This window comes from Halomonas sp. KAO, assembly GCF_015595025.1.
Lineage (GTDB): Bacteria > Pseudomonadota > Gammaproteobacteria > Pseudomonadales > Halomonadaceae > Halomonas.
Genome location: NZ_JADNRL010000019.1, coordinates 926,476 through 984,146, shown reverse-complemented (window position 1 = coordinate 984,146; position 57,671 = coordinate 926,476). Strand labels below are relative to the sequence as shown.

46 protein-coding genes and 3 pseudogenes (2 of these 49 only partly in view) are annotated in these 57,671 nt (G+C 60.5%); 19 read left to right on the top strand and 30 right to left on the bottom strand.

Annotation, left to right across the window (positions count from 1 at the left end):
- Nucleotides 1-408: the end of an NAD(P)/FAD-dependent oxidoreductase gene (locus tag IOC61_RS17650; RefSeq protein WP_229333023.1), read on the top strand. It extends 468 nt beyond the left edge of the window; the window shows 408 of its 876 coding nt (coding positions 469-876); its start codon lies beyond the left edge, outside the window; its stop codon occupies nucleotides 406-408.
- Nucleotides 409-530: 122 nt separating this feature from the next.
- On the opposite strand, the gene IOC61_RS10785 is transcribed toward IOC61_RS17650, so the two are convergent.
- From IOC61_RS10785 to IOC61_RS10775, 3 genes are all read right to left on the bottom strand, one after another.
- Nucleotides 531-2,216, bottom strand: a complete 1,686-nt coding sequence (locus IOC61_RS10785; RefSeq protein ID WP_195688807.1) for an alpha-keto acid decarboxylase family protein — start codon at nucleotides 2,214-2,216, stop codon at nucleotides 531-533.
- A gap of 210 nt (nucleotides 2,217-2,426) precedes the next feature.
- Nucleotides 2,427-2,639, bottom strand: a complete 213-nt coding sequence (locus IOC61_RS10780) for a hypothetical protein (RefSeq protein ID WP_195688806.1) — start codon at nucleotides 2,637-2,639, stop codon at nucleotides 2,427-2,429.
- Nucleotides 2,640-2,641: 2 nt separating this feature from the next.
- Complete coding sequence (locus IOC61_RS10775; RefSeq protein ID WP_195688805.1) at nucleotides 2,642-4,321, bottom strand: FAD-dependent monooxygenase; 1,680 nt, start codon at nucleotides 4,319-4,321, stop codon at nucleotides 2,642-2,644.
- A 132-nt stretch (nucleotides 4,322-4,453) separates the two neighbouring features.
- Between IOC61_RS10775 and IOC61_RS10770 the strand changes: the two genes are divergently transcribed.
- The 4 genes and pseudogenes from IOC61_RS10770 to IOC61_RS17945 all read left to right on the top strand — a co-directional run.
- Nucleotides 4,454-5,236, top strand: a complete 783-nt coding sequence (locus IOC61_RS10770) for a helix-turn-helix transcriptional regulator (protein ID WP_195688804.1) — start codon at nucleotides 4,454-4,456, stop codon at nucleotides 5,234-5,236.
- Between the two features lie 247 nt (nucleotides 5,237-5,483).
- Nucleotides 5,484-5,648: a hypothetical protein gene (locus IOC61_RS10765; protein WP_195688803.1), complete on the top strand. Its 165-nt coding sequence runs from the start codon at nucleotides 5,484-5,486 to the stop codon at nucleotides 5,646-5,648.
- Between the two features lie 100 nt (nucleotides 5,649-5,748).
- Nucleotides 5,749-7,428 (top strand): IS1634 family transposase, encoded by a 1,680-nt coding sequence (locus IOC61_RS10760; RefSeq protein ID WP_195688802.1) that lies wholly within the window; start codon nucleotides 5,749-5,751, stop codon nucleotides 7,426-7,428.
- 64 nt (nucleotides 7,429-7,492) lie between these two features.
- Nucleotides 7,493-8,009, top strand: a pseudogene (locus IOC61_RS17945) (IS1634 family transposase); the annotation flags it as partial.
- 337 nt (nucleotides 8,010-8,346) lie between these two features.
- On the opposite strand, the gene IOC61_RS10750 reads toward IOC61_RS17945, so the two are convergent.
- The 4 genes from IOC61_RS10750 to IOC61_RS10735 are packed head-to-tail and all read right to left on the bottom strand — an operon-like array spanning nucleotide 8,347 to nucleotide 12,073.
- Nucleotides 8,347-8,781: a tripartite tricarboxylate transporter TctB family protein gene (locus tag IOC61_RS10750; protein WP_195688800.1), complete on the bottom strand. Its 435-nt coding sequence runs from the start codon at nucleotides 8,779-8,781 to the stop codon at nucleotides 8,347-8,349.
- Entirely contained in the window at nucleotides 8,774-10,279 is a 1,506-nt protein-coding gene (locus tag IOC61_RS10745) for a tripartite tricarboxylate transporter permease (protein ID WP_195688799.1), read from the bottom strand. Before IOC61_RS10745 ends, IOC61_RS10750 begins: the two co-directional genes overlap by 8 nt.
- Nucleotides 10,280-10,311: 32 nt before the next feature.
- Complete coding sequence (locus tag IOC61_RS10740; protein WP_195688798.1) at nucleotides 10,312-11,265, bottom strand: tripartite tricarboxylate transporter substrate binding protein; 954 nt, start codon at nucleotides 11,263-11,265, stop codon at nucleotides 10,312-10,314.
- 58 nt (nucleotides 11,266-11,323) lie between these two features.
- On the bottom strand, nucleotides 11,324-12,073 hold the full coding sequence (locus IOC61_RS10735) for a GntR family transcriptional regulator (RefSeq protein WP_229333022.1): 750 nt from the start codon (nucleotides 12,071-12,073) through the stop codon (nucleotides 11,324-11,326).
- Between the two features lie 149 nt (nucleotides 12,074-12,222).
- Between IOC61_RS10735 and IOC61_RS10730 the strand changes: the two are divergent.
- From IOC61_RS10730 to IOC61_RS10720, 3 genes and pseudogenes are all read left to right on the top strand, one after another.
- Nucleotides 12,223-13,170 (top strand): annotated as a pseudogene (locus tag IOC61_RS10730) (IS5 family transposase).
- A 198-nt stretch (nucleotides 13,171-13,368) separates the two neighbouring features.
- Complete coding sequence (locus tag IOC61_RS10725) at nucleotides 13,369-14,616, top strand: mandelate racemase/muconate lactonizing enzyme family protein (protein WP_229333021.1); 1,248 nt, start codon at nucleotides 13,369-13,371, stop codon at nucleotides 14,614-14,616.
- Between the two features lie 20 nt (nucleotides 14,617-14,636).
- Complete coding sequence (locus tag IOC61_RS10720; RefSeq protein WP_195688796.1) at nucleotides 14,637-15,575, top strand: hydroxyacid dehydrogenase; 939 nt, start codon at nucleotides 14,637-14,639, stop codon at nucleotides 15,573-15,575.
- Between the two features lie 359 nt (nucleotides 15,576-15,934).
- On the opposite strand, the gene IOC61_RS10715 is transcribed toward IOC61_RS10720, so the two are convergent.
- Nucleotides 15,935-16,768, bottom strand: coding sequence for a LysR family transcriptional regulator (locus tag IOC61_RS10715; protein ID WP_195688795.1), 834 nt, complete (start codon nucleotides 16,766-16,768; stop codon nucleotides 15,935-15,937).
- 110 nt (nucleotides 16,769-16,878) lie between these two features.
- Here IOC61_RS10715 and IOC61_RS10710 point away from each other — a divergent pair, with 110 nt between their 5' ends.
- Nucleotides 16,879-18,642: a SulP family inorganic anion transporter gene (locus IOC61_RS10710; protein ID WP_195688794.1), complete on the top strand. Its 1,764-nt coding sequence runs from the start codon at nucleotides 16,879-16,881 to the stop codon at nucleotides 18,640-18,642.
- A 236-nt stretch (nucleotides 18,643-18,878) separates the two neighbouring features.
- Here the strand turns inward: IOC61_RS10710 and IOC61_RS10705 are convergent, their stop codons facing one another.
- Nucleotides 18,879-19,931 carry a TRAP transporter substrate-binding protein gene (locus IOC61_RS10705; protein WP_195688793.1) on the bottom strand — a complete coding sequence of 351 codons (1,053 nt, stop codon included), beginning with the start codon at nucleotides 19,929-19,931 and terminating at the stop codon, nucleotides 18,879-18,881.
- A 71-nt stretch (nucleotides 19,932-20,002) separates the two neighbouring features.
- Nucleotides 20,003-22,423 (bottom strand): cytochrome P450/oxidoreductase, encoded by a 2,421-nt coding sequence (locus IOC61_RS10700; RefSeq protein WP_229333020.1) that lies wholly within the window; start codon nucleotides 22,421-22,423, stop codon nucleotides 20,003-20,005.
- A 70-nt stretch (nucleotides 22,424-22,493) separates the two neighbouring features.
- Between IOC61_RS10700 and IOC61_RS10695 the strand changes: the two genes are divergently transcribed.
- The gene (locus IOC61_RS10695; RefSeq protein ID WP_195688792.1) at nucleotides 22,494-23,171 is read left to right on the top strand and encodes an IclR family transcriptional regulator; all 678 of its coding nucleotides are present in this window, start codon (nucleotides 22,494-22,496) and stop codon (nucleotides 23,169-23,171) included.
- Between the two features lie 57 nt (nucleotides 23,172-23,228).
- On the opposite strand, the gene IOC61_RS10690 is transcribed toward IOC61_RS10695, so the two are convergent.
- Entirely contained in the window at nucleotides 23,229-23,672 is a 444-nt protein-coding gene (locus tag IOC61_RS10690; protein ID WP_195688791.1) for a hypothetical protein, read from the bottom strand.
- 188 nt (nucleotides 23,673-23,860) lie between these two features.
- On the opposite strand from IOC61_RS10690, the gene IOC61_RS10685 reads away from it, so the two are divergent.
- Both IOC61_RS10685 and IOC61_RS10680 read left to right on the top strand, forming a co-directional pair.
- Entirely contained in the window at nucleotides 23,861-24,889 is a 1,029-nt protein-coding gene (locus IOC61_RS10685; protein ID WP_195688790.1) for an aspartate carbamoyltransferase, read from the top strand.
- 75 nt (nucleotides 24,890-24,964) lie between these two features.
- Complete coding sequence (locus IOC61_RS10680; protein WP_195688789.1) at nucleotides 24,965-25,597, top strand: hypothetical protein; 633 nt, start codon at nucleotides 24,965-24,967, stop codon at nucleotides 25,595-25,597.
- Between the two features lie 4 nt (nucleotides 25,598-25,601).
- On the opposite strand, the gene ruvX is transcribed toward IOC61_RS10680, so the two are convergent.
- The 5 genes from ruvX to IOC61_RS10655 are packed head-to-tail and all read right to left on the bottom strand — an operon-like array spanning nucleotide 25,602 to nucleotide 29,290.
- Nucleotides 25,602-26,060, bottom strand: a complete 459-nt coding sequence (gene ruvX / locus IOC61_RS10675; protein WP_195688788.1) for a Holliday junction resolvase RuvX — start codon at nucleotides 26,058-26,060, stop codon at nucleotides 25,602-25,604.
- 28 nt (nucleotides 26,061-26,088) lie between these two features.
- The gene (locus IOC61_RS10670; protein ID WP_195688787.1) at nucleotides 26,089-26,661 is read right to left on the bottom strand and encodes a YqgE/AlgH family protein; all 573 of its coding nucleotides are present in this window, start codon (nucleotides 26,659-26,661) and stop codon (nucleotides 26,089-26,091) included.
- A 17-nt stretch (nucleotides 26,662-26,678) separates the two neighbouring features.
- Complete coding sequence (locus IOC61_RS10665) at nucleotides 26,679-27,599, bottom strand: TonB family protein (RefSeq protein ID WP_195688786.1); 921 nt, start codon at nucleotides 27,597-27,599, stop codon at nucleotides 26,679-26,681.
- 14 nt (nucleotides 27,600-27,613) lie between these two features.
- Nucleotides 27,614-28,582, bottom strand: coding sequence for a glutathione synthase (gshB, locus tag IOC61_RS10660; protein ID WP_195688785.1), 969 nt, complete (start codon nucleotides 28,580-28,582; stop codon nucleotides 27,614-27,616).
- 45 nt (nucleotides 28,583-28,627) lie between these two features.
- Entirely contained in the window at nucleotides 28,628-29,290 is a 663-nt protein-coding gene (locus IOC61_RS10655; RefSeq protein ID WP_229333019.1) for a S1 RNA-binding domain-containing protein, read from the bottom strand.
- 161 nt (nucleotides 29,291-29,451) lie between these two features.
- Here IOC61_RS10655 and IOC61_RS10650 point away from each other — a divergent pair, with 161 nt between their 5' ends.
- From IOC61_RS10650 to IOC61_RS10630, 5 genes are all read left to right on the top strand, one after another.
- On the top strand, nucleotides 29,452-30,618 hold the full coding sequence (locus IOC61_RS10650) for an iron-containing alcohol dehydrogenase (protein WP_195688783.1): 1,167 nt from the start codon (nucleotides 29,452-29,454) through the stop codon (nucleotides 30,616-30,618).
- A gap of 117 nt (nucleotides 30,619-30,735) precedes the next feature.
- Complete coding sequence (locus IOC61_RS10645; RefSeq protein WP_195688782.1) at nucleotides 30,736-31,701, top strand: ABC transporter substrate-binding protein; 966 nt, start codon at nucleotides 30,736-30,738, stop codon at nucleotides 31,699-31,701.
- Nucleotides 31,702-32,090: 389 nt separating this feature from the next.
- A complete protein-coding gene (locus IOC61_RS10640; RefSeq protein ID WP_195688781.1) occupies nucleotides 32,091-32,861 on the top strand; it encodes a hypothetical protein in 771 nt (256 codons plus the stop codon).
- A 42-nt stretch (nucleotides 32,862-32,903) separates the two neighbouring features.
- Nucleotides 32,904-33,308 (top strand): transposase, encoded by a 405-nt coding sequence (locus IOC61_RS10635; RefSeq protein WP_027961730.1) that lies wholly within the window; start codon nucleotides 32,904-32,906, stop codon nucleotides 33,306-33,308.
- A complete protein-coding gene (locus IOC61_RS10630) occupies nucleotides 33,305-34,417 on the top strand; it encodes an IS3 family transposase (RefSeq protein WP_195688780.1) in 1,113 nt (370 codons plus the stop codon). The genes IOC61_RS10635 and IOC61_RS10630 overlap by 4 nt, the downstream gene beginning before the upstream one ends.
- Here IOC61_RS10630 and IOC61_RS10625 read toward each other — a convergent pair.
- The 4 genes and pseudogenes from IOC61_RS10625 to IOC61_RS10610 all read right to left on the bottom strand — a co-directional run bounded on the left by IOC61_RS10625 (nucleotide 34,392) and on the right by IOC61_RS10610 (nucleotide 38,561).
- On the bottom strand, nucleotides 34,392-36,404 hold the full coding sequence (locus IOC61_RS10625) for a hypothetical protein (protein WP_195688779.1): 2,013 nt from the start codon (nucleotides 36,402-36,404) through the stop codon (nucleotides 34,392-34,394). The two genes, IOC61_RS10630 and IOC61_RS10625, sit on opposite strands and share 26 nt — an antisense overlap.
- Nucleotides 36,405-36,584: 180 nt before the next feature.
- Nucleotides 36,585-37,613 carry a recombinase RecA gene (recA, locus tag IOC61_RS10620; protein WP_195688778.1) on the bottom strand — a complete coding sequence of 343 codons (1,029 nt, stop codon included), beginning with the start codon at nucleotides 37,611-37,613 and terminating at the stop codon, nucleotides 36,585-36,587.
- A 132-nt stretch (nucleotides 37,614-37,745) separates the two neighbouring features.
- A pseudogene (locus tag IOC61_RS10615) lies at nucleotides 37,746-37,943 on the bottom strand (DNA recombination/repair protein RecA); the annotation flags it as partial.
- Between the two features lie 105 nt (nucleotides 37,944-38,048).
- Nucleotides 38,049-38,561 carry a CinA family protein gene (locus IOC61_RS10610; RefSeq protein WP_195688777.1) on the bottom strand — a complete coding sequence of 171 codons (513 nt, stop codon included), beginning with the start codon at nucleotides 38,559-38,561 and terminating at the stop codon, nucleotides 38,049-38,051.
- 175 nt (nucleotides 38,562-38,736) lie between these two features.
- On the opposite strand from IOC61_RS10610, the gene mutS reads away from it, so the two are divergent.
- Nucleotides 38,737-41,316 carry a DNA mismatch repair protein MutS gene (gene mutS, locus IOC61_RS10605; protein WP_195688776.1) on the top strand — a complete coding sequence of 860 codons (2,580 nt, stop codon included), beginning with the start codon at nucleotides 38,737-38,739 and terminating at the stop codon, nucleotides 41,314-41,316.
- A 216-nt stretch (nucleotides 41,317-41,532) separates the two neighbouring features.
- Complete coding sequence (gene fdxA, locus IOC61_RS10600) at nucleotides 41,533-41,856, top strand: ferredoxin FdxA (RefSeq protein WP_195688775.1); 324 nt, start codon at nucleotides 41,533-41,535, stop codon at nucleotides 41,854-41,856.
- A 525-nt stretch (nucleotides 41,857-42,381) separates the two neighbouring features.
- Here fdxA and eno read toward each other — a convergent pair.
- The 10 genes from eno to IOC61_RS10550 form a co-directional block, all read right to left on the bottom strand.
- On the bottom strand, nucleotides 42,382-43,674 hold the full coding sequence (gene eno / locus IOC61_RS10595) for a phosphopyruvate hydratase (protein ID WP_195688774.1): 1,293 nt from the start codon (nucleotides 43,672-43,674) through the stop codon (nucleotides 42,382-42,384).
- Nucleotides 43,675-43,708: 34 nt separating this feature from the next.
- Entirely contained in the window at nucleotides 43,709-44,560 is an 852-nt protein-coding gene (gene kdsA / locus IOC61_RS10590) for a 3-deoxy-8-phosphooctulonate synthase (RefSeq protein ID WP_195688773.1), read from the bottom strand.
- A gap of 5 nt (nucleotides 44,561-44,565) precedes the next feature.
- The gene (locus IOC61_RS10585; RefSeq protein ID WP_195688772.1) at nucleotides 44,566-46,221 is read right to left on the bottom strand and encodes a CTP synthase; all 1,656 of its coding nucleotides are present in this window, start codon (nucleotides 46,219-46,221) and stop codon (nucleotides 44,566-44,568) included.
- Nucleotides 46,222-46,494: 273 nt separating this feature from the next.
- Entirely contained in the window at nucleotides 46,495-47,913 is a 1,419-nt protein-coding gene (locus IOC61_RS10580) for an FAD-dependent oxidoreductase (protein WP_195688771.1), read from the bottom strand.
- A 143-nt stretch (nucleotides 47,914-48,056) separates the two neighbouring features.
- Nucleotides 48,057-52,508, bottom strand: coding sequence for a glutamate synthase large subunit (gltB, locus tag IOC61_RS10575; protein WP_195688770.1), 4,452 nt, complete (start codon nucleotides 52,506-52,508; stop codon nucleotides 48,057-48,059).
- A 458-nt stretch (nucleotides 52,509-52,966) separates the two neighbouring features.
- Nucleotides 52,967-54,073 (bottom strand): 3-dehydroquinate synthase, encoded by a 1,107-nt coding sequence (gene aroB / locus IOC61_RS10570; RefSeq protein WP_195688769.1) that lies wholly within the window; start codon nucleotides 54,071-54,073, stop codon nucleotides 52,967-52,969.
- Nucleotides 54,074-54,076: 3 nt separating this feature from the next.
- Nucleotides 54,077-54,619, bottom strand: coding sequence for a shikimate kinase AroK (gene aroK, locus IOC61_RS10565; RefSeq protein WP_195688768.1), 543 nt, complete (start codon nucleotides 54,617-54,619; stop codon nucleotides 54,077-54,079).
- The gene (pilQ, locus tag IOC61_RS10560; protein ID WP_195688767.1) at nucleotides 54,619-56,685 is read right to left on the bottom strand and encodes a type IV pilus secretin PilQ; all 2,067 of its coding nucleotides are present in this window, start codon (nucleotides 56,683-56,685) and stop codon (nucleotides 54,619-54,621) included. Before pilQ ends, aroK begins: the two co-directional genes overlap by 1 nt.
- A 96-nt stretch (nucleotides 56,686-56,781) precedes the next feature.
- Nucleotides 56,782-57,318: a pilus assembly protein PilP gene (locus tag IOC61_RS10555; protein WP_195688766.1), complete on the bottom strand. Its 537-nt coding sequence runs from the start codon at nucleotides 57,316-57,318 to the stop codon at nucleotides 56,782-56,784.
- Nucleotides 57,315-57,671, bottom strand: partial view of a type 4a pilus biogenesis protein PilO gene (locus IOC61_RS10550; protein WP_195688765.1) — the 3' portion only. Its footprint extends 267 nt past the window's final position; 357 of the gene's 624 nt are visible here — the last part of the coding sequence; its start codon lies beyond the right edge, outside the window — the gene reads right to left on this strand; its stop codon occupies nucleotides 57,315-57,317. The genes IOC61_RS10555 and IOC61_RS10550 overlap by 4 nt, the downstream gene beginning before the upstream one ends.

Genomic DNA, 57,671 nt, shown 5'->3' with positions numbered 1-57,671 from the left:
CGCCTAGACGGGCTCTTCTATCGCTTTGCGCGCATCGGCCGCGACTTCTATGCCCAGGAACATCAGTGGGCCGAACAGCCCTTCTGGCAGGCCAGGTGCCACTGGCCGGATGCCGAGCCCTTGCATCGGGAAGTCACTCCCGATCAGGTACACATCGCACGACGACCGGTGGTGGCAGAGGGAGAGATTCATGAGGCCGAAGTCGTCGTCACCCCCGATCAGCCCCTGGGCCTATGGCACCTCAATGGCGTGTACCTGGCCCCACTGCTGCGGCGGCTAAGAGCGACGCCCGATCTTCCTGCCGAACGAGTCATCGCAGACGCCCTGGGCGACCGTATACCCGATGACGCTCCACGCAAGCTGGCGCTGTGGATGCGGTCGCAAGGGTGGCTAACCTATTATAGGTAAGGCGTCCGGGTACACATGAACCGAGCCATGCCCACGAACTGGTGCACTTTTCGCACCCGCTCAGCGTTGGACATCAACTCGTATTTGCAAGCCTGGAGGCGGTCAGTCGTGGTCTGCGGGCATCATGGATTGCGCGGTCCCGTCGGGCCGTAGTCGAAATTAGCGACAGCCGGGCCGAAAGTCTTCAACCCCTCCGGAGCGTCTTTCGGGTCGAGGTGCAGAACCAGAAAAGCGCCGTGCTCGGAAGATTCGATATGCGCGAGCGCATCGTCGAGTTCTTCATGGGTGGATGCGTGGTATGAACGCATCGTTGTCTGCGCGTCGAAGATCTTCGGCAGGTGTCCGTAGTCCCAGGCGGCGACATCGTTATAGGTGCGATCCATCCCGAGTATCCAGCGTTCGATCGTGTAACCGGCGTTGTCGATCAACACGATAATCGGCCGCTGATCGTGGCGCAGAATTGTCGACAGTTCCTGTGCGGTGAACTGGAACGAACCGTCGCCGATGAACAGCAGATGTCGACGGTTAGGCTCCGCGAGCATGCTGCCGAACAGCGCGGGGAGCGTGTAGCCGATAGCACCCCAGATATTCGACGCCACGAACGCCGTGTTTGCGGGCAGGCGCTGGCCGGAAAGCCCGATATTCGACGTTCCGGCCTCGGCGATCACAATGTCGTCAGGACGCAGAAACTGGGCCATGCGCGGCCATAGCCATGAGTGGGTCAACGGATCGCTTGCGTTGCCCGGCTCCTGCTGGGGCGATACGGCGGTTGATGTATCGGCAAGAGTGTTTGTCTCTGAGTGCTCAGGAAAGGTGTCGACGAGGTGCGCGAGTAGTTCGGAACCGACGACGCCTTCGTAGTAGTCGGGGCCGACCGTCACGCGGTGATTGCGAATATCCACGACCGACTCGAACGGCAGCTGCGCGGTAAAATTACCAGAATTACTCTCGATGAACCGCGGCGATGTCGTGATGAGAAAATCCGAAGACTCAATCCGCTCACGCACATCGGCGGAAGAGGCCTCACCCGCGTAGGTGCCAAGAAACAAGGGGCTGTTCTCATCGAGCAGCGCCTTGGCCGTCGGCAACTGCGCATACGGGATGTTGGCGCGATCAGCGAGTATACGCAGACCCTCGATCAGGTCGTGACGATCTGCGTCCATGTCGGTAAGGATCGCGGGACGCTTTGCAGACGCGAGTTTATCCTGCACATGAGCAAGCGCCGCCGCGAGCCGCTCGGGATCGCTGGCCGGCATGCGCACGTCAAAGGGCGTGTCTGGCGCCTCGATCTTTAGGTGCGATACGTCGGACGGGACCTGGATATGCACCGGGCGCTGCTTGCGCAGGCACAAATGCAGTGCCCGGTCGATTTCCTCGACCGCATTTATCGAATCGATATGGACAGCGGTCGCGGTGAACGGCGCCATGCTCAAAAGCATGTTGTCGAAGTTGCCGTCCGCCAACGAATGATGGAGCCGAAATCGGTTCTGAGTCGCAAACAAGGGCGGCGCGCCACTGATCGAGAAAACCGGCAGGTGCTCGGAGTTCGCTCCGGCAATACCGCATAGCGCGCTGAGCTCTCCGACGCCATAGGTTGTCATCAACGCGCCGATTCCGCGGCGCCGAGCATAACCGTCCGCGGCATAGGCAGCATTCAGTTCATTGCATACCCCGACGAACCGGATGCCGTCCATATCTTCGAGTTGTTCCAGCAGATTGAGGTTGAAATCGCCAGGCACCCCAATCACTTCGGTCACTCCAGCCTGACGCAACCGTGTAAAAAGAAATTCTCCGACTGTGGTTTGCATATCCCGCTCCTATGACGTTAGGTGGTCTAGCTGTAGGGTCCCGCAAATCGTCAACGAGAACCAGGTGATCTGCGGTCGATTCTCTCACGGTTAAGAACATGCATAAGCGACTATTCCACGGCCGCCTGGGCCACTTCAAGAACCTGAACGAACAGGCCAGTCAGCTCGTCGAGAAAGCACCGGCGAAAGGTGGCAAAGTCCGACAGGCTGCTAGAGCCCACCCGGGGGGTCGATGGTGGCACCTTCTTTAGCCTCCTCGATGGCCGCCATCACCCGATCGACTTCCGGCACCCGATGGGCCAGCGCCAGTGCCAGCTGGGCCAGGAAGTGACTCTCCTCGCCTTCCGGCAGTTCGTCCAGGGTGGTTGCCAGGTGCTCGTAGACCCGCTCGAGGTCGGCGAAGGGCAGTGTGGTATCGGTCATGATCATTCTCCTCCCAGGGCAGTGGTCACGGCGGCGTCAAGCTCGGCGGGGTCGAGGGATATCCAGCGGGCCACCACATGACGGTCGGGACGAACCAGATAGGCGCTGCCTGGCCTGGCGCCATAGCCGGCAAACAGGCTGCCATCCACATCGACCAGAGTCTGCTCATCGCCCGGTGAGCGTGTGAGTCGCAGCAGGGTAATATCGATGCCGCGTGACCTGAGGCACTCCAGCTGTTGCTGCAGCGCCGGCTCCACCCGCCCCTCTTCACTGAAGTGAAGCAGATTGAAGCCGCTGCCCAGGTGATCGAGCATAAAGTCGTTATCACCCAGGCGGCGATTGATCAGCGGCGCGCCAGGAATGGGGCCGGCATCGAAGGCGGGGTCATCGGACCGGGTCAGCGGGCTCTGCGCATAGGTATAGGGGGTGACCTGGCGAGGGTTGGCGAAGCCACTGGCGTAGTCATTGTGGTAGGCCAGCGCCAGGGCGGCATCGCGCATCAACGCATGGCCCCGGGTCGGCGGGGTCATGAAGCGCGTACTCTTGCCGGCATTGGCGAACACGTCCAGGGTCGCGCCGCGCCGCTCCGGGCTGTAGCTGTCCAGGAGCCGATCCGGCGCCTGTCCCTTGAGCACACAGGCCAGCTTCCAGCCGGCATTGGCGGCATCCGCCAGGCCGTTGTTGAGCCCGCGCACGCCGAAGATCGGCACTAGGTGGGCGCTGTCGCCGATGAACAGTACGCGTCCATGGCGATAATCATCCAGTGCCAGGGTGTAGGCCTTGTAGAGGCTCCACCACTCCAGCTCCCAGTCTCCTTCCTCGTGCATCACATCACGCACGATCAGCTCGACCTTCTCGCGGATCTTCTCCTCGAGAACCGCCTCTTCTGGATCTTCGCCCGGCGCCAGCTGATAGTCGATACGCCAGATGTCATCGGGCTGCTTGTGGACCAGGATGGTGGTATCAGGCATCGCTTGGGAATGGAAGAAGGCGCGCCGCTCGGTGGGGAAGGCAGACTCCAGGCGCACGTCGGCGATCACATAGCGGCCCTCGTAGGCTTGGCCATGCAAGGAGAGCCCAAGGGCCTCACGAATTCGGCTGCGCCCACCGTCGGCGGCCAGCAGGTAGTCGCACTGCAGCCGATAGTCCCCCTCCGGCGTGGAGACTTCCAGGGTGGCACCGTCGTCACTCTGGCTCACGCCGGTCAGCCGGCTCTGCCAGCGCATCTCGATCAACTCGCTTTCAGCGGCCTTGTCGATCAGGAACTGCTCGATGTACTGCTGCTGCAGGTTGTACATCGGGTAGTAGCGCTCCTGGTCGGAGTGCGGCATGCGGAAGCGATAGATCTCACGATCGCGGAAGTAGGTGCGCCCCTGGGTCCAGCCCAGCCCCTTCTGCTCGAAGGGTGCATCGACGCCAAGCTGCTGCAGGGTCTCGAAGCTGTGTCGGGAAATGCAGATGGCGCGGGAGCCGTCGTTGACGGTGTCCTTGTCATCCAGCACCACGGAGGCGATACCGTGGCGGGCCAGTTCCAGGGCGGCCGTCACCCCCACGGGGCCGGCACCAACGATGGCGACCTGGTGGCGCACGGCCTCGCCCTCCAGCTCGGGGGGGCGCACGAAGGGGAAATGCGGGTAATCGAAGTAGAGCGAATCGGTCTCTGAGCGTCCGGCGGGTCGCATGGACACCTCCTGCAGGGTTGGGGGTTGTTATGATCTGACGTGGACGCAGCGTATCCCCGTGCTACCCTCCCCTCATGTCCCCATAAAAAGGGGACATGTGACGCTTCCCCTTCGACCAAGGTAGCAGCCAACATGTCCTCTGGCCTACCCGACAACCGAGCACCCGACTGGCCGGCACTCATGGCGATCCTGGCCGACTGCGTGGCTGAACTGGGCGACTCAGCATTCGGCGATCACCTGACCGCCCTGCTCCGCGGGAGCCTGGGCGTCGAGCAGTGCATCCTCTTCGCCTATACCCGTGGCGACGTCATGTCGACCCTGCTGGTGGATAACAGCCGCTACCCTAAGGTGGCCGGGCGGCTCGCCCGCTTGTATGCCGGCGGGCTGTTTCGCCAGGACCCCAACTATCCACGACTGCGCCAGCTGCTGCAGACAGGCGACGGCCGAGCGAATGCCGAGTTGGTCTCCATGCCAGAGGACATGTCACCGGCCTACCGCAGTCACCTGTTCGCCTTCCCTGACCTGGCCGACAAGGCCTCCATCGTGATTCCGGCACCTGAGATCGTCTACTATCTCAACCTCTACCGGGATCTGGCTCGCGGGCCTTTCAGCCGCCTGGACCTCGAAGAGATACAGACCCTCACGCCGCTGATCGCCAGCCTGGTTCGGCGCCACTACCGCCAGGCACGCCCAGCCGCCCTGCCGGCCCGATACGAGGACGCGGAAGTCCTCCAGGCACTCTCGAGTCGCGAACGCGAGCTCTGCCTTCTCCTCCTTCACGGCCATACCCTCAAGACCGCCGCCGCCGAGCTCGACATCGCCCCCTCCACCGCCGACACCTTCCGCAAGCGTGCCTATGCCAAGCTCGGCGTACGCTCCAAGGCGGAGCTGCTGGCACTGTGTCGGCGTCACTAAAAACACCCGGTGATAAACTGATCAGCACCTGGTCCGCACAACTCGCCACGATGGGGCTGTTCAATTACTGGTAAGCGGTCCACAAATCTTTCAATTACCCACAAGCCATCGAGAACATGAGCCTTCGCTTGATTAACCCGCCTCATTTACGAGGGCGCCGACTGGGTGCCATGAAGCGGTTGGCCGGTGGATTCTCTCACCAGGAACGCCACCTAGCCTGAAGGTTTTCAGGATCTATCGTGGTGACATGTTCGTCAAAATCACCAAATTCGGTCTGCGCCGCTACGTGAAGCTCGTTGAGTCATATCGCGACGAGGCCGGCAAGCCGCGCCAACGCGTGATCGCGACGCTGGGACCCCGAGTTCGACACTTCCAGCCCGATTTAGGCCCGAAATGGGCACCCGTGGTCTGAGAATTCAGCCACTTAGCCAATTTTGGCCGAATCCTTTGTAGTGACACGTTTTTCTATTGGAGCCTTGCCGGCCTTGGAATGGCCGGTCTATGGTGATGACATGTTCGTCAAAGTCACCAAATCCGGTCCGCGTCGCTACGTGAAGCTCGTCGAGTCTTTCCGCGACGAGGCCGGCAAGTCGCGCCAACGCGTGATCGCGACACTGGGTCGCCTCGAGGCCGTCACGGCCGGGGAATCCAGCGCGCTGATCAACGGCCTGCTGCGCGTCTCCGGCCAGCCAACGCTCGACGAAGGCACCGGCGAGACCGACTTCGCGCCGGCGCGCTCCGTCGGCGACACTTGGCTGCTGACCTCGCTCTGGAAAGAACTTGGCCTGGACGATGCCTTCCGCCGTGTGCTGCGCAGCAAGCGGCAGTTCGATGCCGAGCGGCTGCTGCGGGTCATGGTGTTCAACCGCCTCTGCGACCCCGAATCCAAGCTCGGTGTACTGCGCTGGCTGGAGGATGTGCTGGTGCCCGATGTCGATACGGCCGCGATCCGTCATCAGCATCTGCTGCGCACCATGGACACCCTGTCGGAGTGCAGCGAAGCGCTCAATGACGTATTGGCTCAGCAGCTCAAGCCGCTGATCGATCAGGAGCTGTCGATCGTCTTCTACGACCTCACCACGATCCGTGCTGAAGGCGGCACGACACTCGAGGGTGATGTGCGCCATTACGGGCCTGCAAAGGAGGGCGGCATCGGCCGACAGTTCATGTTGGGCGTCGTCCAGACGGCAGAAGGCCTGCCTATTCACCACGAGGTCCTCGATGGCAATGTCGCGGAAACCAAGACGCTGCTGCCGACCATTGAGACCGTGACCCGGCGCTTCAAGGTACGGCGTGTGGTGCTGGTCGCCGACCGTGGCCTACTCTCCCTGGACAATCTGGAAGCCCTGTCCGCCGTACGGATCGGAGGTCGTCCCCTGGAATTCATCCTGGCCGTGCCGGGCCGCCGCTACGGCGAGTTCGATGACCTGTTGAAGACGTTTCACCAAACGCATTGCCAGGACGCCGATCGCGAAGCCTACGGCGAGATGGCCTGGCAGGGTCATCGGTTGATCGTGGCGCACCGGCCGGAAGTCGCCAAGGTTCAGACAACCGCGCGCGATCAGAAGATCGAGGCGCTACAGGCCGATGCGCGCCAGTGGTTCGAGAAGCTGGATAACCAGGATGCCGGACGCCGCTATCGCGGCAGAAAGCTCTCCGATCCCGGCGTGACGGCCAGGTTCTACAAGGCCGTCACTGACGCTCACCTCGGCCATATTCTCAAGGTCGACCTGACCGCCGAGACGTTCAACTACGTACTCGATCAACGGGCCCTTGATCGCGCCAGGATGATGGATGGCAAGCTGATACTGGTCACCAACATGGCCGATCATGAGCCAGAGCAAATCGTCGAGCGCTACCGGGCCCTGGCTGATATCGAACGCGGCTTCCGGGTACTGAAGAGCGATATCGAGATCGCGCCGGTTTACCACCGATTGCCGGATCGCATCCACGCGCATGCGCTGATCTGCTTCCTCGCCCTGGTGCTTTACCGGGTGTTGCGGATGCGGCTGAAGGCCAGTGATCACAAGCTTTCGCCGACGCGGGCACTGGAAATCGCCCGCAAGATCCAATTCCACCAGGTCCTGCTTCACCGTCGCGAGACGGCGAGCGGCCTGACCAAGTTGAAGCCTGAACAACGCGACCTTTTCGAGGCGATTGGCCTGCCGGCGCCTACCACATCACGCTTGTAGTGCCAATTTTGAAAAGGCGTTTCCAGGTTAATCATTGGTTTACGCTTCTATCTGTCGAACTCGGGTGGGACGCCTAGAAGCCGTCACCGCCGGGGAGTCCTGCGCACTGATCAATGGCCTGCTGCGCGTCACTTCACACCGGCCAGCCGACGCTCGAGGAAGGCACCGGCGAGACCGACTTCGCGCCGGCGCGCTCCGTGGATGATACCTGGCTGCTGACGTCACTCTGGAAAGAGCTCGGCCTGGATGACGCCTTCCGGCGTGTCTTGCGTAGCAAGCGCCAGTTCGATGCCAAGCGGCGGCTGCGGGTCATGGTGTTCAATCGGCTATGTGATCCGGAACCCAAGCTCGGGGTGCTGCGCTGGCTGGAAGATGTACTGGTGCCCGACGTCGACACGGCCTCGATCAGTCACCAGCATCTGCTGCGCACCATGGATACCCTGTCGGACTGCAGCGAAGCCCTCAATGACGTTCTGGCACAGCAGCTCAAGCCACTGATCGACCAGGAACTCTCGATCGTCTTCTACGACCTCACCACGATTCGGGCAGAAAGCAGTACCTCACTCGACGGTGATGTCCGTTCCACCAGGTCTTGCTGCACCGTCGCGAGACGGCGAGCGGCTTGACCAAACTGAAGCCTGAACAACGCGACCTTTTCGAAGCAATTGGCCTGCCGGCGCCTACCACATCGCGCTTGTAGTGCCAATTATGAAAAGGCATTTCCAGTATAATCAATGAATTACGCCTCTATCTGTCGAAATCGGGGGGCCAATGCGTCTTGAATCTGGCTTGGCAGCCGGATACCCCGGCTGCCAAGGAAAGCAAACCAGCTGAGGTGGTCAGAAGGTGATCACTGAAAAGGTTTTTGGGCCTCACTGATCGCTTCATGCGCCCATGACTAAATTGTTCAGCGGTTCCCTAAAGTGGAACATTCAGCACATACTTAAACAGGCTATATGCAACTGTCACCACTAAAGTGCCGATAGCAGTAAATTTAACCCAATCCTTATTAGACCAGTGGCTAAATTTTGCAAGTACCATCGCACCAAGAAAGCCAAAAATGCTAGCTATTAGAAAACCCAGCAGAGGAATCAAAGTAGCCCAGAGCGCACCAACCCCTATAAGCCCGAATGGGCGATAACCAGCATTCGGCTTACTATTAGGCCTGCCCTTACCGAAGATTAAAACGACCATATTCGCCGCCGACACTAGCATCATAACAATCGCTATAGTCCGTGGAAATATTGCCGCATATTCAGTAAAAGAATTAGAGACACTATAAACCCAAGTCCCTAGCCCAACAAAAACAACTGCTACTATCAGCCCTGGCCAGTCACGTTTAGTCTCAATCATGAGCTTTTAGCCTCCCGAATTTTTTTAACTGCGTAGCAAGTAAAGGATATCCAAGAGACAATATTATTATGCCGATGATAGCAAGAGATATAGGCCGACCAAAAAACATTCCAGACAGATTACTAGTTGCTGAACCAATGAGCCAAGCCTGAACGAAACCCTGTTCTGCTATCTGCCCGAGCACCACACCGAGAACAATGGGTGCAGGAGAAAAGCCTGCACGACTAAGAGCCCAGCCAACAACACCCAATGCCAACATAATAAACACTTCAATTACATTATTATTAATACCGTATGTGCCTAGAATCGTGAGCAGGAGCACCCCGGGCACCAGAAGGGATTTTGGTATAGCAATGAATGCACGAAACGCATATCTACCTAACAAGAGGCCAATAGGAAGCATAAGAATAGTTGCGACGAGCAACCCAAAAATAAAGGTATAAACGATCTCACTATTTTCAGTGAACAGGCTGGGGCCAATCTGTACCCCATGCACCAGAAGCGCCCCCATAATTATTGCGTCAGGTGGGGTGCCCGGTATCCCTAAGGTTAGAGTTGGAATAAAGCCTCCCCCAACGGTTGCATTGTTCGCTGCTTCTGCCGCAACAATCCCCCCCGGTGCACCTTTACCATATTCATGCGACTTTTTTGAGCTTCGCCTGGCCTCGGAGTAGGCGATCAAAGACGAAATAGAGCCACCGGCAGCGGGTAGCGCCCCAACCAAAGCTCCAATGCCTCCACTACGGAAAACATTAATTTTTTCATTGAGCAATAGCTTCACTGCCTCTCGCAGTCGAAATCCTTGAGGGCGCTCTTTATCCATCTCCATATGGGGCTCAGCTGTTGAGATCAGATCTAGGACTACCGGAATGCAAAAAAGTCCTATGAGAGCAACTACAATATTAACGCCACCACTTAAAGTGGGGCTCCCAAAAGTAAAGCGAAGATCCCCTCCCATCACTGCCGAACCAACAAATGATATTAAAAGTCCTAAGCAGGCTCCCATAATACCTTTGAGCAGATTGCCTTCAGATAGAGAGGCAACTAATGTCAGACCAAGGACTGCAAGCCAAAAGTACTCTACAGGACCGAAAGCAAGTGCTGCTCTGGCCAAAGGAGGAGCGACGAGTAGCAGCAATAGTACGCCAATAGCCCCCCCAATAACAGAAGCGAGGGTGGCCAGCGATAGCGCAAGTGCTCCATCACCGCGCTTCGCCATAGGGTACCCATCGAAAGTCGTCGTGATGGAGGACGGTGTCCCTGGGGTGTTTACTAGAATCGCTGAAAAACAGCCACCATAAATCCCTCCCATATATATAGACGCCAATACAATTAACGCTGATGATGGGGGCATGGTAAATGTCATTGGCGTTAATACGGCAACCGCCATTGTTGCAGTCAGACCAGGTAAGGCACCAATAGTGATCCCAGCAGTTACGCCGAACATAGCTAGCATGAGATTGAACGGCGTAAGCGCATCTAAAAAATATGCAAACATATGGTTCCCCGAAGTATGGTGGCAGCCAGCTTCTACTCTACAAGACCAAGCAGTCGAGCCGCTTCTTTATAATCACTCCCGACACGCTCCATAAACTCAGGAACTTCTGAATAGGGTACATCTATTAGAACGTATCCTTTATCCACCATAGTTTGGCGGAAGCTAGGTGACTTGTTTATTTCAGCAAAGAGAGAGGAAAGTTCCTGTTTGATCTCCTCCGGAGTGGTCTTGGGAACAGCTACGCCACGGTATGCTCCGTCTACAAGATCGATACCCATTTCTTTAAATGTAGGTACATCGGGGAATAGCGGGTGGCGTTCTTCCATAGCCACACCAAGCAGGCGGACGTTGTCTTCTTGCTCCACTCCTACTGTTACAAAGGACCATTGGGCATCAACTTGTTTCCCTAACATAGCGGCTGTCGACGCAGAAGTGCCTGTAAAAGGTATATATGTAGTTGTTGTACTCGCAGCATCATCGAATATTTCTTTTGCGATATGAGGCGCTGAATTTGAACCGACTCCAGCTACTGTTAAAGCTCCTGGGGTTTCTTTCGCACGTGAAACAAAATCTTCTAATGACTCGATAGAACTGCTCGCAGGAACGATCAATGCATGCGGTGTCAGTTGGAAGACATAAACGACTTCAATATCATCTGTTTCATAGCCTACATCGCCAGACATTGGCTGAAGAAAAAGGTGTGGTAGGTTAAAGCCCATGATATTATAGCCATCATCAGCCATTTGGTTTAGCTGTGACAATCCTGTGGCGCCACCAGCTCCAGGTTTATACTGGAAAGTGAACCCTTGCCCTGTCGCCTCCTTAAATCCTTCTTCCTGCATGCGAGCCGTTACATCAGACTCACCCCCGGGATTGAAAGGAATGTAGTAATTAATGTTTCGCTCAGGATAATCGGCCTGTGCGCCAGCAGCCAACAAAGCCAATGTAAAGCCTGAAATCAGTTTCTTAATTTTGTGAGATTTCATCACATGCTCCATATATATTTAAAATATTTAACTGCGTGGATTTTCTTTTTACCCTACTTCAAACATCACTTCCTCTATTACCGAGAAGGTCAATATCAAACCTAACGAAGTCACCGCGATAGGTGATTTCTGAATAATAAAATACCCTACCTAAAGCATCTTCAACTACTCGCTTTACTTCAGCTACTGGCGAAGCAAATTCTATGTCTAAAAGCTCTGCAAGTTGCGTATTCGCTGCACTTATAGTTAGAGTCTGGTGAGCCGAACCGACCTCAACGGAATCTAGTTCTGAAATGACTCGCATGGCCAACTCAGACTCAAACCTTAGGGGATCCAGATCGTAGATTCTATCCGCTATGTAAAGATCTATTACACAATACGGAATATTATCTTTACTATGAACGCGCTGAATGCGCTGCCATTTATCAAATTCGTTTGACACATCCGAGGGTAGTAACGGTTTTTCTACACGTCCCGTGCTGAAAGTGCGCATGGTAGTTCCTTCTATCATGTGCATGAGCCGGCCCCACTGAGTTGCCAGAGGAAGGCAAGGTTGACTCTCGAATCCTTGTGTTAAGTAGGTCCCTTTGCCCTGCTTACGCCAGATCAAGCCTTCATGCTCCAAAATACCGATAGCCTGACGAACCGTGGACCTTGCGACTTGGTATTGTGCTATCAGGTTCTCCACCGTTGGCAGGCGTTCATTTAGGTCCCACTCACCAGCACTGATCCTTTGCCGCAGCAAAGCCGCAAGTTGCGCATACATTGGCAGATGGCTTCGGGTAAATTTTGATGAGGATCGTTTCATGGTCATCAGCACGTTGTCATATGGTCTGCATCATAGTACCTTTGAACAGGATCGTAAAGGAAACGCTGCACAAATTCCGCCGGAGCTACCTGAGCACCTCCTGCGGGATAGAATCTGACCTCCCTGCTACCGTCTGACAGAGCCATCCAATGAAGCAGATCTCGTTTGCCCAGACTGAGCACCAGGACAAGAAAAAGCTCACCCGTCGTGAGCGGTTCCTGGCCCAGACGGATGCGCTGCCACCGTCCTACTACCCGAACTTGGCGGCGAAGCGGGGACGCCCCCCCATCGGCCTTGAGCATATGCTGCGCGTCTACTTCCTCCAACAGTGGTATGCGCTGGTCGATGAGGTGTTGGAAGATGCCATCTATATACAGCTAGGCCATGCGCAACTTCGTCGGTATCGATCTGGCCATCGAGAGCGTGCCAGATGCCACGACGCTGCTGCGATTCCGTCATTTGCTGGAGAAGCACACCCTGACCCAGCGGATCTTCGAGAAGATCAAGGCCAGCCTAGTCGAGCAGGGCCTGTTTATGCGCGAGGGCACGATCGTCGCGGCGGCCCCCTCCACCAAGAACAAAGCCAAGCAGCGCGGCTCCGAGATGAAACAGACCCGAAAGGGCAACCAATGGTACTTCGGCATGAAGGCCCACATCGGCGTCAATGCAGCGACCGGGCTGACGCATACCGTCGTTGCCACTTCGGCCAACGTGGCGGATGTCACCAGGCAGAGCACCTGGTACGGGATGATGACAAGCGAGTCCACGCCGATGCCGGTTACATGAGCAAGCGCCTGGGTGGGGAGAAGGACGCTGAGGGTTCCCGTTGCTGTATCGCGGCCAAGCGGGGTGGCATCAAGAAGATAGAAGAGAGCCCGATGAAAGAACTGCTGCTGAAGATCGAGAGAACTAAGGCCAGCATACGCGCCAAAATCGAGCACCCGTTTCACGTCATCAAGAACTTCTTCGGCTATCGGAAGACTCGCTACAAGGAGCTGGCCAAGAACCAGGCGCAGTTGTTCAGCCTATTTGCCCTGGCGAACCTGGTGCTGTCAACACGACGCGAGGGCCGAGCTGACGGGGTCAGTGCGTCTTGAATCTGGCCTGGCAGTCGAATAACACGGCTGCCGGGCCGAAGAGGTCACCCCATGGTGGCCTGAAGCATGCTGCTGAAGCAGAAAAGCCGCTCTTGGGAAACTTCATAGACTAGGTGATGAATTGTTCAGCGATTCCTAAACACAGTTTTTTCAAAAAACATATTAACCAACAGAAGAACCACTAAGTAGAGGTTTTACATGAGTTTTTTCAACAAAAGCACTACCCTAGAGTCGTCCCAAACAGCCATCCCCTCTGAACCGATGCTTCCTAACCATGGTGCTACCCACAGCTTTTTGGATAATGAGTCACCAATAGCTATCAGACGCATCAACACGTATGTTTTTCGAGTGCCGATCAGTCAGCCGGTTATCACTTCTTTTGGTGTCATGCACGACCGACCTGCAGTTGTCGTTAGGGTTGAGGACATAAGTGGTGCAGTAGGCTGGGGAGAGGTTTGGTCAAATTTCCCCAGTTGTGGCGCGGAACATCGTGCACGGCTTGTCACTACAGCCCTGGCGCCCCACCTTCTTGGCCAAACATTTCAGAATCCTGCCGATGCTTACCTATACCTCGAAAGATCATTACGCACTCTTACCCTTCAGTCTGGTGAATGGGGTCCTTTGGCACAAGCCATAGCTGGTGTTGACATTGCATTATGGGACTTGGTAACGCGCAGATCTGGAAAGGGATTAGCAAAGGCTCTTGGAGGCAACACAACAACAGTTCCTACCTATGCAAGCGGCATCAACCTGAAAGAAGCCAATAAGACTATCGAACGCTGTCGTGACCAAGGCTTCAATGCTTTTAAGATAAAGGTTGGCTTCGGAAGTAGTCAAGATCTCGCCGTGGTGCGTGAGGTTGCGGTCGACCTGAAGCCGGGGGAGCAGTTAATGTTTGATGCGAACCAAGCATGGGATCTCGACACTGCGATAGAAATGACCAACTCGCTAGCAGAATTCAATCCTGGCTGGGTAGAAGAACCCATGGCTGTCGATCGGCCTATCCATGAGTGGCGTTCGCTTACAGATGAGACAAAGGTGCCAATTGCTGGAGGAGAAAATATACGCAGCCTTCAAGCATTTGATGCTCTCATACAATCAAATGCTTTTCGTGTCTTGCAGCCGGATGTATGTAAATGGGGTGGCATCACTGGCTGCGTGACAGTAGCCCGGAGAATATTAGAAGCAGGTGTACGTTATTGCCCACATTACTTGGGCGGTGGGATAGGGCTCGTAACCTCATCACATCTACTTGCTGCAGTAGGTGGGGATGGTTTGCTTGAAGTGGACAGCAATTATAACCCTCTTCGTGAGGTCCTCGCCATGCCAACACCGCGTATCAATGACGGTTTAATGGAAATCCCCTCTGCCCCGGGGCTTGGTGTTGAGCCAGACTTGTCACTAGCAAGCGAATGGATGGTTTTATCCGAAGAAGTGAGACAGTGACCCAGCCAGAGGAAGATCTAATGCGCATCGTTATTAGTGAGTTTATGGAGCAGTCAGCTGTAGAGCGATTAAGCACACGCTATGCGACCTTCTTTGATCCGACGCTCGTTGAGTCGCGTAAGGATTTGCTCAGATTGCTTCATCAGGCACAAGCGCTCCTTATACGCAATCGCACCCAGGTGGATGAGGAACTCTTGGACGCTGCTCCTAACTTACGGATAGTAGGCCGGTTGGGGGTAGGGCTGGATAATATAGACGTTGACCTTTGCCAAAAAAGAGGGATAAATGTCGTTCCTGCGTATGGCGCGAATTCAGTTGCCGTCGCTGAATACGTCATTTGCACGGCGATGATGCTGCTCAGAAAAGCTTTTCTTCATAGCGATTCTGTGGCTAGAGGAGATTGGCCTCGTCAGGAATTATCTGGAGGACAAGAGCTTTCAAGTAAGCGTCTCGGCATTGTCGGGTTGGGCAGCATCGGCATGCATTTAGCGAAGCTCGGCTCTGCGTTAGGCATGGAGGTCTATGCAACTAGTCGAAGCAGTGGGGGAAAAAATATGGAATCAGAACATATTACATTTTGCTCACTAGATTACCTAGTCACGGAATGCGACGTGATAAGCCTACACCTGCCCGCCACAGAGGAAACTTATAAATTAATTGATCGATCCATGCTAGCTAAAATGAAGCAAGGAGCTATTCTCATAAACTCTTCGAGAGGCGATATTGTCGATGAGATTGCTTTAGCAGAGTGTCTGCATACTGGCCATTTAGCAGGCGCTGCCCTTGATGTATTTTCAGAGGAACCTTTGCCTTCTAACGATATTCTAGCCACTGCTCCTAACCTCATCCTAACTCCTCATATTGCTGGGCTAAGTAAGGAGTCTAATCAACGGGTTAGCAATATGATTGCTGAGCGGGTAATTACCCTCCTTGGGGACTTGGACTTAGGGAACCACTGATCAATTCGGTTCCTCGCGACTGAGGAGGGCTCAGAACCGGAGTCTGTCAACATAGTTGGCATATAAAATGGTTCTGGCTCTTTAAAACGGCTCTTCGTCACTTCACGTGGGTTTGACCTGCTCGATTAGGCTAAATCCACGTGAAGTGACGAAGAACCCAATTTTGGGCCAAAATCGGACTGGAAGTGTCGAACTCGGGATACCTGATTAGCAATGACCGTCAGCCCAGCTTTCCTTCCACGCCTCGAACACGCGACCACGCAGGCGTGGCTTGACGTCTTGTTCACACCACTCGTCCAGCACATGATGGAGGTAAACGTTCGCCAATAAGGGGGAAAGCACACCCCCGCACCGCCACTTCATAGCCGTTTCAAAAGTTCCCGGATCAACTCACGGTGCTCACCGTGCAGCCGATAGGCCACGTAGGCCTTGAGCTCGATCAGCGGCGCCTCCTCGACGATGAACAACCGCTGCCGACGGCACCAGGGCGCCACGATGTCCCGCGGCAGATAGGCGGCGCCGCCACACTCTAGCAGTAGGTTCAGGGCGATCCGCCCGCTGTTGACTCGCCCCCGGGCGAGCAGGCGCTGGGGGAAATGGCTCTCGTGGACGCTGGCGAAGGCCATGCCCCACTCCACCCGGATGTAGCCATCACCGACCGCCTGCTCGGCTGTGAGGCCGGGGCAGGTTGAAACCAGCACCAAGGGAATGCTCGCCACCTCTTCGACGCCTACCTCGCGAATCCGCGGCGTGTCGTAGAGGAAGCCAACGTCGATCATGTTCTGCTCCAGCTTCTCGACGACCCGCAGCGGCGTGCTCTCTTCTGCACGTACCCCCAGCGCCGGGAAGTTACGGTAGATGGTGGTGAGCCAGTCCTGGAGGAAGATGTCCCAGAGGCTGGCGACCCCGGCCACCACCAAGCGCCGCTGATGCCGCTCGCTGAGCGCGGTGTCCTCAAAAGCCCGCTCCCAGGCGCCGAGGATGAAACGGGCGTGGCGCTCCATGCGCTCCCCGGCGGGGGTCAGATCGATGCGGTGGTGGCCGCGGGAGAAGAGCGAAAGCCCCAGGTGCTCCTCCAGCTGGCGGATACGCGCGCTGACAGTGGACGGCGACACACAGAGGCTCTCCGCGGCCTTGCCGAAGTTACGCAGCCGACCGACCTCGAGGAAGGTTTCCAGCAGTTGGGTATCCATGACACGCACCTTCGGTTTTTCTGTTCATGAGGCCCAGAATATTTCGTTTTTCAGCATGCCAGGTTTTCCCTAGCCTGGCTTCCCCACTTACCACCTCGAGATAGTCACCCATGGCGACCCGACTCTCGCGCTGCCTGCCCTTCCTCGACTGGGGCCGAACCCTCAACCGCCGAGTTCTTTCCGCCGACCTGATGGCTGGCCTCACCGGCGCCGTCCTGGTACTGCCCCAGGGGGTCGCCTACGCTTTCATCGCCGGCCTGCCGCCGGAAGTCGGCCTGTATACCGCTATCGTTCCCGCCGTCATCGCCGCGCTGTTCGGCAGTTCCTGGCACCTGGTGTCCGGCCCGACCGCCGCGCTGTCCATCGTGCTGGCCAGCGTGGTGGGCGGCATCAATGCCTTGGAGCCGTCGCAATACCTCGCTGCCGCGCTCACCGTCACCCTGCTGGCCGGCCTGATCCAACTGGCGATGGGACTGCTGCGCCTGGGCAGCCTGGTGAGCTTCATCTCCCACACGGTGGTCATCGGCTTCACCACGGGGGCGGCGATCCTGATCGCGTCCAGCCAGTTGAAGCACCTGCTCGGCGTCTCCGTCGCCGGCGGCCACGCTTTCTTGCTCGACCTGGCGGCGCTACTGCAGAAACTGCCCGAGACCAACCTCTATGCCCTGGCCATCGGCCTGATCTCGCTTACGACCTCGCTGGTGGCGCGACGGCTCAACCGCCGCAGCCCCCACCTGCTGCTAGGCCTGGCCGCCGGCAGCCTGGCCTGCTGGCTGCTGGATGGCGAGGCCCACGGGGTCGCCCTGGTCGGCGCCCTGCCCGGCACCCTGCCGCCGCTGACGCTGCCCGAGCTGTCCTTGGACAGCCTGCGCGCCCTGACCTCGGGGGCCTTCGCCATCGCCCTGCTGGGGCTGATCGAGGCGGTGTCGATCGCCCGCGCCATCGCCCTGCGCTCGCATCAGGTGCTCGACGGCAACCGGGAGTTCATCGGCCAGGGGCTATCCAACATCGTCGGTGGCATCTTCTCCTGCTACGCCAGCTCCGGCTCCTTCACCCGCTCTGGAGCCAACTTCGATGCCGGCGCCCGCACTCCGCTGGCCGCGGTGTTCGCCGCGGCGATCCTGGCGCTGATCCTGGTGCTGGCCCCGGGCATCACCGCCTACCTGCCGCTGCCCGCCATGGCCGGGAGTATCCTGCTGATCGCCTGGAACCTGATCGATATCCGGCATATCAGCCATCTGGTGCGCACCAGCCGCCACGAGGCGCTGATCCTGGCGGCGACCCTCGCCGCCACCCTGCTCGTCGAGCTGGAGTTCGCCATCTACATCGGCGTACTGCTCTCGCTGACGCTCTACCTCAAGCGCACCTCGCGCCCAAGCGTCATGGAGGTGGCGCCCCGGCAGGATCACCCGCGCCGTCACATCCGTAACGTCGAACGTTATGACCTCGCCCAGTGCCCCCAGCTGAAGATCGTCCGCATCGACGGCTCGCTGTTCTTCGGCGCGACCGACCATGTTCAGCGGCGTATCCGGGCGCTCAGCGCCGCGCCGGGTGCTCGAGTGCTGATCATCGGCAAAGGCATCAACTTCATCGACGCCGCCGGCGCCGAGATGCTGCTCCAGGAGACCCACCGCCTCCGCCAGCAGGGCGGCGAACTGGTGATCAGCTCGCTCAAGGGCAACGTGCTGGACGAGCTGCGCCGCCGAGGTGACCTGCAGAGGATCGGCGAGGAACGCTGCTTCGAGACGCCCAGTGCGGCGATCGCGGCCATGGCCCCGGCGCTGGATCGAGCCGTCTGCGGGACATGCCACCAGCGTATCTTCACCGAGTGTGGCCAGGAAACGGACAGCCGCATTCCAGTCACGGTGGTCTAATCGTCAATAAAGAGTGCCCAAGTCACTGCAGGATTCATCTCATGGGGCTGCGTGCTCAGGCCGACTCCTTCCCAGGATCATATACCTGACAGCACGGCAAGCCGGGGGGTATTCAAAGACGAGGATGCTGGGGCTGTGTTGACGGGATTGAATGCCAGAGCCAAAAAGCCCCGGCAACACGCCAGGGCTCTGTATGTGACGATAATTATCTCTGATGGTCGAGCTCTATACTGGTATCACCCTTGCTCAACAAGATCGTCTTCGGTAAGCCCCCCCTCTTCGCCAGCCTCCTCCAGCTGCTCGTAGAAGTGCTCCAGGGCAGCCTCACCATCCACGCCCTTCTCAGCCACCGCTTCGGCCCACTGTTCGGGTAGGTCCTCGACCAGGGTCATGAAGCGATCAACCTCTTCCTGGGGCAGCTCGATGAAGGTATTACCCATCTCCTCAGCAAAGGCCATGCCGCGCCCGTCAACGACATCCATCATGAAACCGAACAGCCGCGATAGCCGCTCGCCGGAGACCGACAGCAGCGCCTCGCGATCTTCTGGGGAAAGTGAGGCCAGGGTGTCGGGATTCATTACCAGCGAGAAGCTGCCGCGATAGAATCCACCGGGCATCAGCACGGTGTTGGGCAGCACCTCGGAGAGTCTGAAGCTCTTGAGCCCTTCCTGGGTCAGCATGGCCCCATCGATAACTCCCTGGGAGGCCGCCTCGTAGGTTTTCCCAGGCGGCAGGGCAACCCCCGTCAAACCCAGGGCTTCGGAGACATCCGCCATGATGCCTCCACCGATTCGTACCCGATTGCCGGGCAGTTCATCCAGACGCTCGATGGGCTCTTCGAGAAAGAGCGTGCCGGGCCCGTGGACACCGAGCCCAATGACCTCGACGCCTCGATGCTCATTGAGATCGGCAAAGTACTCCTGGTGCGTTCGCCAATAGGCCACCGAGGCAGCCTCCGAAGAGAAGTCCTTGAAGGTAGGAAACTCGGGGAGCTTGGTCAGTTCGAAACGTCCCGGCATCAGACCATGAAAGAGCCAGGTCACATCGGCAACGCCATCGGCGATCAGCTCCATCTGCGCGCCAGGAGGCCCCATGTCATGGACCACATTGATGCTCACCCGGCCGTCAGTAGCTTCCTCTATCCAACTGCCCCAGGTTGGCCAGACGATTGAGTTAACCCCGTGGTTGGGACCTGCCCAGGTGCTAATCTGCAGCTCGGTGGCCGCCGCGCTCTGGAAGATGCCCAGCGACAGGACGGTAGCTGTGGTCAGGGTTGTCAGTTTTTTCATTATTAGTTTCCTTATATGCTTATCTTGGAGATAGATTACGCCTCAAGCAGCGCTCGAGAATAGCCAGTCGATTAGAGAGAAAGCACCAGACGCTTGCCCTTGGCACGTGAACAGCAAGCCATCATGCGATCACTAGCGTCGCGCTCGGCACGACTGAGCACCAGGTCACGGTGATCGATATCACCCTCGGTAACCGCTACTTCACAGCTCCCACACAGGCCCTCACAGCAGTCGCTAGGCACATCCACACCAGCCGCGGTCAGCGCCTCCAGCAGGGTCTGGTCGTTGCCGACCCGTACCGTCAGATCGGAGTCCGCCAGCACCGCTTCGAAGGCATGCTCATTCTCGGGATCAAGAATGCTGGAGCGGGCAGTAAAGTGCTCAATATGCAGTGTACCCTCGGGCCAGTTCACCGCCAGTGCCTCAAGTGCCTCCAACATGCGCTCGGGCCCACAGGAGTAGACCTGCTCTCCCTCGGATAGGCCGGCCAGCACTCCTGGGAGGTCGAGGCGACAGCCCTCGTCACCAGCATGGACGGTCAGCGCTCCGCCATGGTCACGCTCGACTCGCTCCAGGAAAGCCATGGTCCGTCGCCCGGCGCCGCAATAATGGAGCGCATAGGGCTTGCCGAGCGCCTTGAGCCGGTCGGCCATGGCAAGAATCGGCGTGATGCCAATACCACCAGCAATCAGCGTATAGTGCTTCGCCGCCACATCCAGGTGGAAGTGGTTCTTGGGGCCGGCAATATGCAGCACATCGCCCGACTTCACCGTATCGTGGAAATAAATCGAGCCACCACGCCCCTCGGGCTCGCGAAGAATGGCAAAAGACAGGCGACTACGATCGCCGCGCTCTCCACACAGCGAGTAGTAGCGGCGCCACTTACCTGAGACTAACTCGATATGTGCGCCGGGAGACCAGTCGGGAAGCTCACGCCCATGTGGATCGACCACATCGATTCGAATCACCGCATCGGCTTCACGGGCCACTTCGGAGACCACGACTCGACGCAAGATATCATCCTTGATAGGCGCGCCAATATGGAAGTGCGTGGGACTCTCCAGCACCGAGCGAGTAAGACGCTCAGGGTTCTGCGCTGGCTCCCACTCCACCCATAGCGACGTCGGACCGCGAAACGAGGTGTTGGGCAGAAACTCGAACGTTTGGTCTTCGACCAGCTGCATATGCGGTAGGCGACGGACAAATTCATCGAGGATGATCCGCATCTCCATGCGAGCGATGTTCTTGCCCATGCACTGGTGCGCGCCATAGCCGAATGTAAGGTGCTCGGCCGCGTTGTGACGATAGATATCGATCTCGTCGGGATTCTCCCAGTGACGTGGATCACGATTGGCCGATGCCTGCACGATCAGCAACTTGCCACCCTTGGGAATCTTTACACCGCCGACTTCCGTGTCCTCTGTTGCGATGCGCCGCCAGGCGACGACGGAGCCCGCGACACGCAGGCACTCCTCTATCGCGCTGGGAATCAGGGTGGGGTTTTCGCAGATATCATTCCATGCCTCTCGGTTCGACAGCAGAGTCCGAAAGGCGTTGGTCGTAGCGAAGGCCGTCGTTTCGTGTGCCGCCACCAATATCGCCATCATCATCGAGCGCAGATAGCTCTCCGGCACGATGTCGGGATGCGTTTCATGCATGCGGATCGAGTCATACATCCAGCCTTCACCGGTGGGATCGGCACGCATGCGGTCGAGGATCTCCTGTGCCGTCTTCCAGAACTGGCCGACATCCTCGGCAATCTGCAACTGCTGCTGTGGAGAGGGGCGACCCCAGGTATTGATCGTATGCGCAACCGAGAATTTACGCAGTTCCTTGGCATCCTCGTTAGGCACTCCGAGGAAGCGCAGCGCAACGGTCATGGGGATTTCGCGAAACATCTCGCCAACCAGATCTGCACGACCCTTGTCGATGAAGCGATCCATATAATCACGCACCAGCTCGCGTACCCATCCCTCGTGTTTTTCGAGATTCTCGGGCAGGAAGGCATCCATCAGCAGGCGGCGCCGTTCCATGTGGTCCGGTTCATCCTCATTGACCATGGTACGACGCATCGCGTAACCGTAGCCCTCGAGGATTTTTGCCGCCTCCAGTGGTGCTGGGGTGAGCTTCTCCAGCGCAATGGAGGGAGAGAATGTCAGATTGTCACGGAAAACAGCCTTGACGTCCTCGTAACGGCTTACCACCCAGTACCCCAGCTTGGGGCTCCAGAATACCGGCTCCTGATCCCGGGACCAGCGCAGGGCCTCGGCTGGATCGAGTTGATAGGGGCGATCGAAGGGATCGAAATTACCCGCCTCGGCGGAAACCGGGCATCCATTGGGCGCCGTGGTGCTCGACCGATCAAAAGGGCACCCCCCCATGCCGGCCGGTGAAGGTGCAGAAGAGGAAGCTGGGCGCATGATCCGCTCCATAAGATTTAATGTTTTACTTTTATCGCACATCTTGTATTGTTTATCGAACAGATGAAACATAGACGCTCGAGATAACGGCGTCAATCCCGCTTCTGGCAGAGCACACACGTCTTCAGGGAGGAGTCGCGACATGTCCACGACGCTACAGACGCTAGACAGGGGGCTGAGGGCCCTTAGGATCATTGCCGAACATGACGGAACGGTAAGCGTCGCCACGCTGGCAGAGGCTCTCGATGTGCATCGCGCCATCGCCTACCGCATCGTGGCGACCCTCGAGGGGCATGGGTTGGTCGTTCGCGGCGAGGAGGGGGGGCTAAGACTGGGGGCGGGCGTGGCCCTGCTGGCAGCTCACTTCGAGCCCCAACTGCGGCGAGTGGCGCAGCCTCTGCTGGAACAGCTTGCCCACCAGACCCGTGCTACCGCCTTCGTCTCCGTGGCCGAGGGCGATGAGGCTGTCGTGATGCTGGTGGCCGAGCCGGATGAAGGCCTGCTGCGAGTCGGTTACCGGCTGGGTAGTCGCCACCCACTGTCTCAGGGGGCGGCTGGCATCGCCATCCTCGCGGGCCGACCGCCGCGGCCGAATGACAGTGAGGCGCTCCGGGAATCGCGCCAACAGGGGTACAGTATGACGAAGGGGCAGCTCCAGAAGGGAGCAGTAGGCGTGGCCAGTCCGATAGTCACCCGTAGCGCCGGTGCCGGGGTGGAAAGCTCCGTGGGTGTCGTTGCGATGGAGGACCTGGATATCGAGCGGGCAGCGACTGCCGTTATGGCATGCGCGCGTCGGCTCGCCGAGCTGATGGAAGGCTAGAAAGGGCGAAGCCTCGATCACTCGAGGCTTGGGGGTTCATTTCCTGGTCGCAACTCCCTATTGGGCAGCGCGGCTGTCGAACGCTTCGGCATTGGGGCAGAAGCCGCGGCACTCCTCCAGATCGGCGCCGCCCCGCATGGCCTTCCAGCACCGCCCAACGACCGGACAGCCGTTACAGGTGGCGCGCATCGCACCATAGTCCGGATCGGTGGCCAGCTCTGCCTCCTGCAGGCCGAAGCGCTGCATCAGCACCGGCATCAGGGTCCTGGCCGGCTTGAAACCGAGAGGCTGGCCGCTCTGGAGCTGACGCGCCATCTCCCGCTCGAAATGGGCATCGAGAGGCAAGTCCAGATCCTCGAGCATCTCGTTGTAGGCATGCGAGGCCTCATGCTGCATGTCCTGGACCAGCTTTGGCGTGGTGGCTCGGTAGCAGCTGTCCACGAGGAGAGTCCACCAGGCTTGTTTGGGAACGTCGTGACGGGTGGCGGTTGTCGGGCTCATGGCATCGCTCCTGTCATAGCTTTGTCGGATCTGGCTTCGTATGGGAACAGTATCGCGAACGATGGGAACACTCGCCTTGACCCAGGTCATAAAAAGTTTCAAATGAAACCATATGAACAACCGGTGAACCCGCCCGCCCTCGGCGCTACACTAGCGGCCGTTCATTCGCCCCAGCCGAGGCCATGCCGATGAGTCACCATCTGCTCTCCGTCGATTCCCTGTCCCGCGACGATGTCGATCACCTGATGCGGGTAGCCGCCCGCATGGAGCCCATCGCCCAGCGACGCCAGGTCACCCGCGTGCTGGAAGGGGCCGTGCTCGGCAATCTCTTCTTCGAGGCCAGCACCCGTACCCGGGTCAGCTTCAATGCCGCCTTCTGTCGCCTCGGCGGCAGCGTCTGCGACACCACCGGCTTCACCTTCTCCTCCATGGCCAAGGGCGAGTCGCTCTACGACACCAGCCGGGTGATGAGCGGCTACTGCGATGCCATCGTGATGCGTCATCCGGAGCTTGGATCGGTGGCCGAGTTCGCCGCCGCCACCCATGTGCCGGTGATCAACGGCGGCGACGGGCCCGGTGAACACCCCAGCCAGGCCCTGCTCGACCTCTACACCATCGACAAGGAGTTCGCCCGGCTGGGCAAGTCGCTTGCCGGTGCCCATGTGCTGATGACCGGTGATCTGAAGTACGGGCGCACCGTCCACTCGCTGATCAAGCTGCTGTCCCTCTACGCCCCCATGCGCATCACCCTGGTGGCGCCGCCGGGACTGGAGATGCCCAGCCAGCTGATCGACCTGGTGACCTCCCGGGGCCACCGCGTCGAGCAGCGCGACAGCCTGGCCCAGGAGTATGCCGATGTGGACGTGGTCTATACCACGCGCATCCAGAAGGAGCGCTTTACCGCCGAGATGAGCGAGGGCTTCTGCCTGTCACGCGACTTCACCGTGGACCGTGCCTTCCTCGACACTCGCTGTGGGCGCGACACCCTGGTGATGCACCCGCTGCCCCGGGACAGCCGCCCCGAGGCCAACGATCTCGATGTCGACCTCAACGGCGACCCTCGCCTGGCGGTCTTCCGCCAGACCGACAACGGCATCCCGGTACGCATGGCGATCTTCGCTACCCTGCTCGAGGTGGACGAGCTGATCGAGCGGGAGCTGCGGCCGGTGCGCTGGTTCGTGCCGCCTCGCCTGGGCGTTGACGACCCGGCGCTGTAGGCAACGGGCGGAGTCGTTGCCCTCGCCTATGCTGAGGAATGATCCCTTCCCCTTGGCGGCAAGAGGCACCACGACATGAATCTGCAACGCGCCTACCGGCTACTGGCCCTCTTCTATACCGTGCTGCTGCTGGTCGGGGCCATTGCCCTGCTGGCCGGCGGCGGCAGTGCCCTATCGCTGGTTCACCTCGCACTCGGGGCCCTGGCGGTCGTGGGGCTATGGGGGTATACCCTCAACCGCGGCTTCATGAACCCGGGCCTTTGGCGACCGCTGGCGGCGGTGCTGGCGGTGGTGGCCCTGATCCAGCTGTGGGCGGTGTTCAGCCTGTCGCTCTCCGGCGAAATGCTCACCTGGATGCTGGCCAGCACGATCTTCTCGCTGCTGCTGGTGGTGATCCTCTATCGTTACGGCGACCGCGACCAGGCCCACTGGGCCACGCCCGAGGAGCTGGAAGCGGCCCGGCGGCTGGAGGCGATGCTGGAGGAGGGGGAGGGCCCGCTGCAGGCCGAGAGTCGTGATGGTGAACGCGAGTCTCGGGTCACGGTGGTCAAGACCGGTAATGCGTACCACGCCAGCGTGACGCGCCGTCGCCACACCGAGCGCGAGGCCTTCGAGGAGCGCTTCCGCCACCCCGCCACGCTGGTGTTCTTCCTGGAAAAGTTCGCCGGTGTGTCGGTAGGAGACTTCAAGCGGCCCGACCCCGCCTGAAGCGTCAGCGCTGGGTCAGACCTTCCCGGGGCAACCCCTCACGGGCGACGAACCAGCGTTCGACGATCAGCACCGCGCTGATGCCGTCGACACCTTCGTCACGCCAGCTGCCCCGATGGCCACGCTCCCGGGCGATCGCCTTGGCCTCGCCGGTGGAGCCGCGCTCATCGACCATCTCACAGGGCACCCCGTAACGCCCGAACAGGCGCTTGCCGAACTTGCGGGCACGGGTGCTCATCTCCTGCTCCTCGCCCGCCGCCGTGAGCGGCAGGCCCACCACGAAGAGGTCGGGCTGCCACTCCTCGACCAGCCGCCCCACCTGCCTCCAGTCGGGGATGCCCTCCCGGGCCGGCAAGGGGTCCAGCTCCCGGGCGCTGCCCAGCAGCTCGTTGCCCACCGCCACACCGATGCGGCGGGTACCGAAGTCGAAGCCCAGGATCAGGCGCTCACCCGGCCTGGCCATCAACGACCTCCTGCCATCAGGGGACTGCTCATGAGTGCCCCGCCTCGCGGGTCATCAGATTGAGGTCGACACCGAGAATACCGGCGGCGGCATTCAGTCGCTGCTCCGGTGGCACCTCGAAGAGGATATCGCTGCGCCCCTCCACGGTCAGCCAGGCATTGTCGAGCAACTCGGCCTCGAGCTGGCCCGACTCCCACCCGGCGCAGCCCAGGCACACCAGGAAATGTTCGGGGCCACGACCGGCGGCCAGCGCCTGGAGCATGTCCATGGAGGTGGTCAGGGCAACCTCATCGGTGACCTGAATGCTGGAGTCCCACTCATCGCTGGCGCCGCGATGCAGAATGAAGCCACGATCCTTGTGCACCGGACCACCGAAGTAGACCGGTGCGTTGCGATGCGGGCTCTCCTCGCCACCGAGGTCGAGCTGCTCGAACAGCGCTTCCAGCGTCAGCTCGAGGGGGCGGTTGACGATCACCCCCATGGTGCCCTTCTCGTCATGGTCACACAGATAGCCGAGCGTGCCGGCGAAATTGGGATCTTCCTGGTGTGGCATCGCCAGCAGGAAGTGATCTTTCAGGCCGAAGTTTTCCACGGATTGCATGAGACTCCCCGGCGGTTCTAACGCACGCCGTAATTGTTGCCTTGACCGAACCGCCAGACGCGAGTGATGGAGAGCGTGTCCAGGTTGCCCATGCCCGCATCGAAGGGGCGATAGGGGGCGGCACCATGAACGGTATCCAGCGCCGCCTGGTCGAGTTCGGGATGTCCCGACGATTGTACCACCTCCGCCTGGCGCAACTCGCCACCACGACCGACCACCACCCGTATGCGCAGCTGGCCCTGAAGATGACGCGGTGCCGGATGCACACGGTTGCCATAGGCCTCGACTCGACGCGTCCAGTCGTCGATATAGCGTGCCTCGGCGGCGCGCTGGGCGGCCTGGCGAGGGGTCGCACTGTCGAGGCCCGGGGAGGCCGGCGCCAGGCCCTGCTCGCGGATGCTGCGAGTGGCATCGGCGAGCAGATCACGGCCCGAGCCAGTCGGCGTCGCCACTCGAGGCTCGGCCTCGGCAGCCGCCGTCTGAGGGGCCTCACGGGGTGTCGGCGGCATCGGGCTCTCGGCCTCGGATTCCGCCACCGATGGTGCCTCCTCGACCGACGGTGCCTCGGGAGTGACCCGCTCGGCCGACTCGGGTGGTGCCGGCGTGGCGGGGTCGACATCCCTGCCCCCCTGCTGCGCCGTTGCCGGGGCCTCCACCGGGGCCGAGCGCGACTCGGCAGGCGCCTCCTCCTGCTGGGTGCCGGCGGCCTGCTGGCCGGTTTCGGCGATGGCCTCGGCGTTTACCGGCGCCTCGGCGGGGCGAGTCACCAACACCACGTCGAGACTCGAGCGCTCGGGAGGAGGAGCGGCGAACTGCCAGCTCGCCACCACGCCGATCAGCGCCAGGTGCAGCAGCAGCGCCAGTGACCAGGCCAGCCAGCGCCGGTAGGAGCGGGTGACCGGGGCATACTGGATGGGGTCGCCGACGGCAAGCGTCATGGTGGCCTCGCGCCTCAGCCTCGCGCCGCCGCCAGGCGACGCTCGATGGCATCCATCAGCAGGCCGGCGATATCGGTACCACGCTGATCGTCGATCTCGCGCACACAGGTGGGGCTGGTCACGTTGATCTCGGTGATGTAGTCACCGATCACATCGAGCCCCACGAACATCAGCCCCTTCTCGCGAATCATCGGCTGCACCTGGCCAACCAGCCAGTGATCACGCTCGGTGAGCTCGCGACTGACTCCGTTGCCGCCGGCGGCCAGATTGCCGCGGGTCTCGCCCGCCATCGGTACCCGGGCCAGGCCATAGGGTACCGGCTCACCATCCACCAGCAGGATGCGGGTGTCACCATCCTTGATCTCGGGCAGGTAGCGCTGGGCCATGATCTGGCGCCGGCCGCGCTCGGTGAGGGTCTCGATCACCGCCCCCAGGTTGCGCCCCTCGGGGCCGACATGAAAGATTCCGCTGCCGCCCATGCCGTCCAGCGGCTTGAGAATGACATCCTGATGCTCGGCATGAAAGGCGCGCAGCTCGGTCTCGCTGCAGGAGACCAGGGTCGGCGCACAGCACTGGGGGAACTGCTGAGCGAAGAGCTTCTCGTTGCACTCGAGCAGCGCCCGGGTGGGGTTGACCACCAGCACCCCCTCGCGCTCGGCGAAGCCGAGCAGATGCACCGCATTGAGGAAGTCGGTATCCACCGGCGGGTCCTGGCGCATCAGGATCACATCCAGCTCGGCCAGGGGACGCGGCGAGGGCTCGCCCAGGTCATACCAGTGACCGGGGTCGCGATGCACCTCGAGGTCGCGCATGCGCCCGAAGGCTCGCCCATCACGCAGAAAGAGATCACCGGGTTCGAGATAGTGCAGCGAGGCACCGCGATCCCGGGCGGCCCACAGCAGGGCCAGGGAGGTGTCCTTCTTGTAGGTGATGTCCGCGATGGGGTCCATCACCACGCCGATCTTCAGCGCACGTTCGCTCATGGGGTCGGATTCCAGTCGAGAGTATGAATAGGGCCAGTATGCCGGCTACTCGCCGCTGGGCGCCAGCCGGATGCCGGTAGGCTCCAGGGTGATCAGCCGACGCTTGTAGAGCCGGCCGATGGCCTGCTTGAAGGCGTTCTTGCTGACTCCCAGCCGCGCCTTGATCTCGGCGGCATCGCTCTTGTCGCCCAGTGGCAGGTAGCCACCGCTCTCACGCAGCGCCTTGAGCACCGTCTCACCTACCACGTCCAGGCGCGCCTCGCCCGGGGGCAGCAGCGAGAGGTCCAGGCGGTGATCCTCGCGCAGCCGCTTCACGTAGCCGGTCAGGCGCTGGCCACGACGCAGCGGTCGAGTCAGGTCATCGCGATAGAGCACGCCCCAGAAACGATGGTTGACCACCGCCTTGAGGCCGAGGTCGGTCTGCTCGGCGACCACCAGGGTCACCTCGTCGCCGGCGCGAAGCCCCTCGGCCTCGTCGGCGACGAAGCGCTCGAGCTTCTGGGAGGCGACCGGCCGCCCCTGCTGGTCCTCGTAGATGCGGACCAGCACTCGCTTGCCGACACTGGGTTGGAAGCGCTGCTCACCATAGGGCAGCAACAGATCGCGGGGCTGCCCCCAGTCGAGGAAGGCACCGGTATCGTTGACCGTCACCACCGGCAGATAGGCCACCTCGCCCACGCTGGCCCTGGGCTCGCGCGCACGGCGCATGGGCTCCCGACGAGGAGTACCAGCGCGGGCAGAACGGCGATCACGGGAGTCGGGCATAAGAACGGTTTCCGCAGGAAGTGTTATTACTATTATGCTGCCGTGGTACCGAGATACAAAGGCATCATACTCACAGCCCGATAACTAATAACATGGGAGCCCATATGTCGACTCAGATTATCCTGCCGCGCCTGATGCAGGTCGGCGACAACGCCAGCCAAGAACTGCCTGCCGTGCTGGCTAGCCTCGGCTGCCGGCGTCCACTGATCATCACCGACAAGATGATGGTGCAGCTCGGCTATATCAGTCAGCTTCAAGACATGCTGGCCGAACACAAGATTACGGCAGATGTCTTCGACGCCACCGTGCCGGAGCCCACCGTCGGCTCGATTCAGGCCGGCGTGGAGATGGCACGCAACGGCGACTACGACGGCCTGATCGCCCTGGGCGGCGGCAGCCCCATCGACAGCGCCAAGGCCATCGCGATACTCGCCAGGCACGGCGGCGAAATGCGCGACTACAAGTTTCCCCGCCAGGTCAACGAAGCGGGCCTGCCGATCATCGCCATCCCCACCACCGCGGGTACCGGCTCCGAGGTAACACGCTTCACCATCATCACCGACGAAACCAGCGATGAGAAGATGCTCTGCGTGGGCCTGGGCTTCATGCCGATCGCCGCACTGGTCGACTACCGCCTCACCCTGAGCCTACCGCCACGTACCACCGCCGACACCGGCATCGATGCGCTGACCCACGCCATGGAAGCCTACGTCAGCCAGAAGCGTAACCCCTACAGCGACAGCCAGGCGCTCTCGGCGATGCGGCTGATCGGCCCGAACCTGCGCCTGGCCTATCATAACGGCGATGATCAACAGGCCCGCGAAGCCATGATGCTGGGTTCCACCCTGGCTGGTGTGGCGTTTTCCAACGCCTCGGTGGCCCTGGTGCATGGCATGAGCCGCCCCATCGGCGCCCACTTCCATGTGCCCCACGGGCTCTCCAACGCCATGTTGCTGCCCAGCGTCACTGCCTTCTCGATTCCCGCCGCGCCTGAGCGCTACGCCGACTGCGCCCGTGCCATCGGCGTGGCCGACGAACAGGACGGCGACGAGGCAGCCAATCACAAGCTGCTCGACGAGCTCAAGGCCCTCAATGAAGAGCTGCAGGTGCCTACGCCCGAGCGGTTCGGTATCGAGCGAGAGCGCTTCTTCGAACTGATGCCAGAAATGGCCGAACAGGCACTGGCCTCCGGCTCCCCCGGCAATAATCCCCGCGTGCCCGACGCCGACGAGATCATCGAGATCTACCGGCAGCTGTGGTCCGACGCCTGAACCCGGGTACCCCCGCGACGCCGGTGCCACATCCACGCCACAGGACCGGCATCCATGGCATTTTTCAGCCGCCTCATGCAGGGTGTGCACGCTCATAGATCGATAGAGGGAGTTCCCATGATTGCCACACGCACCACTCGTCACCGTCTCATCGCCGGGGCGCTGTCTGCAGGCATGTTCGCCCTGTTCACGCCGCTCACCGCACAGGCCGAGCCTGAACAGCCGACTCTCGATGAAGTCCGCTTCGGCGTGCCGCCCTGGCCCGGCATCACGGTCAAGAGCGAGGTTGCCAGCCAGCTGCTCGAAGCGCTTGGCTACACCACGCGCCAGCGCGAGCTGGCGGTCAGTGTGATCCTCAACGCCCTGGTGGAGCGTGATCTCGATGTCTATCTGGCCGGTTGGTATCCGCAGGAGCGCGATATGCTGGCCCCGCTGCTCGAGGAGGGCTCGATCATCGAGATCGTCGACAACGTGCCCTCGGCCATCACCGGCATCGCCGTCACCGACGACGCCTGGCAGGCCGGTGTACGCAGCATCACCGACCTGGACAAGCATGCCGATCGCTTCGATAGCCGCATCTACGGCATCGAGGCCGGCTCGGGGATCAATGATGCCGTGCTCAAGGTGATCGATGAAGACCGCTTCGGTCTCGGCGACTGGCACCTCCAGGAGTCCAGCGCCTCGGCGATGCTCGCCCAGGTGGGCCAGAAGATCGACGCCGGCGAGTGGGCCGCCTTCATCGGTTGGCAGCCGCACTGGATGAACGTCGCCTACGACATGCACTATCTGGAAGACGCCGACGACTCCGGCGCCGCTCAGCTGGAAGGCCACGTGGCCACGGTCGTGCGCTCCGACCTTGCCGAGCAGGACCCCAACCTGGCGCGCTTCTTCGAGCAGTTCGTGGTGGGCAGCGATATCCAGAGCGAATGGGTCAACGCCTACTCTCGTGATGAGCGCCGCGCCGACGACGTCGCCAGCGAGTGGATCGCCGAGCACCAGGATGTCGTCGCCGAATGGCTCGACGGCGTCACCACCCAGGACGGCGAACCCGCCATGGACACGGTGCGCGCCCAGCTACAGTAAGTCTGCCTCGCCCCGGCACCTCCCCGGTGCCGGGCTATTGAGCGCCTTATCGGATAACAGCCGCCGCTTTCGACGCACTCACGGCAGAGGAAATAGCGGCCTGGCTTGCACCCGATCTATATTTTCCCACCTCAGCCTTTCGTAACATAGGACCACACACCCGGCGGTGCTAAATTAGCCGAAGTCGCCTCAGAAAAATGAAAGCCGCATGCGCGGCGATTGGTGTTATGTAGCCGAGCAAAATTTAATGTTCTGTTATTTCAATGGCTTAGGTGGTCTTCTAGCGCGTAGCATAAAATTCTTGAACGCGCGTGCTCGTTCAAGTGGAATATCAAGCATGCTATATAATACAGCTGTTATGTGCCTGACCGTAATTGAGCAAAGGAAATATGCAAGAATTATTTAACACTAATCAGAGCAAAGTAGTCTTGGCCCGATTTAAGACCAAGATAGATGGCCTCACCCCGACAAATGACTTCGAAACTTCGAGGAACAGCCTAATTCGGCTGGTAGTGAACTCGATGGAGGTTAATCCGGATCAGTGGAATGGACAATGCCAAATTAATATCGGTTGGATCGGAGACCATTTTATCAACCGTCTTTCTGATGAGGAAAAGGAATTAAACAAGGAGCGGCTAGATGACATATGTTCCATGTGTTTTCGTTTTTTGTTCGAACTCTACTTAAGCATCAAGAATGACCTTTCGATGGAGTTTGAGCAAGCTAGAAGATTCGTATTCAATAATCTTGAAGAATTTGAGCACGATGCACGGGAGCAGATTGAATATGCTATCCGAGATATGCCCATCAATATCCTCAAACAGCTATCGAATAACGAAGCTATCGATAGCATAAAGGATTTTAATAAAGTGTCTGCAAAGGCTCAGGAACTAAAAAGTAACTGGGACCAAGAAATTGAAGACAAAGAGAAGGAAGTAAATCGTCTCAAAGAAGCTCTAGACGAATACAAGACCGCCTTCAATTTCGTAGGGCTTTATGATGGATTTGATGATCTAGCAAAAGAGAAAAATAAGGAACTGAAAGGGTTATCTCGCGGGCTCAAGGTGATGGCAATAGTAGTCGTTTGTCCGATCATTGCTGAATTGGTGCTTGTGTACCTTCCCTGTGTGTCAACCTGCATCCATACACCGGCTCAGTGAGTTAAGCTCAATATCAGAGCCCGAGGTTCAGGAGCCCGTATCATGCCGAAACCGCCAACCGAGCTGCCCGATCATCAGGTCACGCCAAATCCCAAGCTGGAGAAACGCACACGTCGTCAGTTCTCGACCGAATACAAGTTGCGCATCCTCGCGGAAGCCGATGCCTGCCAGCATGGTGAGCTCGGGCAGCTGTTACGCCGCGAAAAGCTCTACAACAGCCAGCTGACCACTTGGCGCAAGGAGCTTGCCGAGAGCGGCGTGGAGAAGCTCCACAAGACTGCCCCAGGGCCGAACCCGAGCAAGACGCCGGAGCAGAAGCGTATCGAGGCACTGGAGCGTGAGAACGCCCGTCTTCAGCAGAGGCTCTCGACCGCCGAAGACTGCCTATCGCTCCAAAAAAAAGCGCTATCGATGCTCGATCGCATGAACAATGGGAGCGAACCATGATCACGGTGCTCGAAGAGCGCCCGGCGCGCCTCCCATTGGCCATGGCCTGCCGAGTCCTGGGCATCAACCGCAGCACGGTGTACGCCTGGCGAAAACGCCGCCATGAGCCTTATACCGGAGCTTCGACGTCGCGCCGGCATTGCCCGCAGCCCAGGGCCCTGTCGGCCGAGGAGCGAGCGAAAATGCTGGAGATCGCGCATAGCGAGCCCTATCGGGATCAGCCGGTGTATGAGATCTACCACGACCTGCTGCAGCAAGGGATCTATCTTGGCTCGCTCAGCACGTGGTACCGGCAGCTGCGTGAGGCCAAGGAGAGCGGTGACCGCCGTCCTCAGCGTGCTCCCCAACACCATGCCGTCCCACGCATCACGGCAAGGGCCGCCAATGAGGCCTGGACGTGGGACATCAGCAAATTGCCCACGCGGCGACGCGGCGTCTACCTCAACCTCTACGTGGTGCTGGACCTGTACAGCCGCTTCATCGTGGCCTGGATGGTCTCCCACAAGGAGAATGCCGCCTTGGCTCAGCAGCTCTTCCAGGAGGCCGTGGATCGCTACGGTATCCCGCATGGCGCACTGACGCTCCACCAGGATCGAGGCTCGCCGATGATCGCCCGGAGCTATCTGGACCTCATGGGAGAGCTGGGGGTCACGTGCAGTCATAGTCGGCCGCGGGTCAGCAACGACAACCCCTTCAGCGAAAGCCAGTTCAAGACCAGCAAATACCAGCCCGATTACCCGGGGCGCTTCGAGAGCATCGTCCATGCCCGGCAGTGGTACAGCGCTTACGTCGACTGGTACAACCTGCAGCACCATCACAGCGGGCTGGCTGGCTTCACGCCGGAGCAGGTCTTCACCGGCCGATATCGCGAGATTGCCGAGGTCCGCCAGCGAGCGCTCGATGACAGCTTCGAGGCGCATCCCGAGCGGTTCCTACGCGGACGCCCCAAGGTGGCGCTGCCACCGGACAGTGTCTCGATCAATCCAGTACAGCCCGATGACGACGACCCGGCCCCCTACAGCGTGGTGAACTTCCCGACGCTATCGGCGGCAGGTGCCACCGCGACGAAATCGACACTAATTTTTAACGATCTGTCCGAATCAGGTTGACAGGTTCCGCATTGGACAATAATCGGGCATGCGAAGGATCTTCTTCAAGTCGTTCAGCTAATAGAATAGTGTACAGATGCCAAGTAAACCACTTTTTATATTCTTCTTCTTGGAGACTATTCTTTGCACGATCAAGAACTGCCTTCCAGTGAAGCAAAGAAACTATGTTACTTTCAGACATGACGAAGATAGACCGCCTTTTCTCACATGACATACATCGATCTATTCGGTGACATACCTCACCGCGAACTGTTTCTTCCTGAACACCTGAAAAGGGATCTGAGCAATGCAGGCCACCAATTTGATGGTTAATGATATCATTTTTTCTCCTAGCATAATCCTCTTCATCAATCCCTACCTTCTTAGCAAATTCCACGATATCAATTGTTATTAAGGTCTCAAACCAGTTTATGAAGTCTCTAATGTTTTTATCTCTTCGCAAAATATCCGGTATATGACGGGTATATTTAGTCGCCATAGCCAGCCCTGTATGCCTTCCCTTCTTGCTAACTGCTACTGCGTCCCTAGAAACCATTGCTTCAAGAAGCAGCACACTACCTCTAATAGCTTTAGGAACACTAGACCACTCCCCCCCGCTCACCTCAATACAAATTTCACCAAAGTGCTTATTCAAAGTGTTTAAGTGAAGGCGCTGAGATAGATTCCCAATATTGTTTATGTTGTTCCTATAATTATTAATAAAAAGCTTATCCCTGTCTTCGTCACTAGCTATCTCTCGCAAAGGCGAGGACATCCTAACGACATGTTCAAAGACATCAACAACCGTAAGCGTTCTGGGAGTAAGAGGAGTAGCACTAGAGCGTGCCTGAACGAATTCCTCTTCAATATTATTCCTTCCTTTCCTTAGCTTGGTCCAGCTAATGACATAAGTATTTTCTTCCTTTCTCAAGCTATCAACCCTAAGATCTGCAATAGAGTCAGGGTTTCCAGCAACCTCAAAGCATATAAAGGCATAACACGCAGCCAGAACACGATTATCGCTGCCCAAATGGTGTCTTATTGCCTTCCGCGAGACACCTGAAACACCTATACGCCCAGAAAAAACATCATAATAGTCATCACTGAATCTTTCGGTTGGAAAGATCTTATTGTTATAAATCGCGCAATAGACAACGAAGACTGCCAGTGAATTATGAGACAGTATTTCTTTATACCTCCTTGCCCTATCATGAGAATTAAGCGATTTATCTTCAAAAACCTGTCTAAGAAATTTAGCTCTAGATACAAACTCGCTATCAGCAATCCATCTTTCTGCTTCGGCCAAAGAGTCAATATGCTCAACTATTATGCTTGCACAACGACCCCTTACTTTCTCAATCCGATCTGCAAGAGTTATAGTTGCAGCATCTACAATGTCTATTTTTTCTCCTAACTCTCGATCTATAGATAGGTTTGATAAAAGATTTATTACTTCCTCCTTTTCACCATCTCCATAGGCAGCGAGAATGTCTTGATAATTTTCCAGCAAGCTATTTAAATCAACGCTTCCGGTAAAATTCACGTCAAGGAAGGTGCTTCCTTGTCCGACTTTATGTTTGATTTTCCAGGTTGGGATTCTAAGCCCTTGCGGTAAAAGTCCCGCATTAGCAAACACTCTAAGCGCCCAATTTGCACCTGATGCATAATTGGTTCGAGTGATGGCATTATTGTGATTCTTCGATAAATGCCAGCGATATTCCGCCAAGAGAAGGTGCCAATGCGCAAGGATACTCGTGGGCGGCTGAGTGACGCCGGGTATGAAGCTGGTCTGTAGAAAACTCTTTAGGGGTATCGCTCCTTCAGACTCACAAAGGAAACGCAAAAACAAAGAAAGTGAGTGCCAATAAGTCACCTCTGAAGCTTCAACCACTTCAGATGCGGCATTTTCATATGCATGCGCCATAGCAGCACAATAAGGCAACCCCAAATGTTCAACAAAAACTAAAAAATCACGCTCCCGCCCACCTACGAGCACTGATAAACTCATGGAATCCACTATGGTTGTTGGCCCATAGGTGATGTTACTGGGGGAATAAGGGTATTACAAGTATAGAGTGCTGAGGCACCACCTGCTGCCAAAGAGTGATGAGCACTTATCAATCCCCAAGGGTGCTGCCAATGGCTACACCCTTGGGACGGGCCTGATAACTATGATGACACGGGAGGCTTAGTCTTCAATTTGAGTAGGCTCGTCACGCTGCTGCTGCTTACTCGGGAGTAGCTGCGTACGAATTTCAGCCTCAATCTCGCTTCCAATTTCTGGATTATCTTGTAAAAATCTGCATGCATTAGCCTTACCTTGGCCAATCTTATTTCCTTTATAAGAGTACCAAGCACCAGATTTCTCTATGAGACCCTGTTTAACTCCCAGGTCGACAACTTCTCCGAGCCTATTCGTTCCCGAACCATACATGATCTGAAATTCAGCCTGCCTGAATGGTGGAGCCACTTTGTTTTTCACAACCTTAACACGTGTTTCGTTTCCAACGACTTCATCACCTTCTTTTACTGACCCCGTGCGCCGGATGTCCATACGTACACTAGAGTAAAACTTTAGAGCATTACCACCTGTTGTTGTTTCAGGAGAGCCAAACATGACTCCAATTTTCATACGTATCTGGTTAACGAACACTACAGCAGAATTAGAATTCTTCACGTTTGCAGTGATTTTTCGCAGAGCCTGGGACATTAGTCGAGCCTGAAGACCAACATGACTATCGCCCATCTCGCCTTCAATTTCAGCTCTTGGAACAAGAGCTGCTACAGAATCCACAATGACGAGGCCAACCGCTTGAGAACGTATAAGCATATCTACGATTTCTAGTGCCTGCTCTCCATTATCCGGTTGCGAAATTAGCAAATCATCCAAGTTAACACCTAGCTTCTGTGCATAACCAGGATCCATTGCATGCTCAGCATCTACATAGGCACACGTAATGCCCATTTTTTGGGCCTCGGCTACCATCTGCAAACATAAAGTACTTTTGCCGCTGCTCTCGGGCCCAAATATTTCCGATATTCTTGAACGCGGAATTCCGCCGATACCAAGCGCGATATCAAGCCCCAATGACCCGGTTGAGATTGATGGAATATCAAGCTGGGCATCTTGCCCCATCTTCATAACGGCACCTTTACCAAACTGCCGTTCAATTTGACTCAGGGCTGCCGCCAGGGCTTTGGAACGATTGTCATCCATTAGGTTTCTCCGAATTAGTGATGCGACACAGGCGAAAAGAACTGGTTCAAGGTTTATTGATCTCGCTTCCATGCCTTAGCTATTGAAATGAAAGGGGTTATCTAGATGAACCGAATTCTCGTGTCGTGATTTGAATATCTCGACAACCCGACCCAGCGGCAGACCGCCGATGCCGAGGGCGATATCCAGGCCCAGCGAGCCGGTGGAGACCGAGGGCATCACCACCCGCGGCGCATCGCCCAGGCGCATCACGGTCCCCTTGCCGAACTGGCGGTCTATCTGGGATAGGGCGGCGTCCAGCGCCTTGGAGCGATTGTCTTCCTGAGCCATCACGGATCTCCTCAATCTGGGTCTCTTTATACTGGATGATTGAACAGTATTATGGGGAAAAATGGCGCGCTCGGCCAGCGAAAGTTTTCCCGGGCGCTCCTGGATTCAGCGCTCCTCGAGGCGTTGCACCACGCCGACCAGCGCCTCGCGCACCGCCTGCTCGCGAACGGCTCGGCGATCGCCAGGATAGCGGTAGCATTCGGCCTCGGCCCCCTCGCCATCGCCCCAGGCCAGCCATACGGTACCTACCGGCTTGTCGGCGCTGCCACCGCCCGGCCCGGCCACGCCACTGACCGCCACGCCGAGATCGGCACCGCTGTCACGGCAGGCTCCCGTCACCATCGCCTCCACCGTCTCACGGCTCACGGCACCGTGCTGGTCGAGCAGCGCCTCGGGCACCCCGAGAAGACGGACCTTGGCGGCATTGGAGTAGGTCACATAGCCGGTCTCGAAGTAGTCGGAGCTGCCGGCGACCGAGGTGACCACGCTGGCCACGCCACCACCGGTGCAGGACTCGGCACAGGTGAGGGTGACCCCCTTTTCGCGACACAGTCGACCCAGGCGCTCGGCCAGAGTGGCGAGGTCGAGATTGGCAAGGCTCGCGGCTGAGTGGGACATGCTGAAGACTCCTGCTCGGTGGATCGAAGGCAAGCCTGACGAGGCGAGGCCATCTGCGTAGAATACTGCCTTTGCCGCGGGGTTGCAGGCACCGCCATCCCCTGTGCGTCTCTGCCGACCGCTCAACGAGACCATCTACAAGACCTTCTACACGATCAGGAGCCCAGCAATCGCCATGTCCCAGGCCAGCACCCAGCATACGCCGATGATGGCCCAGTACCTGAAGATCAAGCGCGAGCATCCCGAGGTGCTGCTCTTCTATCGCATGGGTGACTTCTACGAGCTCTTCTTCGACGATGCTAGGCGCGCCGCGGCACTGCTCGACATTACCCTGACCCAGCGCGGCCAGTCCGCCGGCCAGCCGATTCCCATGGCCGGGATCCCCTACCATAGCGCCGAGGGCTACCTGGCGCGCCTGGTGGCCGCCGGCGAATCGGTGGCGATCTGCGAGCAGATCGGCGACCCCGCCACCAGCAAGGGGCCGGTAGAGCGTCGCGTGGTACGCATCGTCACCCCCGGCACCCTGTATGACGAGGCGCTGCTCGATGCTCGCCGCGACAACCTGCTGGTGGCCGTGCATGTCACCGCCGAGCGTATCGGCCTGGCCTGGCTGGAGCTCTCCAGTGGACGCTTCAGCGTACTGGAGGTGGAGGGTGAGAGCGAACTGCTCGCCGAGCTCCAGCGCCTCGACCCGGCCGAGCTGCTGGTGGCCGAGGGTCTGAATCTGCCGCCGGCCCTGGAGGGGCGTCGGGGGCTGCGTCGCCAGAGCGACTGGCTGTTCGACCCGGAGAGCGCGACCCGTCTGCTCTGCGACCAGTTCGGCGTCCAGGATCTACGTGGCTTCGGCTGCGCGCACCTCTCCGCCGCCATCACCGCCGCCGGCGTGCTGGTGGAGTACGCCCGGGATACCCAGCGCTCGCGCCTGCCTCATGTCACCGCCATCGGCGTGGAGAGCCGCGACGACGCCGTGGTCATCGACGCCGCCAGCCGTCGCAACCTGGAGATCGACACCAACCTGGCCGGCAGCGGCGACAACACCCTGGCCAGCGTGCTCGACACCACCGCCACCGCCATGGGCTCACGCCTGCTCAAGCGCTGGCTCAACCGTCCACTGCGTGACCGCGAGCACGTCCAGGCTCGCCAGTCCGCCGTGACGCTGCTGCTGGAGGCGGATGGCTTCGTGGCACTCGGCGACTCGCTAAAGGCGATCGGCGATGTGGAGCGCATCCTGGCCCGGGTGGCCCTCTTCAGCGCCCGCCCGCGTGATCTGGCCCGGCTACGTGACGCCTTCAATGCCCTGCCCGACCTCGAGGCCCGGCTCGCCGACTTCCCCGAGGGCTCCACCCTGGACGAGCTGAAGCGCCATATCCGCCCCTACCCCGAGCTCGCCGACACCCTGAATCGCGCTCTGGTGGAGAACCCCCCGGTGGTGATCCGCGACGGCGGGGTGATCGCCGAGGGCTTCGATGCCGAGCTCGACGAGCATCGCGGCCTCGCCGAACACGCCGGCGATTACCTGGTGAGACTGGAGACCCGGGAGCGCGAGCGCACCGGCCTCCCCGGCCTCAAGGTCGGCTACAACCGAGTGCACGGCTATTTCATCGAGATCCCCAGGGCACAAGCCAAGGAGGCCCCGGCGGACTATATCCGTCGCCAGACCCTGAAGAATGCCGAGCGCTTTATCATCCCCGAGCTCAAGGAGTTCGAGGACAAGGCCCTGTCGGCGAAGTCCCGCGCCCTGGCACGCGAGAAACTGCTCTACGAGGGGTTGCTCGAGACCCTGAACAGCGAACTCGAGGCCCTTCAGACCAGTGCCCGGGCCCTGGCGACGCTTGATGTGCTGTGCGCCTTCGCCGAGCGCGCCCATGCCCTGGAGTTCGTGCGCCCACGCCTTGCCGAGGCCCCGGGCATCGCCATTCATGGCGGCCGTCACCCGGTGGTGGAGCGGGTCAGCGACGCTCCCTTCGTGCCCAATGACCTGATCATGGGAGAGGATCGCCGCATGCTGGTGATCACCGGCCCCAACATGGGCGGCAAGTCGACCTATATGCGCCAGGCCGCGCTGATCGTGCTGCTCGCCCATACCGGCAGTTTCGTGCCTGCCAGCGCGGCCGAGATCGGCCCGGTGGACCGCATCTTCACCCGCATCGGTTCATCGGACGACCTGGCCGGCGGCCGCTCCACCTTTATGGTGGAGATGACCGAAACCGCCAGCATCCTGCACAACGCCACCGATCACAGCCTGGTGCTGATGGATGAGATCGGCCGCGGCACCAGCACCTTCGACGGCCTCTCCCTGGCCTGGGCCAGCGCCGAGCACCTGACCCGCACCCGAGCCTTTACACTGTTCGCCACCCACTATTTCGAGATGACCGCCCTGGCCGAGCAGGCCGAGAGGGTGGCCAACGTGCACCTGACCGCGGCGGAACACAGGGATGGCATCGTCTTCATGCACCGGGTTGAGGAAGGCCCCGCCAGTCAGAGCTACGGCCTGCAGGTGGCTCAGCTGGCCGGTGTCCCCCAGGGGGTGATCGCCCGGGCTCGAGAGAAGCTTGCCCAGCTCGAGCAGCAGGAGGTCGACCAGGGCAGTCGGACTCGACTGGCTGGCGCTGACGATACCCCGACACCGCTGCAGAACGACCTCTTCGCCAGCCAGCCACACCCGATGGTCGAAGAGCTCGACGGGCTTGCCCTCGATGACCTGACGCCACGCCAGGCGCTCGAGATGCTCTACCGCTGGCGCGAGACACGATGAGGTCCTCGCCGATGCCGGCGGCGCTATCGAACGCCGGGGTGCCACCTCCGTATCGTCTGGACCTTTGCTTGCGACGGTCAGGCAGCGGCGACTAGAATGGACGAATCCCCGGACTCCTTAGAATAAGAGACCTGGTTTTTATTACTTTTTAATATTTACATAGGTCGGGACCCGCCACGACAGCGCGAGCCAGGCCATGAGGGAGGGAAAAGCGGCATGACATTCGTCGTCACCGAGAACTGCATCAAGTGCAAATACACAGACTGCGTCGAGGTGTGTCCGGTGGACTGCTTCTACGAGGGCCCCAACTTCCTGGTGATTCACCCCGACGAGTGCATCGACTGCGCCCTGTGCGAGCCGGAGTGTCCCGCCGAGGCGATCTTCTCGGAGGATGAGCTACCCGACGGCCAGGAGGCGTTCATCGAGCTCAATGCCGAGCTGGCCGAGGTATGGCCCAATATCAGCGAGAAGAAGGACCCGCTGCCCGACGCCGAGGAGTGGGATGGCAAGCCGGGCAAGCTGGAGCAGCTGGAGCGCTGAGCAACACTCGCTTCCTGCCGTGGTTTCGCTCGGCAGGAAGCGATCAGCGAGACACCGGATACAGCAGCGCCGACCGCCTTGTGACGGTCGGCGCTGCTGTATCTAGCCGGCGAGTGGCGAGACAACGAGATCACCACGCAAGAAAAAGGCGGCCCAGGGGCCGCCAGCTCCAAGCCGTTCCACGAGCGATTCCTTTCGCCCAGATTCCCGTGATGACATCCCTGCCCGGAAACAGCATCCTGCCGTACCGAGCGCATCACCTGACTACATCCCATTGCATCCTGCCGAGGCTACATCCCGTGAGCCCCTGTGCTGCGTGGCTGATTGTCTCAGAATTGCGCCACGGCACAATCTGACACACACGGCGAGACCTCTATCTCCTGCACGCTCGACCGTCATGCAGAAAGGAAACTTATCTTTTTATTTTCAACAAGATAAAAAAAAGGCCGGCACCCTGGGTGCCGGCCTCCACACTCGAATGGCGTCAATCACGACACCACCTTGTCAGCGATCTCCTACACGCCATTACTGCCCCTTGACGGCCGACAGCCCGGGGTAGGTCGCCCCGTCGCCCAGCTCACTCTCGATGACCAGCAGTCGGTTGTACTTGGCGACACGATCGGAGCGACACAGCGAACCGGTCTTGATCTGGCCGGCGCAGGTACCCACGGCCAGGTCGGCGATGGTGGTGTCCTCGGTCTCGCCGCTGCGATGGGAGATCACCGCGGTGAAACCGGCATCCTGGGCCATGCGAATGGCATCCAGAGTCTCGGAGAGGGAACCGATCTGGTTGAACTTGATCAGGATGGAGTTGCCAATCTGCTCGTCGATGCCACGCTTGAGGATGCGGGTATTGGTCACGAAGAGATCATCCCCCACCAGCTGCACCCGGTCGCCGAGCTTGTCGGTCAGCGCCTTCCAGCCCTCCCAGTCGGACTCATCCATGCCATCCTCGATGGAGACGATGGGATACTCATCGCACAGGCCGGCCAGGTAATCGGCGAAGCCCGCGGCATCATACTGCTTGCCCTCGCCGGAGAGGTCGTACTGGCCATCCTTGAAGAATTCGGAGGAGGCACAGTCCAGCGCCAGGGTCACATCGCTGCCAAGCTTGTAGCCGGCGTCTTCCACCGCCTGCTTGATCACCGCCAGCGCCTCGGCGTTGGACGCCAGGTTGGGCGCGAAACCGCCCTCGTCACCGACCGAGGTGGACAGGCCACGCGACGACAGCACCTTCTTCAATGCATGGAAGATCTCGGCACCCATGCGCAGGCCTTCGCGGAAGCTCTGGGCCCCCACCGGCTGCACCATGAACTCCTGGATGTCGACGTTGTTGTCGGCATGCTCTCCACCATTGAGGATATTCATCATCGGCACCGGCATGGTGTACCGGCCCGGCTGACCATAGAGCTCTGCAATATGGGCATAGAGTGGCACGCCCTTGGCGTTGGCTGCCGCCCTGGCGGCGGCCAGCGACACGGCCAGGATGGCGTTGGCGCCAAGCTTGGCCTTGTTGTCGGTGTCATCGAGTGCCAGCATGGCGTCGTCGAGGCCACGCTGATCACGCGCATCCATGCCGACGAGCCTGGCACGAATGTCGCCATTGACGGCCTCGACGGCCTTCAGCACGCCCTTGCCGAGGTAACGGGCCTTGTCGCCGTCGCGCAGTTCGAGGGCCTCGCGGGAGCCGGTAGAGGCACCGCTAGGGGCACAGGCCACACCCACGGCACCGCTTTCAAGGCGCACTTCGGCCTGGACGGTGGGATTGCCGCGGGAGTCGAGTACCTCGAGGGCACGAATATCGACGATCTTGGTCATGCGAATCTTCCTCAGTCGTGTCAGCGTTGGAGAGTTATGAGATTTCGAGCGGCGCGAAGCCCTTCACCAGGTCATCGAGGGCCTTGAGCTGGGTCAGGAACGGCTCGAGCCGGTCCAGCGGCAAGGCGCAGGGGCCATCGCACTTGGCGCTATCAGGGTCCGGATGGGCCTCCAGGAAGAGACCGGCCAGCCCCACGGCGACACCGGCACGCGCCAGCTCCGCCACCTGTGCCCGGCGGCCATCGGCACTGTCGGCGCGCCCCCCCGGGCGCTGCAGCGAGTGGGTCACATCGAAGAACAGTGGCATGCCGCTCTGCTTCATCTCGCCGAATCCGAGCATGTCGACCACCAGGTTGTTGTAGCCGAAGCTCGAGCCTCGCTCGCAGAGGATCACCCGGTCATTGCCGGCCTCCTCGCACTTTCGGACGATATGACGCATCTCGTGGGGCGCCAGGAACTGGGGCTTCTTGATATTGATCACCGCCCCGGTCCTGGCCATCGCCACCACCAGATCGGTCTGGCGGGCCAGGAAGGCCGGTAGCTGGATCACATCGGCCACTTCGGCCACCGGCTCGGCCTGCCAGGGCTCGTGAACATCGGTGATGATCGGCACGCCGAAGCGCTCTTTCACCTCGGCCAGGATCTCGACCCCCTTCTCCAGGCCGGGGCCACGGAAGGAGTGGATGGAGCTGCGGTTGGCCTTGTCGAAGCTGGCCTTGAACACATAGGGCATGCCGAGCCTGTCGGTTACCTCGACATAGGCCGCGGCCACCTCCAGGGCAAGCTCGCGGGACTCCAGCACGTTCATGCCGCCAAACAGCATCAGCGGCAATGAATTGCCGGCCTTCAGGCCGGCAATCTCGATGGTTCTTTCGGGAGCACTCATCCGACTCACTCCTGGTAGGAGGACTGGGCGCGGCCGCGTGCTGTCTTGTGCTCCAGCGCCGCATTGACGAAGCCGGTGAACAGCGGGTGACCGTCACGGGGGGTGGAGGTGAATTCCGGGTGGAACTGGCAGGCCACGTACCAGGGGTGATCGGGAAGCTCGACCACCTCGACCAGGGAGTTGTCCACACTCTTGCCCGAGACGACCAGGCCCGCCTGCTCGAGCTGCTCGACGAACTGCTCGTTGACCTCGAAGCGGTGACGGTGACGCTCGACGATCTCATCGGCGGCATAGGCCTCGCGAGCCTTGCTGCCGGCCTTGAGCTGGCAGACCTGGCCGCCAAGGCGCATGGTACCGCCCAGATCGGAGGCCGCATCTCGCAGCTCGATCTTGCCCTCGGGGCTCAACCACTCGGTGATCAGGCCAACTACCGGGTGCTGGGTGTCGTGGGTGAACTCGGTGGAGTTGGCGTCCTCCCAGCCGGCGACGTTGCGGGCAAACTCGATCACCGCCACCTGCATGCCGAGGCAGATGCCGAGGTAGGGAATGCCGCTCTCACGGGCATAGCGCGCCGTGGCGATCTTGCCCTCCACGCCACGCTCACCGAAGCCGCCAGGCACCAGGATCGCATCCTTGCCGGCCAGACGTTCGGTGCCGTGGCGCTCGATATCCTCGGAGTCGATATAGTCGACATTGACCTTCACGCGGGTCTGGATACCGGCGTGGATCAGCGCCTCGTTGAGCGACTTGTAGGCATCGAGCAGCTCCATGTACTTGCCGACCATGGCGATATTGATCGACTTGAGCGGATTGAGCTTGGCATCGAGTACATGCACCCACTCGCCCAGGTCGGCCTCGTCGGCCGTCAAGCGGAGCTTGTCGCAGACGATCTCGTCGAGCCCCTGCTCGTGGAGCATCAACGGGATACGGTAGATGGTATCGGCGTCCTGCAGGGGGATGACCGCGCGCTCCTCCACATTGGTGAACAGGGCGATCTTGCGACGCTCACTCTCCTCGAGCTCCACCTCGCTGCGGCAGATCAGGATATCCGGCTGGATACCGATGGAGCGCAGCTCCTTGACGCTGTGCTGGGTTGGCTTGGTCTTGGTTTCCCCCGCCGTCTTGATGTAGGGCACCAGCGTCAGATGCATGAAGATCGCGCGGCTCGCACCGAGCTCGCTCCGGACCTGACGGGTCGCCTCGAGGAAGGGCAGCGACTCGATATCGCCCACGGTGCCGCCGATCTCCACCAGCGCCACGTCGAAACCCTCGCCGCCTTCATAGACGCGACGCTTGATCTCGTCGGTGATGTGCGGAATCACCTGCACGGTACCGCCCAGGTAGTCGCCGCGGCGCTCCTTGCGCAGCACGTGCTCGTAGACGCGCCCGGTGGTGAAGTTGTTGCCCTGGGTCATCTTGGTGCGGATGAAGCGCTCATAGTGGCCCAGGTCGAGATCGGTCTCGGCACCATCCTCGGTAACGAACACCTCGCCGTGCTGGAAGGGGCTCATGGTGCCCGGATCCACGTTGATATACGGGTCGAGCTTGAGCATGGTGACCTTGAGGCCGCGAGCCTCGAGAATCGCCGCAAGCGAGGCCGACGCGATGCCCTTGCCCAAAGAGGACACAACGCCGCCGGTCACGAAGATGTATCGTGTCATGAGGAACCTGTCGAAGCGTGATCGGTAGGCACGGCAGGAAGCCGCGCCAGGATGGGATGACAGATTAGCAGAATACTACCTTTGGCTCAATTTTGGACGATGCCCTGCCCGACCTGAAGACGCGGCAGCCCGAGCCATTGCAGGTGGGAGAGTCTGCCTCGCGACTCAAGGCCACAGGCCTCCCGGCGCTAACTCCATGACTACGGCACCAGCGGGCGCCTGCCGGCGCCAGTCGCGCAGCGGAGCTGCCCTCCTATTGATCTAACCCCATGCTTACACCCCCAGGTAGTCCAGGATGCCCTCGGCGGCCTGGCGCCCCTCGTGGATGGCGGTGACCACCAGGTCGGAGCCGCGCACCATATCGCCGCCGGCGAAGATCTTCTCGTGGGTGGTCCGGAAGGCGAACTCGCCCTGCTCCGCGGCCTTGACCCGATCTCGTTCATCGACCTCCACGCCGGTCTCGGTGAGCCAGGCCGGCGGGTCGGGCTGAAAGCCGAACGCGACGACCACGGCATCGGCGGGAATCACCTCCTCGGAGCCCGGCACCACCTCGGGGCGACGGCGGCCGTTCTCATCCGGTTCGCCCATGCGGGTGCGCACCACCTTGACCCCCTCGACCTTCCCTTCGCCCACCACGGCGACGGGCTGGCGATTGAACAGGAACTCCACGCCCTCTTCCCGGGCGTTGGCCACCTCCTTGCGTGAGCCAGGCATATTCTCCTCGTCACGGCGGTAGGCGCAGGTGACGCTGGTAGCGCCCTGACGAACCGAGGTGCGATTGCAGTCCATGGCGGTGTCGCCGCCACCCAGCACCACCACCCGCTGCCCCTTGAAGCTGATGTACTCGCCAGGATCCTTCTCGAAGCCCAGGCAGTGATTGACGTTGGCGATCAGAAAGTCGAGCGCCTTGTGAACGCCGGGCAGGTTCTCGCCGGGGAAGCCCCCCTGCATGGACCTGTAGGTCCCCATGCCCAGGAACAACGCATCGTACTCCTCGAGCAGGGTGTCGATGGTGATATCGCGGCCGATCTCGACCCCCAGGCGGAACTCGACCCCCATCTCCTCGAACACCGCCCGCCGACGCTCCATGACGTTCTTCTCGAGCTTGAACTCGGGGATGCCGAAGGTCAGCAGACCACCGATCTCCGGGTTGCGATCGAACACCACCGGCTTGACGCCGTTACGCACCAGGATATCGGCGCACCCCAGCCCCGCGGGACCCGCACCGATCACTGCCACCCTGCGGTCGGTCCAGGTGACCCGAGACAGGTCCGGGCGCCAGCCCATGGCGAAGGCGGTATCGGTGATGTACTTCTCGACCGAGCCGATGGTCACGGCACCGAAGCCGTCATTGAGGGTACAGGCCCCCTCGCAGAGACGATCCTGAGGGCACACCCGGCCGCACACCTCGGGCAGCGAGTTGGTCTTGTGACAGAGTTCGACCGCCTCGAGGATGTTGCCCTCGCTGACCAGCTGCAGCCAGTTCGGTATGTAGTTGTGTACCGGACACTTCCACTCGCAATAGGGGTTGCCACAGTGCAGGCAGCGATGCGACTGACCCGCCGCCTCCTGGGGCCTGAAGGGCTCATAGATCTCGGCAAACTCCCGCGAGCGGGTACGGGCATCCTTCTTGTCCGGGTCCTGTCGACCCACCTCGATAAACTGGAAGTCGTTGCTCAAACGGTTAGCCATGCTTTCTACTCCTGGAATTCCTGTCGGCCGCCACGCCCGCGCTCTGAGCTCGGCGGGCACTGGTCACCCTGACGGTGAAGGCTGAAGCCGGCTCTCTACTCCGGCTGACGCCGCCGCTTACTTATTCCGGCTGACGCCGCCTCTTATTCCGGCTGACGCCGGGACTGGGCCAACAGGCTCTTCAGGCTCGCCGCCTTGGGCTTCACCAGCCAGAAGTTGCGGACAAAGTCGCTGAAGTCCTCGAGGATCGCTTTGCCGCGCTCGGAGCCGGTCTCGGCGACGAACTCCTCGATGACCTCGCGCAGGTGGCGCCGGTGGGCTTCCATGGCCTCGGTATTGATTCGGTGAATCTCCACCAGCTCATGGTTGACCTTGTCGACGAAGCTGCGGTCCTCGTCGAGCACATAGGCGAAGCCACCGGTCATGCCCGCGCCGAAGTTGTCCCCGCTCTCGCCGAGCACGGCCACCAGTCCGCCGGTCATGTACTCACACCCGTGGTCGCCGACCCCCTCGACCACCGCATGGACACCGGAGTTGCGCACGGCGAAGCGTTCACCGGCGGTGCCCGCCGCAAACAACTTGCCGCCGGTAGCACCATACAGGCAGGTATTACCGATGATGGCCGTCCTGTGGCTCTCGAAGCGACTGCCACGAGGCGGTGTGATCACCACCTTGCCACCGTTCATGCCCTTGCCGACGTAGTCGTTGGCATCGCCTTCCAGATAGAGGTTGAGTCCACGGGCATTCCATACGCCGAAGCTCTGGCCCGCCACCCCGGTAAAGCGTGCGGTGACCGGTGCCTCGGCGAGGCCCGCCTCGCCGTAGCGCTTGGCGATCACCCCCGAGGCAAGCGCCCCCACGCTGCGATCGCAGTTGGTAATGGTGAAGGTGAACTCGCCACCACTGCCCTGCTGGATGGCCTCCTCCAGCGCCGTCAATACTTCCTGGTTCTTGGCACCCGGGTCGTGAGGCACGTTGCGACTCACCTTGCAGAACTGCGGCGCATCCGCCGGCACATGATCGTTGCCGAGCAGCGGTGTCAGATCCAGCTTGCGCTGGGAGGCGGTCGCGCCCTCGATCACCTCGAGAAGATCGGTACGACCGATCAGGTCGGTGAGCCTGGCCACGCCCAGCATGGCCATCAGCTCGCGCACCTCCTCGGCGATAAAGCGGAAGTAGTGCTTGACCATATCCACGGTGCCGCGAAAGTGCTCGTCACGCAGATAGTCGTGCTGGGTGGCCACGCCGGTGGCGCAGTTGTTGAGATGACAGATACGCAGGTACTTGCAACCCAGCGCCACCATGGGCGCGGTACCGAACCCGAAGCTCTCGGCACCGAGGATCGCCGCCTTCACCACATCGAGGCCGGTCTTGAGGCCGCCGTCGGTCTGCAGGCGAATCTTGTCGCGCAGGCCGTTGATACGCAGCGCCTGATGCACCTCGGGCAGCCCCAGCTCCCAGGGGGAGCCGGCGTGCTTGATGGAGGTAATCGGGCTCGCCGCCGTCCCGCCGTCATAGCCCGAGACCGTGATCAGGTCGGCATAGGCCTTGGCAACCCCCGTGGCGATGGTGCCGATACCGGGCTCGGAAACCAGCTTCACCGATACCTGGGCATCGGGGTTGACCTGCTTGAGGTCGAATATCAGCTGCGCCAGGTCCTCGATCGAGTAGATATCGTGATGCGGTGGGGGCGAGATCAGGGTCACCCCGGGCACCGCATAACGCAGCCGTGCGATCAGTTCGTTGACCTTGCCGCCAGGCAGCTGGCCGCCCTCACCAGGCTTGGCGCCCTGGGCCACCTTGATCTGCAGCACCTCGGCGTTGACCAGGTAGGCCGGGGTGACGCCGAAACGCCCCGAAGCGATCTGCTTGATCTTGGAGGAACGAATCGTGCCGTAGCGCGCCGGATCCTCGCCCCCCTCGCCGGAGTTGGAGCGCCCGCCGGACTCGTTCATGGCCTGGGCCAACGCCTCGTGGGCTTCGGGCGAGAGCGCCCCCAGCGACATGCCGGCGCTGTCGAAACGCGGCAGCAGTGCCTCGACCGGCTCGACCTCTGAAAGCGGCAGCGGCTCGGCCACCGGCTTCAGCCTGAGCAGGTCACGCAGGGTGGCAGGAGAGCGCTCGTTGACCAGTGCGGCGAAGCGCTTCCACTTGGCGTAACTCCCCTCCTGCACCGCCTCCTGAAGTGACTTGACCACGTCGGGATTGAAGGCGTGGTATTCGTGACCGTGCACATACCTGAACAGCCCCCCCTGGCTAATTCCCTTGCGCGGAACCCAGGCATCGCGGGCAAGCAGCTCCTGCTGGAGCTGCAGCTCGGCAAAACCGGCGCCCCGAATGCGCGAGGCCATGCCCGGGAAGCATAGCGCCATCACCTCATCGTCGAGGCCAACCGCCTCGAACAGCTGGGAGCCGCGATAGGAGGCGAGGGTCGAGATCCCCATCTTGGAGAGAATCTTGAACAGCCCCTTCTGCAGACCCTTGCGGTAGTTCTCACGGGCATCGGCGGGGTTACCGACCAGCTCACCGGTGCGGTGCATGTCGGCCATCACCTGGTAGGCGAGCCAGGGGAAGACGGCGGTGGCCCCCACCCCGAACAGCACCGCCATCTGGTGGGCGTCACGGGCATAACCGGTCTCTACCACGATGTTGCAGCGCGGGCGCAGCGACAGCCGCCCCAGATGGTGGTGCACGGCACCAACGGCCAGGGCCGCATGGATCGGCAGCTCGCCCTTCTCGAGGCCGGCATCGGTAAGCACCAGGATCACCTTGCCGGCCTTGACCGCCTCCGTGGCCTGACGGCACAGCTCACCCAGGGCGGCCTGCAGGCCGTGGTGTTCGGGGTCATAGGCCATGCGCAGCCGATGGCTGGCATAGGCCGCATCCTCCTGCTCCACCAGGGCGGTGAACTTGCGCGGCGAGAGGATTGGCGTCGTCAGGATGATGCGATGGGCATGCTCGGGGGTCGCCTTGAAGACGTTGCGCTCGGCACCGATACAGGTCTCCAGCGACATCACGATCGCCTCGCGCAGCGGGTCGATGGCCGGATTGGTGACCTGAGCGAACTTCTGGCGAAAATAGTCGCTGAGCAGGCGCGGCCTGGCGGAAAGCACCGCCATGGGGGTATCGTCGCCCATGGAGCCTACCGCCTCCTGGCCGCTCTCGCCCAGCGGACGCAACAGGAGGTCCCGTTCCTCGAAACTGACCTGGAACATCTTCTGGGCCACGGACAGGCCATCGGCGTCCATGTTATGGAAGCTGGCCAGCTCGGTGAGCGACGACTCCAGATATTGCGCCTCTTCCTTGAGCCAGCGCTTGTAGGGATAGGCCGACTTCAGCCGGGCATCGATATCCTCGGTATGCAGCACCTCGCCGGTCACGGTGTCCACGGCCAGCACCTGACCCGGCCCCACGCGCCCCTTGGCCACCACGTCCTCCGGCGCATAGTCGTAGGTGCCGATCTCCGAGGCCAGGGTGATAAAGCCATTCTTGGTGATCACCCAGCGCGCCGGCCTCAGGCCGTTACGGTCGAGCATGCAGAGTGCCTGACGCCCGTCGGTCATCACCACGCCGGCGGGGCCATCCCAGGGCTCCACATGCATGGAATTGTATTCATAGAAGGCGCGCAGCTCGGGGTCCATCAGCTCGACGTTCTGCCAGGCCGGGGGCACCATCATGCGCACCGCACGGTGCAGACCCATCCCCCCCATCAGCAGCACCTCGAGCATGTTATCCATGCTCGAGGAGTCGGAGCCCACGGTGTTGACGATCTCGTCGAGCTCGACAATGTCGGGAAGCCGCTCGCAGACGAAATTCTCCTTGCGCGAATTGGCCCAGCCGCGATTGGCCTCGATGGTATTGATCTCGCCGTTATGGGCCAGCAGACGAAACGGCTGCGCCAGCGGCCAGCGTGGCGCGGTATTGGTGGAGAAGCGCTGATGGAAGACGCAGATGGCGGTCTCCAGGCGCTCGTCACCCAGGTCCCGATAGAAGGCCGGCAGGTCCACCGGCATCACCAGCCCCTTGTAGGAGATCACCCTCTCGGAGAGCGAGCAGACGTAGAACGCCTCCTCCTGGCGCAGCGACTGCTCGGCCAGGCGGCGAGCCATGAACAGGTCGACCTCGAAACGCTCGGAGCCGCCGTTTCTGCCTGGCTCCACGAACAGATGGCGAATACGCGGCAGACACTCCAGTGCCATGGGGCCACACACCGAAGCATCCACCGGCACCTCACGCCAGCCACGAATCACCAGGCCGCGGGCGCGCAGTTCGCCCTCGAGCACCTCGGCGGCCCGAGCGGCACGGGCATCGTCGTCGGGCAGGAACACCACCCCCACCGCATAACGCTCGCCCAGGGTGGCGCCCAGCGCCTCCTCGGCCACTTCACGCATGAAGGTATCGGGCAACTGCAGCAGCAGGCCGCAACCGTCGCCGGTCTTGCCGTCGGCGGCAATACCACCGCGATGCGTCATGCAGGTGAGGGATTCAATGGCGGTGCGCAGCAGCTCATGGCTGGCACGCCCCTCCATATGGGCGATCAGGCCGAACCCGCAGTTGTCGCGGAACTCGCCGGGCTGATATAGACCGCTGTTCATAGGTGTGCCTCGATGAAATGGGTTTTTCTCGCAGGAACCCCATGCTATATTCAAGGGTTTTTATCTTATGATGCCAGACGAATGACTCGCACCGACCTGCGCGGCAAAGGTGCGCCCAGAATAGCCAGCCGCCACACTGCAGCGCAATACCGACGGCCTCTCCCTACCCAAAAATCACCGATAAATCCGTGGGTTGCCTTTCGGACTCGCTGAAAAAAACCCCACCGCTCAGTCACTTGCAATCACCATAAACGGAAAACAAACGAAACGGTTCTCGCATTAGACTTTTGGCTAAAAAGGGCCATATTGCCCATGCCAATAGCGCATACTCCATGCCAATCAATGGCTACCGCCTTCTCCGGAGCCGCCTACTCAGCAGCATAGACGAGGAACGCCCGCACCAAGGTGGCGCGGGCGTTCCGGTCAAACGAGGTACCGATCAAAAGAGAAAGACGAGGTCAGCCGCGAGGGAACTGCTCCAGCAACTCCACCAGGAGCGCTTCCGGGGTGGCGTCATACACACGGGCATCGCCCATGGCACGCAGCAGCACCAGGCGCAGGCGACTGTCGACGTTCTTCTTGTCGAGACGCATGCGCGACAGGAAGTCATCGGCGCCCATCCCGGCCGGGGCATCCAGCGGCAACCCCGCCACCCGCAGGATCACCCGCAACCGTTCGACATCACGATCCGAGAGCCAGCCCAGTCGTGCCGAAAGCTCGGCGGCCATCAGCATCCCGGCACCCACCGCTTCACCGTGCAGCCAGTCGCCATAGCCCTGATGCGCCTCGATGGCGTGACCGAAGGTATGCCCAAGGTTGAGCAGCGCCCGCACCCCCTGCTCGGTCTCATCCTCGGCGACGATCTCCGCCTTGAGCGCACAGCTGCGCTGGATGGCGCCTGCCAGGGCGTCCGGATCCAGCTCGCGCAAGGCGGGCAGCTCCCGCTCCAGCCAGACGAGGAAGTCCGCATCACGAATCAGGCCATACTTGATCACCTCGGCCAGACCGGCGGAAAGCTCGCGGGGCGGCAGGGTATCCAGGGTATCGGTATCGATCAGCACCCCTCGCGGCTGCCAGAAGGCACCGACCATGTTCTTGCCCAACGGATGGTTGATTCCGGTCTTGCCACCCACCGACGAGTCCACCTGGGCCAGCAGGGTGGTCGGCACCTGGATAAAGGCCACGCCACGCTGATAGCAGGCCGCGGCGAAGCCCACCATATCACCGATCACCCCTCCGCCCAGGGCCACCAGGGTGCAGCGTCGGTTGAAGCCCGCCTCGAGCAGCGCATCCCAGATGCGCGAGACATGCTCGAGGTTCTTGGTGGCCTCGCCATCCGGCAGCACCAGCTCGCGCACCTCCACGCCCTCGGGCAGGGCAGCGCGACAGCGCTCGAGGTAGAGTGGCGCCACCGTCTCGTTGGTGACGATCATCACCTGCTGCCCGACCAGCCAGGGGGCCAGGACACCCGGCTCGGCGAGCAGGCCGGGACCGATATGAATGGGGTAGCTGCGACTGCCCAGCGCCACCTCGAGGGTGTGCGGGCCGGAAGGGGTCTGGGTCATGGTTCAGGCCTTGGCTTGCAGGGGATCGACCAGCCGCGTTACGCGGCGGACGATATCGTTGACCACCGAGCGCGGACCGCGCCGGTCGGTACGCACCGTAAGGTCGGCGGTGGCACGGTAGAGCGGGTCGCGCTCGCCGAACATCTCGCGCAGCACCGCCTCCTTGTCGGGGCGCTGCAGCAGCGGGCGATTGCGATCCTTGGCGGTTCGCCTGAGCTGCTGCTCCACGGTGGTGAAGAGATAGACAACGGTGCCACGCTCACGCAGCATGCGACGATTCTCCTCGCGCAGTACCGCACCACCGCCGGTGGCGATCACCACGCCCTCGCGATGGGTCAACTCGTCGATCATCAGGGTCTCGCGGTCGCGAAAGCCGCCCTCGCCTTCGACGTCGAAGATCCACGGGATATCGGCACCGCAGCGGTCCTGGATCTCGTGGTCGGTATCCAGGAAGTCGCGAGAAAGCTCGGCCGCCAGGAGGCGGCCGATGGTGCTCTTGCCGGCCCCCATGGGGCCGATCAGTATCAGGTTGGGTAGTGCCAGCATCAGCGAAGGGCCATACCTTCATCGAGGATTCGTGGGGTAATGAATACCAGCAACTCTACCTTGTCATCGCTCTGTTGGGTATAGCGGAACAGGTTGCCGAGCACCGGAAGGTCTCCCAGGAAGGGCGTCTTGACCAGGTTTTCCAACTCCTCGGTCTGCAGGATCCCCCCCAGCACCACGGTCTGGCCATTATCCACCAGCACCTGGGTCTCGATCTCGTTCTTGTTAACAGGGGGCTCCTCGCCGGGGTTGAACTCGCCGAAGGTATCGTTGGTGATCGCCACGTCCATGATGATGCGGTTATCCGGAGTGATCTGCGGCGTCACCTCCAGGGACAGCACCGCCTCCTTGAACTCCACCGCCGAGGCGCCACTGGCCGCCGCCTCGCGGTAGGCGCGCTCCTGGCCCTGCTTGATCACCGCGGTGGTCTGATTGGCGGTGATTACCCGCGGCTGGGAGATCGTATAGCTCTTGCCATCGCTCTCCATGGCGCGCAGCTCGAGGTCGAGCAACACATCTCCGGAGAGATAGCCGAAACCGAAGCTTGTCATACCACCGGCGCCACGCTCGACAGGGCCAAAGTCTACTGCCAGACCACCCAGCCCCGAAACTGGCTCGCCATCGGAGGCGCCCCCCAGGTCGAACCGGCCACCACTTCCCGAGACCCCCCAGTTCACACCAAGCTCACGGGATGCAGTCTGTCCGGCGATGACGATACGCGCCTCGATCTGTACCTGGCGTACCGCCACATCGAGACGCTCCAGGGTATCCATGACGCTGTCGATCTGCTCGGCGGTATCCTGAATCAGCAGGGTATTGGTACGCGGATCCACCGCCACCTTGCCGCGCTCGGTCAACAGGCCGAAACCTGCCTGCCCCCCACCGCGCAGCAGAGCGGCGATATCACTCGCCTTGGCGTACTTCACTTCGATATATTCGGTCTCCAGTGGCGCCAGGACCTCCAGCTGCTCGCGGGTCTCGAGCTCCAGTTGCTCGCGCTGGGCCAGCTCGGCGGCCGGGGCCACCACGATCACGTTGCCGTCCTGGCGGCTGGACAGGCCATGGCTCTTGAGCACCAGGTCCAGCGCCTGATCCCAGGGCACATCCTCGAGATTGAGGGTCACGCGACCCTGCACGCTGTCGCTGGCCACCAGGTTGAGACCGGTGAAGTCAGCGATGATCGCCAGCACCGAACGCACCTCGATATCCTGGAAATTGAGGGTGATCCGCTTGCCGGTGTAGGCAAACTGCTCGCGCACCCGCTGCTCCTGCTGCTGGCGGGTGACCGGCTGAGCCTCGATGGTCAGCTGGCGACCGCTCTGGGTGGAGACCATGGCATAGTCTCCACTTCCCTGAATATTCAGGACCACACCGTTGCGCCCTACCTGTGGCGTCACCCGCTGCAGCGGGGTGTCGAAGTCGCTGACATCGTAGACCTGATCCAGCGAGGCGGGCAGGTTGACCCCCACCAGCTCGGCGGTGATCCGGTTGCGGCCGGTCTCGCGCACCCGGGCATCGATGCCGGCACGATCGAAGGTGACAACCAGTCGGCCGGCACCATCGCTGCCACGGCGAAAGTCGATATCCTCGATGTTGGGGCCACGGCTGGCCGGCTGGGATAGCGCCGATTCGGGTTCAGCCGTCGAGGCGTCGGCAGCCGACGCCTCGACGGTATCGGCGGCGCCGCCGCCGATGGCCAGGCGCAAGCGGCTACCCTGCTCTCGGGTGTTGTAGGGCAGCGGCCCATCGAGGTCAAACACCAGGCGGGTCCGTGAGCCGGCCTCCAGGGCGGTGACCCGCTGGACCCCGCCGATGCCCAGGGTGTAGCTGCGGCGCGCGAGACGGTTGTCGGTCTCCATCAGGTCGATGGTCAGCCGTGCGGGGTCGTCGATGCGATAACCACGCACCTCGGGAACCAGGCCGGAGAACTCAAGATCGACCTCAAGCTCGCCGCTGGCCCCTTGCCGAAAATCGAGCTCTTCGAGCGTCGAGGCCGCCAGGGCGGCTCCTGACACCGCCAGCATGGCGAGCAGCGCCACGGTACGCTTGATAATGTGTGCTTGCATGGTTGGTTCCCTTCCCCCTGCTTGACGCCGCTCCCCGGGAGCGATAATAGACTGCAGCGCTGTTCACGCTTGTTGTTGACTGCCGGGCTTTCTGAGCTAGCCACCCTGCTGGCCATTGAGCTCGAGCCGCGTGGTGCGCTCGACCCACCCCCCACGCCCGGTTGGCACGATTTCGATCAACTGTACCGTTGACGAGGTGATACTGACGATACGGCCGAAATCGCTGCCCATATGGTTGCCCACCCGCAGCCGGTGAACCTGGCCGTCCGGTGCACGCACCAGCGCGGAGGGCTGGCCGCCCTCGGTCAGGGTACCTACCAGGCGTAGCTCACTGAGGTTGTAGGCCTCCAGCGCTTCCCGTTCACGATCCAGATCGGGCGCCAGGTCGGTGGCTACCTCGGTCGGCTCCTCCACCTCGGGCAAACGCGGCACGAAGGGGCTACGCAGATCGGCATGATCGTAGGGCAACGTCTCGTAGTCGGGTATCTCCGGCAGCTCGATCGTCGGCACCGGAGCCGGGCTGTTGCGAATCTCGGCCAGCTCACGATCGAGGCTGGTCAACTGCGGATCGGCGCAACCGGCGATCAGCAACAGGCCTGCCCCCCCTGCAACTCCCCTCAGCCAGCCCCTCATGAACCGCTCTCCACGTCCTGCCGATAACTGTAGGTTCGCGCCACCAAGGTAAGCCGCAGGTTCTGCCCGTCACCCTCCTCCGGCGCCAGCGTCATGTCATGCAGGGTAACGATACGGGGCAGGCCCGCGACCCCGGCCAGAAAGGCGGCTATACGGTGATAATCGCCACGCACCTGGATATCGAAGGGCTGCTCGACGTAGTGCTCCCGGGCCGCCGTGCCACGCAGTCGGATGTAGTCGATCGCCAGCTGGTTATCGAGGGCGGTCTCGGTGATATTGTCGAGCAGAGCCGGTATCTCGGCGCCACTGGGCAGCATCTCGCGCAAGGCCTCCATCCGCGCCTCGAGGGCCTC

Coding starts and splice junctions, on each gene's coding strand:
- IOC61_RS10690 (WP_195688791.1), bottom strand. CDS start 23,672: ATGAGCCCGACAACCGCCACCCGTCACGACGTTCCCAAACAAGCCTGG.
- IOC61_RS10775 (WP_195688805.1), bottom strand. CDS start 4,321: ATGCGACCCGCCGGACGCTCAGAGACCGATTCGCTCTACTTCGATTAC.
- IOC61_RS10770 (WP_195688804.1), top strand. CDS start 4,454: ATGTCCTCTGGCCTACCCGACAACCGAGCACCCGACTGGCCGGCACTC.
- mutS (WP_195688776.1), top strand. CDS start 38,737: ATGTCCCAGGCCAGCACCCAGCATACGCCGATGATGGCCCAGTACCTG.
- ruvX (WP_195688788.1), bottom strand. CDS start 26,060: ATGGCCAGGCCGGGTGAGCGCCTGATCCTGGGCTTCGACTTCGGTACC.
- IOC61_RS10740 (WP_195688798.1), bottom strand. CDS start 11,265: ATGAAATCTCACAAAATTAAGAAACTGATTTCAGGCTTTACATTGGCT.
- IOC61_RS10655 (WP_229333019.1), bottom strand. CDS start 29,290: ATGCGCCGTGCGCGCGAGCCCAGGGCCAGCGTGGGCGAGGTGGCCTAT.
- IOC61_RS10705 (WP_195688793.1), bottom strand. CDS start 19,931: ATGAAAAAACTGACAACCCTGACCACAGCTACCGTCCTGTCGCTGGGC.
- IOC61_RS10750 (WP_195688800.1), bottom strand. CDS start 8,781: ATGATTGAGACTAAACGTGACTGGCCAGGGCTGATAGTAGCAGTTGTT.
- IOC61_RS10625 (WP_195688779.1), bottom strand. CDS start 36,404: ATGAGTTTATCAGTGCTCGTAGGTGGGCGGGAGCGTGATTTTTTAGTT.
- aroK (WP_195688768.1), bottom strand. CDS start 54,619: ATGCTGGCACTACCCAACCTGATACTGATCGGCCCCATGGGGGCCGGC.
- recA (WP_195688778.1), bottom strand. CDS start 37,613: ATGGATGACAATCGTTCCAAAGCCCTGGCGGCAGCCCTGAGTCAAATT.
- IOC61_RS10760 (WP_195688802.1), top strand. CDS start 5,749: ATGTTCGTCAAAGTCACCAAATCCGGTCCGCGTCGCTACGTGAAGCTC.
- IOC61_RS10745 (WP_195688799.1), bottom strand. CDS start 10,279: ATGTTTGCATATTTTTTAGATGCGCTTACGCCGTTCAATCTCATGCTA.
- gltB (WP_195688770.1), bottom strand. CDS start 52,508: ATGAACAGCGGTCTATATCAGCCCGGCGAGTTCCGCGACAACTGCGGG.
- IOC61_RS10630 (WP_195688780.1), top strand. CDS start 33,305: ATGATCACGGTGCTCGAAGAGCGCCCGGCGCGCCTCCCATTGGCCATG.
- kdsA (WP_195688773.1), bottom strand. CDS start 44,560: ATGAGTGCTCCCGAAAGAACCATCGAGATTGCCGGCCTGAAGGCCGGC.
- fdxA (WP_195688775.1), top strand. CDS start 41,533: ATGACATTCGTCGTCACCGAGAACTGCATCAAGTGCAAATACACAGAC.
- IOC61_RS10640 (WP_195688781.1), top strand. CDS start 32,091: ATGCAAGAATTATTTAACACTAATCAGAGCAAAGTAGTCTTGGCCCGA.
- IOC61_RS10580 (WP_195688771.1), bottom strand. CDS start 47,913: ATGGCTAACCGTTTGAGCAACGACTTCCAGTTTATCGAGGTGGGTCGA.
- IOC61_RS10555 (WP_195688766.1), bottom strand. CDS start 57,318: ATGAGGGGCTGGCTGAGGGGAGTTGCAGGGGGGGCAGGCCTGTTGCTG.
- IOC61_RS10695 (WP_195688792.1), top strand. CDS start 22,494: ATGTCCACGACGCTACAGACGCTAGACAGGGGGCTGAGGGCCCTTAGG.
- IOC61_RS10645 (WP_195688782.1), top strand. CDS start 30,736: ATGATTGCCACACGCACCACTCGTCACCGTCTCATCGCCGGGGCGCTG.
- IOC61_RS10585 (WP_195688772.1), bottom strand. CDS start 46,221: ATGACACGATACATCTTCGTGACCGGCGGCGTTGTGTCCTCTTTGGGC.
- IOC61_RS10670 (WP_195688787.1), bottom strand. CDS start 26,661: ATGCAATCCGTGGAAAACTTCGGCCTGAAAGATCACTTCCTGCTGGCG.
- IOC61_RS10715 (WP_195688795.1), bottom strand. CDS start 16,768: ATGGATACCCAACTGCTGGAAACCTTCCTCGAGGTCGGTCGGCTGCGT.
- IOC61_RS10720 (WP_195688796.1), top strand. CDS start 14,637: ATGCGCATCGTTATTAGTGAGTTTATGGAGCAGTCAGCTGTAGAGCGA.
- pilQ (WP_195688767.1), bottom strand. CDS start 56,685: ATGCAAGCACACATTATCAAGCGTACCGTGGCGCTGCTCGCCATGCTG.
- IOC61_RS10780 (WP_195688806.1), bottom strand. CDS start 2,639: ATGACCGATACCACACTGCCCTTCGCCGACCTCGAGCGGGTCTACGAG.
- aroB (WP_195688769.1), bottom strand. CDS start 54,073: ATGACCCAGACCCCTTCCGGCCCGCACACCCTCGAGGTGGCGCTGGGC.
- gshB (WP_195688785.1), bottom strand. CDS start 28,582: ATGAGCGAACGTGCGCTGAAGATCGGCGTGGTGATGGACCCCATCGCG.
- IOC61_RS10700 (WP_229333020.1), bottom strand. CDS start 22,423: ATGTTTCATCTGTTCGATAAACAATACAAGATGTGCGATAAAAGTAAA.
- IOC61_RS10650 (WP_195688783.1), top strand. CDS start 29,452: ATGTCGACTCAGATTATCCTGCCGCGCCTGATGCAGGTCGGCGACAAC.
- IOC61_RS10685 (WP_195688790.1), top strand. CDS start 23,861: ATGAGTCACCATCTGCTCTCCGTCGATTCCCTGTCCCGCGACGATGTC.
- IOC61_RS10665 (WP_195688786.1), bottom strand. CDS start 27,599: ATGACGCTTGCCGTCGGCGACCCCATCCAGTATGCCCCGGTCACCCGC.
- IOC61_RS10735 (WP_229333022.1), bottom strand. CDS start 12,073: ATGAAACGATCCTCATCAAAATTTACCCGAAGCCATCTGCCAATGTAT.
- IOC61_RS10710 (WP_195688794.1), top strand. CDS start 16,879: ATGGCGACCCGACTCTCGCGCTGCCTGCCCTTCCTCGACTGGGGCCGA.
- IOC61_RS10610 (WP_195688777.1), bottom strand. CDS start 38,561: ATGTCCCACTCAGCCGCGAGCCTTGCCAATCTCGACCTCGCCACTCTG.
- IOC61_RS10765 (WP_195688803.1), top strand. CDS start 5,484: ATGTTCGTCAAAATCACCAAATTCGGTCTGCGCCGCTACGTGAAGCTC.
- IOC61_RS10725 (WP_229333021.1), top strand. CDS start 13,369: ATGAGTTTTTTCAACAAAAGCACTACCCTAGAGTCGTCCCAAACAGCC.
- eno (WP_195688774.1), bottom strand. CDS start 43,674: ATGACCAAGATCGTCGATATTCGTGCCCTCGAGGTACTCGACTCCCGC.
- IOC61_RS10635 (WP_027961730.1), top strand. CDS start 32,904: ATGCCGAAACCGCCAACCGAGCTGCCCGATCATCAGGTCACGCCAAAT.
- IOC61_RS10785 (WP_195688807.1), bottom strand. CDS start 2,216: ATGCAAACCACAGTCGGAGAATTTCTTTTTACACGGTTGCGTCAGGCT.
- IOC61_RS10680 (WP_195688789.1), top strand. CDS start 24,965: ATGAATCTGCAACGCGCCTACCGGCTACTGGCCCTCTTCTATACCGTG.